The organism is Streptomyces sp. CB00316 (genome assembly GCF_001905595.1).
Taxonomy (GTDB): domain Bacteria; phylum Actinomycetota; class Actinomycetes; order Streptomycetales; family Streptomycetaceae; genus Streptomyces.
The window spans coordinates 615,607-671,864 of sequence record NZ_LIXI01000004.1 but is presented as its reverse complement, the minus strand read 5'-3'; the positions used below and the strand labels follow the sequence as shown (position 1 = coordinate 671,864).

Annotated in this window: 52 protein-coding genes and 2 pseudogenes (2 of these 54 only partly in view); 27 read left to right on the top strand and 27 right to left on the bottom strand. The window is 72.2% G+C overall.

Annotated elements, in window-relative coordinates:
- The 5 genes from AMK21_RS14690 to AMK21_RS14670 form a co-directional block, all read left to right on the top strand.
- Window positions 1–74: the 3' end of an LmbU family transcriptional regulator gene (locus AMK21_RS14690; protein WP_199863192.1), read on the top strand. Its footprint begins 643 nt before the window's first position; only the last 74 of its 717 coding nucleotides appear in the window; the start codon falls outside the window, past its left edge; it ends in the stop codon at window positions 72–74.
- Window positions 71–1,180, top strand: coding sequence for a DegT/DnrJ/EryC1/StrS family aminotransferase (locus tag AMK21_RS14685; protein ID WP_073877854.1), 1,110 nt, complete (start codon window positions 71–73; stop codon window positions 1,178–1,180). The genes AMK21_RS14690 and AMK21_RS14685 overlap by 4 nt, the downstream gene beginning before the upstream one ends.
- Window positions 1,181–1,232: 52 nt before the next feature.
- On the top strand, window positions 1,233–2,576 hold the full coding sequence (locus tag AMK21_RS14680) for an NDP-hexose 2,3-dehydratase family protein (RefSeq protein WP_073877852.1): 1,344 nt from the start codon (window positions 1,233–1,235) through the stop codon (window positions 2,574–2,576).
- A gap of 89 nt (window positions 2,577–2,665) precedes the next feature.
- Window positions 2,666–3,301 carry a dTDP-4-dehydrorhamnose 3,5-epimerase family protein gene (locus AMK21_RS14675; protein ID WP_143194865.1) on the top strand — a complete coding sequence of 212 codons (636 nt, stop codon included), beginning with the start codon at window positions 2,666–2,668 and terminating at the stop codon, window positions 3,299–3,301.
- Complete coding sequence (locus AMK21_RS14670) at window positions 3,298–4,335, top strand: NAD-dependent epimerase/dehydratase family protein (RefSeq protein WP_234421934.1); 1,038 nt, start codon at window positions 3,298–3,300, stop codon at window positions 4,333–4,335. The genes AMK21_RS14675 and AMK21_RS14670 overlap by 4 nt, the downstream gene beginning before the upstream one ends.
- A 19-nt stretch (window positions 4,336–4,354) precedes the next feature.
- Here AMK21_RS14670 and fabG read toward each other — a convergent pair whose 3' ends face one another.
- From fabG to AMK21_RS36880, 3 genes and pseudogenes are all read right to left on the bottom strand, one after another.
- Window positions 4,355–5,059, bottom strand: a complete 705-nt coding sequence (gene fabG / locus AMK21_RS14665) for a 3-oxoacyl-ACP reductase FabG (RefSeq protein ID WP_073877846.1) — start codon at window positions 5,057–5,059, stop codon at window positions 4,355–4,357.
- Window positions 5,060–5,275: 216 nt separating this feature from the next.
- A complete protein-coding gene (locus AMK21_RS14660; RefSeq protein WP_073877844.1) occupies window positions 5,276–5,857 on the bottom strand; it encodes a hypothetical protein in 582 nt (193 codons plus the stop codon).
- A gap of 65 nt (window positions 5,858–5,922) precedes the next feature.
- A pseudogene (locus tag AMK21_RS36880) lies at window positions 5,923–6,396 on the bottom strand (DUF4328 domain-containing protein); the annotation flags it as partial.
- A gap of 19 nt (window positions 6,397–6,415) precedes the next feature.
- Between AMK21_RS36880 and AMK21_RS36875 the strand changes: the two are divergent.
- Complete coding sequence (locus AMK21_RS36875; RefSeq protein WP_324613895.1) at window positions 6,416–6,583, top strand: hypothetical protein; 168 nt, start codon at window positions 6,416–6,418, stop codon at window positions 6,581–6,583.
- Window positions 6,584–6,877: 294 nt separating this feature from the next.
- Here AMK21_RS36875 and AMK21_RS14650 read toward each other — a convergent pair whose 3' ends face one another.
- Complete coding sequence (locus tag AMK21_RS14650) at window positions 6,878–8,488, bottom strand: family 20 glycosylhydrolase (RefSeq protein ID WP_073877842.1); 1,611 nt, start codon at window positions 8,486–8,488, stop codon at window positions 6,878–6,880.
- Between the two features lie 447 nt (window positions 8,489–8,935).
- Here AMK21_RS14650 and AMK21_RS14645 point away from each other — a divergent pair, with 447 nt between their 5' ends.
- From AMK21_RS14645 to AMK21_RS14600, 11 genes and pseudogenes are all read left to right on the top strand, one after another.
- Window positions 8,936–9,463 (top strand): 2-oxo-4-hydroxy-4-carboxy-5-ureidoimidazoline decarboxylase, encoded by a 528-nt coding sequence (locus AMK21_RS14645; RefSeq protein ID WP_374194644.1) that lies wholly within the window; start codon window positions 8,936–8,938, stop codon window positions 9,461–9,463.
- 227 nt (window positions 9,464–9,690) lie between these two features.
- The gene (gene sdhC, locus AMK21_RS14640) at window positions 9,691–10,071 is read left to right on the top strand and encodes a succinate dehydrogenase, cytochrome b556 subunit (RefSeq protein ID WP_010058610.1); all 381 of its coding nucleotides are present in this window, start codon (window positions 9,691–9,693) and stop codon (window positions 10,069–10,071) included.
- Between the two features lie 5 nt (window positions 10,072–10,076).
- Complete coding sequence (locus AMK21_RS14635; protein ID WP_073877838.1) at window positions 10,077–10,568, top strand: succinate dehydrogenase hydrophobic membrane anchor subunit; 492 nt, start codon at window positions 10,077–10,079, stop codon at window positions 10,566–10,568.
- Window positions 10,569–10,597: 29 nt separating this feature from the next.
- Window positions 10,598–12,352, top strand: a complete 1,755-nt coding sequence (gene sdhA, locus AMK21_RS14630; protein ID WP_073877836.1) for a succinate dehydrogenase flavoprotein subunit — start codon at window positions 10,598–10,600, stop codon at window positions 12,350–12,352.
- On the top strand, window positions 12,352–13,128 hold the full coding sequence (locus AMK21_RS14625) for a succinate dehydrogenase iron-sulfur subunit (RefSeq protein WP_073877834.1): 777 nt from the start codon (window positions 12,352–12,354) through the stop codon (window positions 13,126–13,128). Before sdhA ends, AMK21_RS14625 begins: the two co-directional genes overlap by 1 nt.
- A gap of 208 nt (window positions 13,129–13,336) precedes the next feature.
- A pseudogene (locus AMK21_RS34315) lies at window positions 13,337–13,428 on the top strand (succinate dehydrogenase iron-sulfur subunit); the annotation flags it as partial.
- A gap of 134 nt (window positions 13,429–13,562) precedes the next feature.
- A complete protein-coding gene (locus AMK21_RS14620; RefSeq protein WP_073877832.1) occupies window positions 13,563–14,183 on the top strand; it encodes a hypothetical protein in 621 nt (206 codons plus the stop codon).
- 16 nt (window positions 14,184–14,199) lie between these two features.
- Window positions 14,200–15,033: a hypothetical protein gene (locus AMK21_RS14615; protein WP_073877830.1), complete on the top strand. Its 834-nt coding sequence runs from the start codon at window positions 14,200–14,202 to the stop codon at window positions 15,031–15,033.
- Between the two features lie 117 nt (window positions 15,034–15,150).
- Window positions 15,151–15,591 (top strand): hypothetical protein, encoded by a 441-nt coding sequence (locus AMK21_RS14610; protein ID WP_073877828.1) that lies wholly within the window; start codon window positions 15,151–15,153, stop codon window positions 15,589–15,591.
- Complete coding sequence (locus AMK21_RS14605) at window positions 15,588–16,019, top strand: thiol-disulfide oxidoreductase DCC family protein (protein ID WP_079181160.1); 432 nt, start codon at window positions 15,588–15,590, stop codon at window positions 16,017–16,019. Before AMK21_RS14610 ends, AMK21_RS14605 begins: the two co-directional genes overlap by 4 nt.
- A 10-nt stretch (window positions 16,020–16,029) precedes the next feature.
- On the top strand, window positions 16,030–16,818 hold the full coding sequence (locus AMK21_RS14600) for a TetR/AcrR family transcriptional regulator (protein ID WP_073877969.1): 789 nt from the start codon (window positions 16,030–16,032) through the stop codon (window positions 16,816–16,818).
- Window positions 16,819–16,857: 39 nt separating this feature from the next.
- Here AMK21_RS14600 and AMK21_RS14595 read toward each other — a convergent pair whose 3' ends face one another.
- The 3 genes from AMK21_RS14595 to AMK21_RS36050 form a co-directional block, all read right to left on the bottom strand.
- Window positions 16,858–18,411, bottom strand: coding sequence for an ABC transporter substrate-binding protein (locus AMK21_RS14595; RefSeq protein ID WP_073877826.1), 1,554 nt, complete (start codon window positions 18,409–18,411; stop codon window positions 16,858–16,860).
- Window positions 18,412–18,700: 289 nt separating this feature from the next.
- Window positions 18,701–20,113, bottom strand: coding sequence for a metallophosphoesterase (locus AMK21_RS14590; RefSeq protein ID WP_073877824.1), 1,413 nt, complete (start codon window positions 20,111–20,113; stop codon window positions 18,701–18,703).
- Between the two features lie 33 nt (window positions 20,114–20,146).
- Window positions 20,147–20,392, bottom strand: coding sequence for an SCO4848 family membrane protein (locus AMK21_RS36050; RefSeq protein WP_079181154.1), 246 nt, complete (start codon window positions 20,390–20,392; stop codon window positions 20,147–20,149).
- Between the two features lie 133 nt (window positions 20,393–20,525).
- Between AMK21_RS36050 and AMK21_RS14580 the strand changes: the two genes are divergently transcribed.
- Window positions 20,526–21,794 carry a D-alanyl-D-alanine carboxypeptidase family protein gene (locus tag AMK21_RS14580; protein ID WP_234421933.1) on the top strand — a complete coding sequence of 423 codons (1,269 nt, stop codon included), beginning with the start codon at window positions 20,526–20,528 and terminating at the stop codon, window positions 21,792–21,794.
- 28 nt (window positions 21,795–21,822) lie between these two features.
- Here the strand turns inward: AMK21_RS14580 and AMK21_RS14575 are convergent, their stop codons facing one another.
- Window positions 21,823–22,794: a YihY/virulence factor BrkB family protein gene (locus AMK21_RS14575; RefSeq protein ID WP_073877822.1), complete on the bottom strand. Its 972-nt coding sequence runs from the start codon at window positions 22,792–22,794 to the stop codon at window positions 21,823–21,825.
- Between the two features lie 185 nt (window positions 22,795–22,979).
- On the opposite strand from AMK21_RS14575, the gene AMK21_RS14570 reads away from it, so the two are divergent.
- Both AMK21_RS14570 and AMK21_RS14565 read left to right on the top strand, forming a co-directional pair.
- Window positions 22,980–24,347, top strand: a complete 1,368-nt coding sequence (locus AMK21_RS14570) for an FAD-binding protein (RefSeq protein WP_073877820.1) — start codon at window positions 22,980–22,982, stop codon at window positions 24,345–24,347.
- A 45-nt stretch (window positions 24,348–24,392) separates the two neighbouring features.
- Window positions 24,393–25,148 (top strand): decaprenylphospho-beta-D-erythro-pentofuranosid-2-ulose 2-reductase, encoded by a 756-nt coding sequence (locus AMK21_RS14565; RefSeq protein WP_073877818.1) that lies wholly within the window; start codon window positions 24,393–24,395, stop codon window positions 25,146–25,148.
- Window positions 25,149–25,164: 16 nt separating this feature from the next.
- Here AMK21_RS14565 and AMK21_RS14560 read toward each other — a convergent pair whose 3' ends face one another.
- Together AMK21_RS14560 and trpS are read right to left on the bottom strand one after the other, a co-directional pair.
- Window positions 25,165–25,755 carry a 2'-5' RNA ligase family protein gene (locus AMK21_RS14560; RefSeq protein ID WP_073877816.1) on the bottom strand — a complete coding sequence of 197 codons (591 nt, stop codon included), beginning with the start codon at window positions 25,753–25,755 and terminating at the stop codon, window positions 25,165–25,167.
- A 102-nt stretch (window positions 25,756–25,857) separates the two neighbouring features.
- Complete coding sequence (trpS, locus tag AMK21_RS14555; protein ID WP_073877967.1) at window positions 25,858–26,850, bottom strand: tryptophan--tRNA ligase; 993 nt, start codon at window positions 26,848–26,850, stop codon at window positions 25,858–25,860.
- A gap of 352 nt (window positions 26,851–27,202) precedes the next feature.
- Between trpS and rocD the strand changes: the two genes are divergently transcribed.
- Window positions 27,203–28,408, top strand: a complete 1,206-nt coding sequence (gene rocD, locus AMK21_RS14550) for an ornithine--oxo-acid transaminase (RefSeq protein ID WP_073877814.1) — start codon at window positions 27,203–27,205, stop codon at window positions 28,406–28,408.
- 19 nt (window positions 28,409–28,427) lie between these two features.
- On the opposite strand, the gene AMK21_RS14545 is transcribed toward rocD, so the two are convergent.
- The 3 genes from AMK21_RS14545 to AMK21_RS14535 all read right to left on the bottom strand — a co-directional run bounded on the left by AMK21_RS14545 (window position 28,428) and on the right by AMK21_RS14535 (window position 31,425).
- Window positions 28,428–29,615, bottom strand: coding sequence for a glutathionylspermidine synthase family protein (locus AMK21_RS14545; RefSeq protein ID WP_073877812.1), 1,188 nt, complete (start codon window positions 29,613–29,615; stop codon window positions 28,428–28,430).
- Between the two features lie 5 nt (window positions 29,616–29,620).
- Window positions 29,621–29,938, bottom strand: a complete 318-nt coding sequence (locus AMK21_RS14540; RefSeq protein ID WP_073877810.1) for a hypothetical protein — start codon at window positions 29,936–29,938, stop codon at window positions 29,621–29,623.
- A gap of 86 nt (window positions 29,939–30,024) precedes the next feature.
- Window positions 30,025–31,425: a PLP-dependent aminotransferase family protein gene (locus tag AMK21_RS14535; protein ID WP_073877808.1), complete on the bottom strand. Its 1,401-nt coding sequence runs from the start codon at window positions 31,423–31,425 to the stop codon at window positions 30,025–30,027.
- A gap of 47 nt (window positions 31,426–31,472) precedes the next feature.
- Between AMK21_RS14535 and AMK21_RS14530 the strand changes: the two genes are divergently transcribed.
- Window positions 31,473–31,997, top strand: a complete 525-nt coding sequence (locus tag AMK21_RS14530; protein WP_073877965.1) for a carboxymuconolactone decarboxylase family protein — start codon at window positions 31,473–31,475, stop codon at window positions 31,995–31,997.
- Between the two features lie 138 nt (window positions 31,998–32,135).
- Here AMK21_RS14530 and AMK21_RS14525 read toward each other — a convergent pair whose 3' ends face one another.
- The 4 genes from AMK21_RS14525 to AMK21_RS14510 all read right to left on the bottom strand — a co-directional run bounded on the left by AMK21_RS14525 (window position 32,136) and on the right by AMK21_RS14510 (window position 36,390).
- Window positions 32,136–33,125 (bottom strand): malate dehydrogenase, encoded by a 990-nt coding sequence (locus tag AMK21_RS14525; RefSeq protein WP_073877806.1) that lies wholly within the window; start codon window positions 33,123–33,125, stop codon window positions 32,136–32,138.
- Window positions 33,126–33,325: 200 nt separating this feature from the next.
- The gene (locus tag AMK21_RS14520; protein WP_073877804.1) at window positions 33,326–34,468 is read right to left on the bottom strand and encodes a helix-turn-helix domain-containing protein; all 1,143 of its coding nucleotides are present in this window, start codon (window positions 34,466–34,468) and stop codon (window positions 33,326–33,328) included.
- Window positions 34,469–34,885: 417 nt separating this feature from the next.
- A complete protein-coding gene (locus AMK21_RS14515; protein WP_073877802.1) occupies window positions 34,886–35,485 on the bottom strand; it encodes a DUF3017 domain-containing protein in 600 nt (199 codons plus the stop codon).
- 23 nt (window positions 35,486–35,508) lie between these two features.
- Window positions 35,509–36,390 (bottom strand): bifunctional methylenetetrahydrofolate dehydrogenase/methenyltetrahydrofolate cyclohydrolase, encoded by an 882-nt coding sequence (locus AMK21_RS14510; protein ID WP_073877800.1) that lies wholly within the window; start codon window positions 36,388–36,390, stop codon window positions 35,509–35,511.
- A 220-nt stretch (window positions 36,391–36,610) separates the two neighbouring features.
- Between AMK21_RS14510 and AMK21_RS14505 the strand changes: the two genes are divergently transcribed.
- Window positions 36,611–37,264 (top strand): RDD family protein, encoded by a 654-nt coding sequence (locus AMK21_RS14505; protein ID WP_073877799.1) that lies wholly within the window; start codon window positions 36,611–36,613, stop codon window positions 37,262–37,264.
- A gap of 140 nt (window positions 37,265–37,404) precedes the next feature.
- Here AMK21_RS14505 and AMK21_RS14500 read toward each other — a convergent pair whose 3' ends face one another.
- From AMK21_RS14500 to purN, 3 genes are all read right to left on the bottom strand, one after another.
- On the bottom strand, window positions 37,405–38,931 hold the full coding sequence (locus AMK21_RS14500; RefSeq protein ID WP_073877797.1) for a DUF2079 domain-containing protein: 1,527 nt from the start codon (window positions 38,929–38,931) through the stop codon (window positions 37,405–37,407).
- Between the two features lie 170 nt (window positions 38,932–39,101).
- The gene (gene purH, locus AMK21_RS14495; protein ID WP_073877794.1) at window positions 39,102–40,655 is read right to left on the bottom strand and encodes a bifunctional phosphoribosylaminoimidazolecarboxamide formyltransferase/IMP cyclohydrolase; all 1,554 of its coding nucleotides are present in this window, start codon (window positions 40,653–40,655) and stop codon (window positions 39,102–39,104) included.
- Complete coding sequence (gene purN / locus AMK21_RS14490; protein WP_073877963.1) at window positions 40,642–41,298, bottom strand: phosphoribosylglycinamide formyltransferase; 657 nt, start codon at window positions 41,296–41,298, stop codon at window positions 40,642–40,644. The genes purH and purN overlap by 14 nt, the downstream gene beginning before the upstream one ends.
- A 279-nt stretch (window positions 41,299–41,577) precedes the next feature.
- Between purN and AMK21_RS14485 the strand changes: the two genes are divergently transcribed.
- Window positions 41,578–42,465 carry a hypothetical protein gene (locus tag AMK21_RS14485; protein ID WP_073877792.1) on the top strand — a complete coding sequence of 296 codons (888 nt, stop codon included), beginning with the start codon at window positions 41,578–41,580 and terminating at the stop codon, window positions 42,463–42,465.
- Here AMK21_RS14485 and AMK21_RS14480 read toward each other — a convergent pair.
- Window positions 42,455–44,239 carry a DUF6350 family protein gene (locus AMK21_RS14480; RefSeq protein ID WP_073877790.1) on the bottom strand — a complete coding sequence of 595 codons (1,785 nt, stop codon included), beginning with the start codon at window positions 44,237–44,239 and terminating at the stop codon, window positions 42,455–42,457. The two genes, AMK21_RS14485 and AMK21_RS14480, sit on opposite strands and share 11 nt — an antisense overlap.
- Before the next feature lie 127 nt (window positions 44,240–44,366).
- Here AMK21_RS14480 and AMK21_RS14475 point away from each other — a divergent pair, with 127 nt between their 5' ends.
- On the top strand, window positions 44,367–45,599 hold the full coding sequence (locus AMK21_RS14475; protein WP_073877788.1) for a helix-turn-helix domain-containing protein: 1,233 nt from the start codon (window positions 44,367–44,369) through the stop codon (window positions 45,597–45,599).
- 94 nt (window positions 45,600–45,693) lie between these two features.
- Here AMK21_RS14475 and sucD read toward each other — a convergent pair whose 3' ends face one another.
- From sucD to AMK21_RS14450, 5 genes are all read right to left on the bottom strand, one after another.
- Entirely contained in the window at window positions 45,694–46,578 is an 885-nt protein-coding gene (gene sucD, locus AMK21_RS14470; RefSeq protein ID WP_073877786.1) for a succinate--CoA ligase subunit alpha, read from the bottom strand.
- A 19-nt stretch (window positions 46,579–46,597) separates the two neighbouring features.
- Window positions 46,598–47,779: an ADP-forming succinate--CoA ligase subunit beta gene (gene sucC / locus AMK21_RS14465; protein WP_073877784.1), complete on the bottom strand. Its 1,182-nt coding sequence runs from the start codon at window positions 47,777–47,779 to the stop codon at window positions 46,598–46,600.
- A 239-nt stretch (window positions 47,780–48,018) separates the two neighbouring features.
- Window positions 48,019–49,326, bottom strand: coding sequence for a VWA domain-containing protein (locus tag AMK21_RS14460; RefSeq protein ID WP_073877782.1), 1,308 nt, complete (start codon window positions 49,324–49,326; stop codon window positions 48,019–48,021).
- A complete protein-coding gene (locus AMK21_RS14455) occupies window positions 49,323–51,710 on the bottom strand; it encodes a DUF5682 family protein (RefSeq protein ID WP_073877780.1) in 2,388 nt (795 codons plus the stop codon). Before AMK21_RS14455 ends, AMK21_RS14460 begins: the two co-directional genes overlap by 4 nt.
- The gene (locus AMK21_RS14450; protein ID WP_073877778.1) at window positions 51,707–52,843 is read right to left on the bottom strand and encodes an ATP-binding protein; all 1,137 of its coding nucleotides are present in this window, start codon (window positions 52,841–52,843) and stop codon (window positions 51,707–51,709) included. Before AMK21_RS14450 ends, AMK21_RS14455 begins: the two co-directional genes overlap by 4 nt.
- Before the next feature lie 152 nt (window positions 52,844–52,995).
- Here AMK21_RS14450 and AMK21_RS14445 point away from each other — a divergent pair, with 152 nt between their 5' ends.
- Both AMK21_RS14445 and AMK21_RS14440 read left to right on the top strand, forming a co-directional pair.
- Window positions 52,996–54,474 (top strand): SWIM zinc finger family protein, encoded by a 1,479-nt coding sequence (locus AMK21_RS14445; RefSeq protein ID WP_234421932.1) that lies wholly within the window; start codon window positions 52,996–52,998, stop codon window positions 54,472–54,474.
- Window positions 54,475–54,581: 107 nt separating this feature from the next.
- On the top strand, window positions 54,582–56,216 hold the full coding sequence (locus AMK21_RS14440) for a DUF5691 domain-containing protein (RefSeq protein ID WP_073877774.1): 1,635 nt from the start codon (window positions 54,582–54,584) through the stop codon (window positions 56,214–56,216).
- Window positions 56,217–56,256: 40 nt separating this feature from the next.
- Here AMK21_RS14440 and AMK21_RS14435 read toward each other — a convergent pair whose 3' ends face one another.
- On the bottom strand, window positions 56,257–56,258 hold a 2-nt sliver of the coding sequence (locus AMK21_RS14435) for a cobalamin B12-binding domain-containing protein (RefSeq protein ID WP_073877772.1). It continues 412 nt past the right edge of the window; just 2 of its 414 coding nucleotides fall inside the window; its start codon lies beyond the right edge, outside the window — the gene reads right to left on this strand; the stop codon is cut by the window's right edge — 2 of its three bases fall inside, at window positions 56,257–56,258.

Genomic DNA, 56,258 nt, shown 5'->3' with positions numbered 1-56,258 from the left:
AGGCCGAGTCCGCCGTACAGCTCACCCCGGGTCCTTCCGAACACCACCAGGAGAACGGAGCTTCTCGGCCATGACCCTCGCTGTCTGGGACTACCTGAACGAGTTCCACGCGGAACGCGACGACATCCTCGACGCCGTGGAGAGCGTGTTCCGTTCCGGTCGGCTGATTCTGGGCGAAAGCGTGCGGGGCTTCGAGGACGAGTTCGCCGCCTACCACGGCGGCGGACACTGCGTCACCGTGGACAACGGGACCAACGCGCTCGTCCTCGCCCTGCGCGCGGTGGGCGTGCGGCCGGGGGACGAGGTCATCACCGTCTCCAACACCGCGGCTCCGACCGTCGTCGCCATCGACGCGGTCGGAGCCGTACCCGTGTTCGTCGACGTCGACCCGGACACGTACCTGATGGACGTGGGCCAGGTGCCCAAGGCCGTCACCGAACGGACCCGCGCCCTGCTGCCCGTCCACCTCTACGGCCAGTGCGTCGACCTGGCCCCGCTGGAGGAGTGCGCACGGTCCCATGGCCTGGCGCTCGTCGAGGACTGTGCGCAGGCCCACGGGGCGCGCCACCACGGCAGGATCGCCGGGACCACCGGCGCCGCCGCGGCCTTCTCCTTCTACCCGACGAAGGTGCTGGGCGCCTACGGCGACGGCGGTGCCGTCCTCACGGGCCGGGGCGAGACAGCCGAGACCCTGCGCAGGCTGCGGTACTACGGCATGGAGAACCGCTACTACGTCGAGGCGACACCGGGTCACAACAGCCGACTGGACGAGGTGCAGGCGGAGATCCTGCGGCGCAAGCTGACCCGGCTGGACTCCTACATCGCGGGGCGGCGCGCCGTGGCCGACCGCTACGCGCAGGCCCTTGCCGACACGGGCCTGGTACTGCCGACGACGGCACCCGGCAACGACCACGTGTACTACCTGTACGTGGTGCGCCATGCGCAGCGTGAGGCCATCCTGCGCGAACTGGAGCGCCGCGGCATCTCTCTGAACGTCAGCTATCCCTGGCCGGTGCACACGATGCGCGGCTTCGCCCACCTCGGCTACCGGCAGGGCGACCTGCCGGTGACCGAAGAACTGGCGGGGGAGATCTTCTCCCTGCCGATGTACCCGTCGCTGCGCCGGGCCGACCAGGACCGCGTCATAGAGGCCCTGCGAGAGGTGCTGGCCCAGCTGTGACCCGGCCGCACCCCGACGCTTCCCGTCCACCGGCCCAGAGGAGGCAGCCGCTGTGCAGGAGTTCTGTGACCGCCCGCCGCGCACCTCCGTGAACGACTCCTTCTCCCGGTGGTGGGAGGAACGTCGGCGCACGGCTCCGCTGACGGTCACGCCCGCCCCCTTCGCCGACCTCGCCCAGTGGCACTTCGCACCGGACTGCGGCGACCTGGTCCACACCAGTGGCCGGTTCTTCTCGGTCACCGGGATGCGCCGGTACGACGCCGACGGGTCCGTTCGGGACCAACCGGTCATCTCCCAGCCCGAGATCGGGATGCTGGGCATCCTGGTCAAGCGGCTCGGCGGCGTGCCACACGCTCTGATGCAGGCGAAGGCCGAGCCCGGGAACGTCGGCTCGGTGCAGCTGTCGCCGACGGTGCAGGCCACCCGCAGCAACTACACGCGGGTGCACCGCGGCGCGGCGACCCGCCACCTGGAGCACTTCGCCGGCCACCGCCGGGGCCGGGTGCTGGTGGACTCGCTCCAGTCCGAGCAGGGGGCGTGGTTCTGGCGCAAGCGCAACCGCAACATGCTGGTGGAGACCACGGCCGACGTGGCCGAGCACCCGGACTACCACTGGGTGGAACTGGACGGGCTGCGGCGGTTGCTCCGGTCGGACCACCTGGTCAACATGGACGCCCGGTCGGTGCTGGGCAGCGCGCCGTTGTTCCGCCCGCCCCTCGACAGCGAAGACCCGTTCGTCCGAGCGCTCGCCCGGTCCTACCGCGACGCCTCCGCCGGACGCCACTCCGAACAGGAGGTGCGCAGTTGGCTGAACGACGCCAAGAGCCGGTGCGCCTCGCACGCCCGGCTGGTACCGCTCGCCGACATCGACGGGTGGACGCGGACGCACGGAGAGCTGGGCGACGACGCCGGCAAGGCCTTCCGGATCATCGCCGTACACGTGGCGGCGACCGGCCGGGAGGTGCCGGGCTGGTCGCAGCCCTTGCTCGCGCCCCGGGGGCAGGGGGTGGCGACCTTCCTGGTACGCGTCCTCGACGGAGCCCTGCACCTGCTCGTCCAGGCACGCGCCGAGCCAGGGCTCCACGACCTGCTGGAGTTGGCGCCGACCGTCCACCGGCACCACATCGACGAACCGCCGGGCCCCTTCGACGCCCTGGCGGAGACCCAGGACCCGGCCCGCGTCCGCTACGACGCCCGGCACTCGGAGGAGGGCGGCCGGTTCCACCGGGCGATCACCCATCACCGAGTGATCGATGTCGGCGCCGACGTCACGACCGACGTGCCCGAGGACTACCGGTGGCTGACGATTTCTCAGTTACGGGAACTGACGCGGCAGGGCTACTACGTCAACGTCGAGGCACGCAGTCTGCTGGCCTGCCTGCACAGCCTGTGGTGAGAGCCCCGAGCCCGCTCACGGACCGACCCAACGGCGTGATCGCGCCGACCACAGGACCGCAGGACCGCACCGACCGAAAGGGTCACTCCTTGCAGTGGAAAACCATGGGCGTCCTCGGAGCCCGCGTCTTCACCCCGACCGTCTTCCCGGACGAACGCGGCCTGTTCGTCGCCCCGTTCCAACGCGACCCGTACACCGAGGCGGTGGGTCTTCCTCCGTTCCCACCCGTCCAGACCGCGCACAGCCGCTCGCGGCGCGGTGTGGTGCGCGGCGTCCACTACACCGCCGCGCCTCCGGGCATGGCCACCTACGTCTACTGCGCTCAGGGCCGGGTCCTCGACATGGTGGTCGACGTACGGGTGGGCTCCCCCACGTTCGGGCAGTGGGACTCCGTGCTGCTCGACGCGCAGGAGTTCCGCGCCGTCTACCTGCCTCTGGGTGTCGGACATGCGTTCAGTGCCCTGGAGGACGACACCGTGATGTCGTACCTGCTCTCGGGCGGTTACTCGCCCGAGGACGAGAAGGCCGTCTCGGTGTTCGACCCGGTGCTGAAGCTGCCGGTCACGCAGAGCCCACCCCCTGTGCTCTCCCCTCGTGACCGCTCGGCTCCCACCCTGGCACAGGCCCAGGAGTCGGGGCTGCTGCCGGACTACGCCACCTGCCTGGAACTGGAGGCGAAGCTGTGCTCCGCGGTCCCCGGCCTGCCATCCGGGGTGGTCCGATGAGCACGGCACCGGACGGACCGTCGATGAGCGCGGCCCCAGGGCGTACGCCATTGATCACCGTGCTGGGAGCCTCAGGGTTCCTCGGCTCCGCGGTCGCGGCCATGCTCGCGCGTACCTCGGTACGTCTTCGCCTCGTGGCCCGGCGTGCCGGCGCGGTGCCGCCCGGCATCGCCGATGTGGAGACGAGGGCCGCCGACCTGACGCGCCCCGACAACCTGCGCAGCGCCCTCGCGGGCGCCGACGCGGTGGTGCATCTGATCTGTCACCGCACGGACAGCCACGCCTGGCGCACGGGAAACGACCCCATGAGCGAGAGGGTCAACGTGGGCATGGTGCACGACCTGATCGACGTGGCGCGCGAGCGGCCCGGCGGACGCCCCCTGACCTGCCTGTTCATCGGCTCCACGAGTCAGGTGGGGCTGACGTCGGCCGACCGCATCGACGGCAGTGAACCGGACCGTCCGGCCAGCGTGTACGACCGGCACAAGCTCCTGGCGGAGCAGGCGCTGCTGGCGGCCACGGCCGAGGGCGTCCTCAGGGCCGTCTCGGTGCGGCTGCCCACCGTGTTCGGGGACTGCCCGGTCCCGACCGCGGTCGACCGGGGTGTCGTGACCGCGATGGCCCGCAGAGCCCTGGCGGGTGAGCCGTTGACGGTCTGGCGGGACGGGGCGATCGCACGGGACATGCTGTACGTGACCGATGCCGCCCGAGCGCTCGTCACCGCCCTGGACCACGCCGACGCACTGGCCGGGAGGCACTGGGTGGTGGGGACCGCGCAGCCCACCAGCCTCCTCGACCTGTTCACCCTGGTCGCCGAGGTCGTGGCGGAGCGGAACGGCCGGGCGGCCGTTCCGGTCATCACCGTCGACCCGCCCGCCCACGCCACGCCACCCGACTTCCACAGCTACACCGTGGACGCCTCGGCGTTCCACGGGGTGACGGGGTGGAAGCCGACCGTGACGCTGCGGGCGGGCCTCGAACGCACGGTCCGCGGCCTTGCGGACGGAGGCCGGGGGGAACCCGCGGGACGCTGACGCACGGGTCTCGCCCCGTTCAGTGCCCCATGCCGAGACCACCGTCCACGGGGATGACCGCGCCCGTGACGTATCCGGCGTCCGGGCCGGCGATGAAGCGCACCACCCGCGCCACCTCGTCGGCCGTGCCGCTCCGCCCGAGCGGCACAGCCCCCCGCATTTCCTTCTGCCGTCGCTCAGGGAGCGCGGCTGTCATATCGGTGTCGATGATTCCTGGCGCGATCACATTCACCGTGATGTTGCGCGACGCGACCTCACGCGCCAGTGAACGGGCGAACCCGATGATCGCCGCTTTCGACGCCGCGTAATTCGTCTGCCCTGCGGAACCCAGCATTCCAGCCACGGACGAGATCAGAACGATACGTCCACACCGGGCACGCATCATCGGATACAGCGCGCGCCGCGAAACCCGGAACGCGCCCCCCACATTGGTGTCGAACACCGAGGAGAAGTCCTCGTCACGCATCACGGCCAGCAGCCTGTCCCGGGTGACGCCCGCATTGGCCACGAGCACCTCGACGGGCCCGTTCTCCTCTTCCACCTGCTTGAACGCGAGGTCCACCTGATCACTGTCCCTGACGTCGCACCGAACTCCCAACACCCCGCGCGGCGGTGTGCCCGCCCGATGGGTGACAGCGACCCGGTCCCCCGCCTCGGCAAAGGAAAGAGCTATCGCTCTCCCTATTCCGCGATTCCCCCCGGTAACGAGAACGGAACGCGCCATGTTCTGCCTCCTGCCTTACCCGAGCACCCCGGCGACAGCGGCGCAAGAACATCCCCCTGCTCGCCCATTGAGCATGGAGCCAAGCACAGCGTCCGGAACTGTTCAAGTGCGGCGCACTGCCTCCGAATTCGAGGACCGCATTGTCCGATCCCGCAGTTATTTCCTGCCCGGTGAGAACGGCTCTCCGAGGTCCTTGCGATGCACGGGTTCTCGCCGTCAGCCCCTGACGCGGGCCCGTCGCGACATCACCGCGCGAAGGACCCGGCGCCCCTCCGTGGACAGATCCAGGGCCTTGCGCACCCCGGCCCCGCTGCCCGCCGTGCCGGCGGTCTCCGCGAGGATCTCCAGGATCCGGACCTGCCGCTCCAACTCCCCCGCCACCAGCGGCCCCACGCCGTCCGCCTCGCCGCCACGTGCCGCCTTCAGCAGGTCGGCCGCGCCCCGCGGGGGCTCCCCGTCCGGGGCGTCGAACCGGCCATGGATCTCCAGCGCGACCAGCGAGCAGGCGTCGGCCCACTCCCGCAGCGGTACGGGGTCGAAGTCGGAGGGGGCGGCCCCCAGCATCGCGCGCACCCGTGCGGCCGGCCCGTCGCTGACGGCCTCGGCGTCCATCGCCGTACGGACGGCCGCGAGGCGGATGGCCCATTCCCGCCCGTCCTCGCAGCTCGCCCAGAGCGGGCGCAGCGGTTCGGGCCCGTCCGGTCCCGCCAGCAGTGGCAGGCAGCGGTCCAGGCAGGCCACAGCACTGGCGGCGAGCGCTCGCTCGTCGGCGCGTCCGATCAGTTCCAGCAGACTCATCGACGTCTCCCTCGGTCTACCGCGTACTGCGCCGAATGGCTGAAAAGCGTCACTTCTAGCGGCTGTCAGCCGTGAGCGCCCGGGACCGCGGGGGCGGGAGCCGGGACGTGCGCGGCGCGTTCCACCTGCATCCGGGTCAGGGCGCGGACGAACAGGATCGCCAGGACCGCGGCGACGATCTCCACCGCGTCGGCCACGGCCACCAGCCCGAGGCCCCGCGCGAACTGCTCCGGCTTCTCCGCATCGTCCAGCGCCTGTGCGGTGATCTGGTCGGACAGGAGCGACGCGACCCACAGGGCCCACCAGAAGTTGAGCAGGGCCCGCGGGACGGCCACCCGGCCGCCCTCCGGGCCGATGGGGGCGCTGCCCGTCCAGATCCCCTCGGCCACCCGGTAGGGGAACCAGAGGTTGGCGACGGGGACGAACCAGCCGCCCACGGCCCAGCCCGGGCCCATCTTCTGCACGCTCAGGTCGAAGACCTCGGCGTTGCGGCGGGCCCGGTGGAACCAGAGGACGAAGAGGATCCCGGTGGCCAGGAAGACGGCCGGTTGGTAGTCCGTGACGACGTCGTGGAGCTGGTCGGCCGACTGGACCCGGCTGCCCGCCGGCGTCGGCGAGGCCCTGCCACATGGAGCGCAGGTGGAGTCCGGTGCCGATGGCGACCAGGTCGGTGGCGATGACCGTACCGAGCAGGGCGGTTACCGCCCAGGACAGGCCGACCGGTGAGCGCGGCCAGTCGCCGACGCCCCAGCCGCCGGGGCGGGTGGCCCGCGGCGTCATGTCGTCGGGCGGCGGGGGCCGGGTGCCCGAGCAGAAGGTGCAGAGGCCGTCGTCGGTGACGGCCGTTCTGATGCGGCAGCGGGTGCAGGGCATGAGGCGTTCCCCCGGGGCGTGATCGCGGTCGGCGACCTCTCACGTCCCTCCCCAGGAGTGCGCGGTCGGCGGACCGTAGCCCGTGGACGCCCCCGCTGTCCAAAGGCGATCCAAGGCCTACGGTCCGCAGGCCGCCCCGGGGTGCCGTCAGCCCGCGCTGCCCGTCCGGGCTGCCAGCTCCTGGAACTGTGCCCAGGTCAGCTCGGGCTTCCGCGGGTCCCACAACTTCTGCGAGGTCGCGACGAGCGGCATCCTGATGCCGTCCGCGACCTGCTGCGTGGTCTGCGCGTTCGGCAGGTCGCCCCAGACCGCGAACCGGCCGCCGAGGATCTGCGGCGACCAGCGCTCCGCCACCGGCTCGGTGCCGCGCAGCACCATCGGGGTCCACTGCTCGTAGATCCGCTTGCCGGTCGGGTAGACGAACTCGTTCGGCTCGCCGAGCACGTAGTACAGGAACTCGTCGTTGAGGTTGAGCAGCTTGTAGCCCTCGGCGAGGTACTCCTGCGGGGGCCGGGCGCCGATCTCCTTGCCGGTCCAGTACTCGATCTCGATGTTCTTGTCGGCCTTGACCTCCGAGTCGCGGAAAAGGCCGTCGTTCCACGCCTTGGCGGTGCGGCCCTTGGGCTCGACCACCGCCGCCCGGTCGTTCAGCCAGCCCGTGGCGAGGTCCTCGATGGTGGCGCCCGAGCCGTGCTTCAGCTCGGCGGCCCGCTGGAGCTGCGGGTAGGAGGCGGCCGGGTCGCGGACCATCAGCGCCTGGTACTCGTCGGCGCCCAGGTGCCAGTACTTCCCGGGGAACAGCTCGGTGTACTCGTCCAGCAGCTCGTCGATCAGCTTCGCCGCGCCCGGCTTGGAGATGTCGATGGACCCCCGCGACTCCCGGCCCTGGGTGTTGCGGAGCTGGAGGTCGGGGTGGGCGCGCAGCACCGCGCCGAGGTGTCCGGGCGAGTCGATCTCGGGGACGACCTCGATGTGCAGGCTGTTGGCGAGGCCGACGATGCGGCGGACCTCGTCCTGGGTGAGGGCCTCGTCCGAGACGACCTCGGGGTGGGTCTCGGACTCGATCCGGAAGCCCTGGTCGTCGGAGAAGTGCAGGCCGAGCTGGTTGAGCTTGAGGTCGCCCATCTCGCGTACGCGGTCCTCGATCCACTCCGCGCTGTAGTGCTTGCGCGCGATGTCGAGGTTGAGCCCGCGCTGCGGCCGGTCGGGCCGGTCGTTGACGACGCCCTCGGGCACGGTCCTGTCGGCCTTGAGGGACTGCTTGAGGGTGCGGGTGCCGTAGAACACGCCCGACTCGTCGGGGCCGGTGATCTTCACCTTACGGTCGCGGACGGTGAGGGTGTACGACTCGGCCGGCCCCTTGCCCTTCGCGCCGAGCGCCAGCTCGACGTCCCCCTCGCGGGGCGCCCGCGGCCCCCGGTAAGGGAGCTTCAGCTCCTTGGCGAGCAGCTGGGCCTCGTCGGCGAGCACCTGGCTGCCCTTGGCTATGACGATCGAGCTGTCCTTGCCCGGCTGCCAGCCAGGACCGCGCTCGGCGGTGTGCTCGCGGACCGCCGGGATAACGCTCGGCGTGCTGGAGAGCGGGTAGCTGCGGGAGGGCGACGGGGCAGCCGCCGTGGCGGATGTCCCGGACGGGGACGCCGCGTCGCGGGAGGGATGGCTGCCGGAGCCTTCCGGCCAGACGACGACGGTGAGGACGACGGCGGCCGCGGCCGTGACGGCCGCGCCGGTGACGAGGGCACCACGCGTGGGCGACATCGTTCAGATTCCTCCGGAATAGGGGCCAGGTGACAGGTGGGGGGCAGGGGTGAGTGAATAGGCTGAAAGGTTGACATTTTTGCTGACGATCCGCCCACCGAGGACGAGCGCGGAGCGTACAGAACCCCGGGTCTCGCAGGTCAGGCGGCCGTCAAACGTTCCGAAACTCTCCCGTTCGGGTGATTTTCGGCCGTTTCCCCGGACGGCCGCCGACCGGTCTCGCTAGCGTTGCGGCACATTCGCCTCTCCCTTCACTTCCACCCCGCGAACGTCCCACTCGCGCCCACTTCCACCCCGCGTACGCCCCCGTCGGGCAACCTTTCTGCCCTTCTGCCCCTCTTTCAGGGTCACAGATGTCGTTGATTCGAGGAGTTCACGCTGTCCAGGTCCAGCGAGTCCCCCGCCGGCCTGCCCAAGCAGTCCACGCCCCCGGCCGGGCCCTCCGCCATACCCGTGCAGCACCGCCGCCCACCGCAGGTCAGCGGTGGCTTCGGCGTACCCCACGGCCTGGCGGCCGGGCTCACCCGGTTCAACGAGGCCCCCTTCCTCACGGCCGAGGCCGCGCTCCTGGAGTGCTGCGGCAGCCGCCGCTGGGCCCACCGGATGGCCGCCCACCGCCCCTTCCCCGACCTGGCGTCCCTGCTGGCCGCCTCCGATGAGGCGGGGTACGACCTGGCGCCCCGCGACATCGCGGAGGCGCTCGCCGCCGAGCCCGCCCCCTGCCTGCACCACGACGCGCCGCGCGCCGCACACCTGGCGCTGCGGGCCGCGCACGCGGCGTACGAGAGCAGATTCGGCCATTCCTTCGTGATCTGCCTGGATGCGTGGCCGCCCTCGCAGCACGTGGACCAGGTCCTGGCCGGGATCCGGGTGCGGCTGACGCACGAGGTGGACGAGGAGCGGGCCGTGACCGCCGACGAGCTGCGGCGTCTCGCCCGGAGCCGGCTGGTCGAGCTGGTGACCGAGGGCTGGTGACGCGGGAGGCGCCCGGCCGGGGAGGGTCCCCGGGGACCGTGCCCGGCAAGGGCCGCTCTAGCCCGTACGTGCCTGTTTGATTGCCACTTTGATCACACCAGAGGCCCCGGCGTGAACGAACCGACAAAGCGTCGCTACGATGGCCGGGGCCGGTGGACCGTACCCGGCCGGGTCAGACCGACAGTCAAGCCGGCCGACCCCAATCCCCGCTCCCGGAGGGTTCTTCCGTGCCGGCTGGAACGCTGTACCGCGGCCGGGAAGGCATGTGGTCCTGGGTGGCTCATCGAGTCACCGGTGTCCTCATTTTCTTCTTCCTGTTCGTACATGTCCTGGACACCGCTCTTGTCCGCGTCTCCCCCGAGGCCTACGACGACGTCGTGGCCACGTACAAGACGCCGATCGTCGCGCTCCTCGAATACGGCCTCGTGGCCGCCATTCTCTTCCACGCGCTGAACGGTCTCCGGATCATCGCCGTGGACTTCTGGGCCAAGGGCCCGCGCTTCCAGAAGCAGATGCTCTGGACCGTGCTGGGCATCTGGATCGTGCTGATGGTCGGGGCCCTGTACCCCGTCCTCGGTCACGCCGTACGCGACGTCTTCGGGAGCTGAGGCCCATGTCCAGCGAGACTTCTTCCGCAGCCGCGATCGGCGACGTCGAGGGTGTTGGGCCTCTGGGCCGATTCGACGCTGACCACCCGGCCCCGGTGATCGAGCCCCCGCGCAAGCGGACCGGCAAGACGCCCAAGGGATCGCGCACCAACTTCGAGATGTACGCCTGGCTCTTCATGCGCCTGTCGGGCATCCTCCTGACCGTCCTCGTCATCGGCCACCTGCTGATCCAGCTGGTGCTCGACGGCGGCGTCTCCAAGATCGGCTTCGCCTTCGTGGCGGGCCGCTGGGCCTCGCCGTTCTGGCAGATCTGGGACCTGACGATGCTCTGGCTCGCCATGCTCCACGGCGCCAACGGCCTCCGTACGGTCATCAACGACTACGCCGAACGGGACAAGACCCGCTTCTGGCTGAAGATGCTCCTGTACACCGCCACGGTGTTCACCGTCCTGCTGGGCACGCTGGTGATCTTCACCTTCGACCCGAACATCCGCTAGGCGCCGGGACAGAGGGACCAGAGGAAACCATGCAGATCCACAAGTACGACACCGTCATCGTCGGCGCCGGCGGCGCCGGCATGCGCGCGGCCATCGAGTCGACCAAGCGCAGCCGTACCGCCGTGCTGACGAAGCTCTACCCCACCCGCTCCCACACCGGTGCGGCGCAGGGCGGCATGGCCGCCGCGCTCGCCAACGTGGAGGAGGACAACTGGGAGTGGCACACCTTCGACACGGTCAAGGGCGGCGACTACCTGGTCGACCAGGACGCCGCCGAGATCCTGGCGAAGGAGGCCATCGACGCCGTCCTCGACCTGGAGAAGATGGGCCTGCCGTTCAACCGGACGCCCGAGGGCCGCATCGACCAGCGCCGCTTCGGCGGTCACACCCGCAGCCACGGCGAGGCCCCGGTCCGCCGGTCCTGCTACGCCGCGGACCGCACCGGCCACATGATCCTCCAGACGCTGTACCAGAACTGCGTCAAGGAGGGCGTGGAGTTCTTCAACGAGTTCTACGTCCTGGACCAGCTGATCACCGAGGTCGACGGGGTCAAGAAGTCCGCCGGCGTCGTCGCGTTCGAGCTGGCCACCGGCGAGATCCACGTCTTCCAGGCGAAGTCGGTCATCTACGCCTCCGGCGGCACCGGCAAGTTCTTCAAGGTGACGTCCAACGCGCACACCCTGACCGGCGACGGCCAGGCCGCCTGCTACCGGCGCGGCCTGCCGCTGGAGGACATGGAGTTCTTCCAGTTCCACCCGACGGGCATCTGGCGCATGGGCATCCTGCTGACGGAGGGCGCCCGCGGTGAGGGCGGCATCCTCCGCAACAAGGACGGCGAGCGCTTCATGGAGAAGTACGCGCCGGTCATGAAGGACCTGGCCTCCCGTGACGTCGTCTCGCGCTCCATCTACACGGAGATCCGCGAGGGCCGCGGCTGCGGTCCGGCCGGTGACCACGTCTACCTGGACCTGACGCACCTGCCGCCGGAGCAGCTGGACGCCAAGCTCCCGGACATCACGGAGTTCGCGCGTACGTACCTCGGCATCGAGCCCTACACGGACCCGATCCCGATCCAGCCGACCGCGCACTACGCCATGGGCGGCATCCCGACCAACGTCGAGGGCGAGGTGCTGGCCGACAACACCACCGTCGTCCCGGGCCTGTACGCCGCCGGCGAGGTCGCCTGTGTCTCCGTGCACGGCGCCAACCGCCTGGGCACCAACTCGCTGCTCGACATCAACGTCTTCGGCAAGCGCTCCGGCATCGCCGCCGCCGAGTACGCGGCGAAGAACGACTTCGTCGAGCTTCCCGAGAACCCGGCCCAGCTCGTCGCCGACCAGGTGGAGCGGCTGCGCAACTCCACGGGCACCGAGCGCGTGGCGACGCTGCGCCTGGAGCTCCAGGAGTGCATGGACGCCAACGTGATGGTGTTCCGCACCGAGCAGACGATCAAGACGGCGGTCGACAAGATCGCCGAGCTGCGCGAGCGGTACCTCGACGTGTCCATCCAGGACAAGGGCAAGCGGTTCAACACCGACCTGCTGGAGGCCATCGAGCTGGGCAACCTGCTCGACCTGGCCGAGGTCATGGCGGTCTCCGCGCTCGCCCGCAAGGAGTCCCGCGGCGGTCACTACCGCGAGGACTACCCGAACCGCGACGACGTCAACTTCATGCGCCACACCATGGCGTACCGCGAGGTGGCCGCCGACGGCGCCGAGTCGATCCGGCTCGACTACAAGCCGGTCGTGACGACCCGCTACCAGCCGATGGAGCGTAAGTACTGATGGCTACCCCGACCCTGGACAAGACCGACGGGACCGCGAAGCCCGAAGCCGGCTTCGCCGACTCCCCGTTCATCACCGCCACGTTCCGGATCCGCCGCTTCAACCCGGAGGTCTCCGACGAGGTCCAGTGGCAGGACTTCCAGATCGAGATCGACCCGAAGGAGCGTGTCCTCGACGCCCTTCACAAGATCAAGTGGGAGCTCGACGGGACCCTGACGTTCCGCCGGTCCTGCGCGCACGGCATCTGCGGTTCCGACGCGATGCGGATCAACGGCAAGAACAGGCTCGCCTGCAAGACGCTGATCAAGGACATCAACCCGGAAAAGCCGATCATGGTGGAGGCCATCAAGGGCCTCACGGTCCTCAAGGACCTCGTGGTCGACATGGACCCGTTCTTCCAGGCGTACCGCGATGTCATGCCCTTCCTCGTCACCAAGGGGAACGAGCCGACCCGCGAGCGTCTGCAGTCCGCCGAGGACCGCGAGCGCTTCGACGACACCACCAAGTGCATCCTGTGCGCCGCGTGCACGTCCTCGTGCCCGGTGTTCTGGAACGACGGCCAGTACTTCGGCCCGGCGGCGATCGTCAACGCGCACCGCTTCATCTTCGACTCGCGCGACGAGGCCGGCGAGCAGCGGCTGGAGATCCTCAACGACCGTGACGGCGTGTGGCGTTGCCGCACCACGTTCAACTGCACGGACGCCTGCCCGCGTGGCATCGAGGTCACCAAGGCGATCCAGGAGGTGAAGCGCGCGCTCATCACGCGTCGCTTCTGACCCCTTCGAGGGCCTCACGGGCCCCGGCCGCCCCGGTCGTCACGACCGGGGCGGCCGGGGCCCGTTGCTGCGTCCGGGCGATACGGACGGTACGGTCGTGCGGAGCTGAACACACGCAGAGAACGGGGATCCCCATGAGCGAGCCGACTCCTTCGCCTGGCGACGCGTACAAGTGGGGTCCTCCCCAGCAGCAGCCCGGCCACCCGCNCGTTCAACTGCACGGACGCCTGCCCGCGTGGCATCGAGGTCACCAAGGCGATCCAGGAGGTGAAGCGCGCGCTCATCACGCGTCGCTTCTGACCCCTTCGAGGGCCTCACGGGCCCCGGCCGCCCCGGTCGTCACGACCGGGGCGGCCGGGGCCCGTTGCTGCGTCCGGGCGATACGGACGGTACGGTCGTGCGGAGCTGAACACACGCAGAGAACGGGGATCCCCATGAGCGAGCCGACTCCTTCGCCTGGCGACGCGTACAAGTGGGGTCCTCCCCAGCAGCAGCCCGGCCACCCGCAGCACCCCGGCCACCCGCCGACGATGGCCGACGGCCGGGCGTACGGGTACCCGCCGCCGGGCGGCGCGCCCGCTTACGGCTATCCGCAGCCGCTGCCCGAGTCGGCGACCCAGCCCGGCCCGGGCTACGGCTACCCGAACCCGGCGCAGCCCGCGATGCCGGGCCAGTACCTGCCCGTACCGCAGGAAGTGCCTCTTCAGGGCGGTGTCCCGGTGCTGTCGATCGGCGACATCACGGTCATGAGCGACGCGATCGTCACCCCTTCGGGGACGATGCCGCTCAAGGGCGCGGTCTGGACGGCCACCGACATGTCGCGCACCGAGGAGAAGATCCCGGCGCACGCGATCGTGCTGGCGATCGTCTTCGCCCTGTTCTGCCTGATCGGTCTGCTCTTCCTGCTGATGAAGGAGAAGCGGACCGTCGGGTTCGTCCAGGTCACGGTCACCAGCGGCGGCCGGCACCACGGCACCATGATCCCGGCGACCGGCCCGCACACCTTCCCCGCCGTGATGGGCCAGGTCAACCAGGCCCGCTCGATGAGCGCCTGAGCACCGGGCCCGCGTCATGGCACGTTTCGAGCACACGGTCACCGTCGCCGCCCTGGACCGCGCCTGGTTCGAGGAGGCCGCCGGGCATGTGGTGGACCTCTTCGACGCCTCCCGGGAGCAGGACGGCGTGATCCTGCTGCCCGACGGGCGCCCGATACACGGCCTCCGGCTGCTGAAGGGGCGTCATCTGCAGTCGGGGGCGCAGTACGGGGAGAGCCCCGAGGAGAAGGACGAGGAGGGCGCCCCGGAGGTCGCCGTCCTGCGTGAGTGGCGGCCCTCGCGCGCCGTCGAGGTGGAGAGCCGCGTGGCGGAGGAAGGCATGTCCGTGCGGGTGGGGGTGCGGCTGCGCGAGCCCCGGACGCCCAAGGCGCTGGAGGTGTCCCTCGACGGGCACAACCCGAAGGGCGGTTCGCTGTACCGCTTCTCGGGCCGCGCCAAGGCCGACCTGCACGCCTGGTGGGCGGCGCTGGACCGGCCCTCCTCGGCGCCGCCGGCGGCCCGGGCCCCGGTGATCGGCAAGGCGGTGCACCGGCTGGGCAAGGCCCGGCTCACGGTGACCCCGCGCCCGGCCGGGGACGGCACCTGGCGGGTCTCGGTCGTGCTGAGCGTGCGCGGCCGGTGGCTGCTGCGGCCGGTCGCGGCGGTGGGGCTGCTCTTCGCCCGGAGGCCGATCGAGCGTGGCCTCCGGGAGGGCGTGGACAGCGCGGCCGAGGAATGGGCCGAGATGCTGGCGGAGCTGCCGTCGCTGCACGGTGCGGCGCTGCGCGCGGAGATCGCGGACGCGCTGACCGAACCACCGGAGCCGGTCGAGCCGGTGGCATCGCCCGGGCCGCCGCCCAAGTCTCTCTGAACGAGCCTGACCCAGCCTGACCGCACGCACCTGTAGACCCCTTCTTGAACATGTTCAAGAAGGGGTCTACAGTCATGCCCAGGAGCATTTTTGAACGCGTTCAAAGGAGGGTGGGGCATGGACCTCACTGTTGTCGCGTACGTCCTCTACCTACTGATCAGTGTGGCGCTCACCGTCTGGGTCGCCCGCACCCTCAGCCGTAACGGGCGGGTCTTCCTCGCCGACGTACTGCACGGGAACGAGAAGCTCGCCGAAGCCGTCAACCACCTGCTGGTGGTCGGCTTCTACCTGGTCAACCTCGGCTTCGTCACGCTCTACCTGAAGAACGCCGACGGGGTGGCGAACGCCCGCGGGCTGTTCGAGGCGCTCTCGGTGAAGGTCGGCGTGGTCCTGCTGGTCCTCGGCGTCATGCACCTGGGCAACGTGTACGTACTCAGCCGCATCCGCCGCCGGAGCGCACTGGAGCGCGAGCAGACCCCGCCCGTACCCCCGCAGGGCTGGACGAAGCCGGGGCCCACGGGCCCGTGGGCCACGCCCGCCCCGACGCCGGGGCAGTGAGCCCGGTGACCGCCGCCCCTCCCGTCCGCCGGCTCACCGTGCTCTACGACGCGCGGTGCCCGCTCTGCACCCACCTGCGGCACTGGCTCGGCCGCCAGCGCCAGCTCGTCCCGCTGGACCTCGTACCGGCCGGATCGGCGGAGGCGCGGCGGCGGTTCCCGGAGCTGGACCCCGCCGCCACGTACGCGGAGATCACCGTGGTGGGCGACCTGGGACAGGTCTACCAGGGCACCTCCGCCTGGATCGTCTGCCTGTGGGCGCTGGCCGGGTACCGCTCGAAGGCCCACTGGCTGACCACCCCGGCCGGAGCGCCCTTCGCCCGGGGGACCGTGCTCGCCGCGGCGAAGTACCGGGCGGCGACGGCCGCGCGGTGCGGTCCGGGGCGGGCGTGCCCCGCGCCGCCAGGTGGGCAGTGGGCCCCCCGCTAGTGTGGGGCCCGTGGTGAAGGAAGAGAAGAACGTGCGGGAGAATGGGGCCGCGAAGCCCGCCAAGGCAGGCAAGACCGGCCAGGCGGCCAGGGCCGTCCCCTCCGGCAAGGCCGCGAAGAGCGAACAGACCCGCACGCTGATTCTCGAGACGGCGCTCCGGCTCTTCGCCGAGCGGGGGTACGACCGGACGACGATGCGGGCGATCGCGCAGGAGGCGGGCGTCTCCACCGGGAACGCCTACTACTACTTCTCCTCCAAGGAGCACCTGGTCCAGGGCTTCTACGACCGCATCGCCGGTGAACACACGGCGGCGGTGCGGCCCGCCCTCGCGGACGAGGCGGAGCTGGCCGACCGGATCCGGGGGGTGCTGCTGGCCTGGCTGGACGTGGCGGAGCCGTACCACCGGTTCGCCGCCCAGTTCTTCAAGAACGCGGCCGACCCGGAGAGCCCGCTCTCCCCGTTCTCCGACGAGTCGGTGGCGGCCCGGGAGGCGGCGATCTCCATCCACCGGGAGACCCTCGCCGGTTCGAGCACCAGGAGCGATCCCGAACTGGCACCGCTGCTGCCCGAGTTGCTCTGGCTGATGCAGATGGGCCTGGTGCTGTTCTGGGTGTACGACCGCTCCCCGGGCGCGGAGCGCAGCCGGCGGCTCGTCGAGCGCACCGCGCCGATCGCCGCACGGGCGATCGGGCTCTCCCGCTTCCGGGTGCTGCGACCGCTCGTACGGCAGGTCCACGCGCTGCTGGTGGAGTTCATGCCGGGTGCCGCGGCCGGGACGGAGCACCGGGCGGGCGGCTGACCGGCTGTGTCCCGGCCGGGGAGGCCGGGACACGACCCGTCAGATCCAGCTGAGTTCCCACAGGCGCCAGAAGCCGGTGCCGTCGGAGAGGTACTGGGAGCCGGCGACGTCCGTCTTGGCGACGACGTAGTCCTTCTTCTGCCAGAGCGGCAGCAGCGGTACGTCCTCGCCGACCAGCTTCTGCATCTCCTTGAAGTCGTTGGAGGTGCGGCCGCGGTCGCTGAACTGCTGCGTGGCGGCGATCAGCTTGTCCATCTTCTTGCTGGAGTAGCCGCTGTGCAGGACGTTGCCGGTGCCGACGAGCGGCTGGCTGAAGGTGTCGGGGTCCGGGAAGTCGGGGAACCAGCCGACGGTGTACATGTCGTACTCACCAGCCGCGTAGCCCTTCTGGTACTTCGTCCACTCCACGGCCTTGACCGAGACCTTGAACAGCCCGTCCTTCTGCAGCTGGCGCCGGAGCTCGGCGGTCTCCTTGGTGTACATGTCGCCCTCGCGGTAGGCGAAGTCGACGGCGACCGGGATCTCGACGCCGGCCTCCTCCAGCAGCTGCCTGGCCCGCTTCGGGTCGGACGTGGGATAGGCGTCGAAGAAGGGGGTGCTGTGCCCGATGTAGCCGGTGGGGATCAGCGAGTACAGCGGCTCGACCGTGCCCTGGTAGACCTTGCTGACCAGCGGGCCCCGGTCCAGGAGCGCGGCGACGGCCTGGCGGACCTTCTTCTCGCCGAACGGCGAGTTCTCCCGGGTGTTGAAGATGATGTTGCGGATCTCGGCACTGGCCGCCTCGGTCACCCGCAGCTCCGGGTCGCCCTCGTCCAGCTCGGCGAGCTTGGAGGACGGCAGCTGGCGGTGGGCGATGTCCACCTCGCCGTTGTTCCAGGCGGTCAGCAGGTCCTCGGACGCCTTGAAGTAGCGGATGGTGACCGCTTCGCCGATCTTCTTGAGCGCGCCCTTGTACTTCAGGTTCGGCACCAGCTCGGCGCGGCTGTCCGGCGCGTACGACTTGAGGACGTACGGTCCGGAGCCGTCGACCTGGTTGCCCTTGCGGAGCTCGTCCTCGGGGTACTTGGTCGAGTCGACGATCGCCGCGGCGCCGGTGGCGAGCTTCTGCGGGAAGGTCGCGTCCTTGCCGGAGAGGTTGAAGGTGATCGTGCGGCCCTCGGTCGACACCGTGTCGAGCGTGGGGAAGAGGCCGGAGGGGCCGACGTCCGACTTGATCGCGAAGATCCGGTCGAAGGAGTGCTTCACGTCCTCGACGGTGATCTTCCGGCCGTTGGAGAAGACCAGGTCGTCCCGGAGCTTGCACTGGTACGTCTGGAGCTTCTGCCCGACGAACGCGCAGCTCTCCGCCGCGTCCGGCTCCGGCACGGTGGCCCCGGGCTTGAAGGTCATCAGCGACTGGTAGATGTTGCTGTAGATCGCCCAGGAGCCCGCGTCGTACGCACCGGCCGGGTCGAGGGAAGTCACGATGTCCGATGTCCCGACGGTGACCGCGTCGGTCTTCGCCTCCCCCGACGGAAGCAGTTGCCAGGCGCCGACGCCTGCGATGACCAAAACCGCGAGAATCGCGAGAATCCGTACCCGGACCGACCGCATTGCCGTGCTCTCCCTTACCAGCCCCACCACGGCAGTTGCGCTCAGACACGCACACTGCCGCACGTTCGCGCTTACCCAATCACACGATTTTCACATCTGGAAGAGTAAATGGGGCGCTCACAGCCTTTTGTTGGACACGTTCGACACAGCGTGTCCGAAAAGGCCGTTTCCCGCCTCCACCTGCGGATTTCCGTAGCTGTGCGTGACGTTACGGTGCAGTTTTGTTGAAGCTCGCATGATCGCAACCGCAACGCCCACCGAGGTGGGAGGCCGGGCTTCAGGCAGGGTTTCAGGCCTGGCGCGAGGCGAGTTCGACGACGGTGACGTCGGCCGGGGCGCCGACCCGTACCGGCGGTCCCCAGGCGCCCGCCCCGCGCGAGACGAACAGCTGCGTGTCGCCGTACCGTTCGAGCCCGGCGACGGTCGGGTTGGCCAGCTCGGCGAGGTAGTTCCCGGGCCAGAGCTGTCCGCCGTGGGTGTGGCCGGAGAGCTGGAGGTCGACGCCGTGCTCGACGGCGTCGTGGATGACGACGGGCTGGTGCGCTAGGAGGACGGCGGCGCGGCCGCGGTCCCGGTCGCCGAGCGCGCGGACGAAGTCGGGGCCCTGGCCCTCGGTCTCCCCCGCGATGTCGTTGACCCCGGCGAGGTCGAACCCACCCATCTCCACCCGGGCGTTCTCCAGCGGGAGCAGCCCCAGTTCGCGGACATGGTTCACCCACTGCTCCGCGCCGGAGAAGTACTCGTGGTTGCCGGTGACGAAGAAGCTGCCGTGCCGTGCCCGCAGCCCGGCCAGTGGTTCGGCGGCGGAGCCGAGGTCGGCCACGGAACCGTCGACGAGGTCACCGACGACGGCGACGAGGTCGGGCGAGGTGGAGTTGATCGTGTCGACGATGCGCCGGGTGTGGGCGCGGCCGAGGATCGGACCGATGTGGATGTCGCTGACGACGGCGATCCGGAAGCCGTGGGCGGCGCGGGGCAGTTTGGCGAGCGGCACGGTGACGCGCTGGACGCTCGGCCCGCGCAGGACGTTGGCGGTCCCGTACCCGACGGTGGCGAGCCCGGCGGCGGCAGCGGCGCCGCCGACGACCCGGGAGACGAAGAGGCGGCGGGAGGGGTGGGTGATGCCGGGGGCGGGGGCCGCCGGTCGTGCGTCCGCCGGTGCGGACGGGTCCGCCCGCTCCGTATCGCGTACCGCTTCCGGTCCCGGCTCGGCGGCCGGTGCGGTCGCCGGGGCCGGGTCGGCCGAGGTGGAGGGACAGGTCCGGCCCGCCGGGACGAGTTCCTCCGTACGGGGACGAGTTGCGCTCGCCGTCGCGGCGAGGGTTCCGTCCACCGCCGTTCCGGAGGTTCCGGTTCCGGCTGTGGCATGGGTCGCGGCCGCCGCGTCGCGCCGGGCGAGCACCCGGCCCAGGACCGGGCGGACGACCTCGCCCACCAGCAGGGCCAGCGTCAGGTACATCAGGCAGGCCAGCCACAGGAAGCCCGGCCAGGCCAGCGCCTGCTGGAGCCAGAAGGGCGCGCCGATCCGGCCGGAGGTCATGGCCCCGAGGCTCAGCAGGGGCAGCACGAAGGCGGCGACGGTGCCCACCGTGCGCAGCGTGCTGCCGGGTGCCGTCGTGTCCCCGACGAACCGGCGCCACACATAGCGGTGCACGCTCGCGAGCAGCGCCAGCACCACGAGCGCCACCAGGACGAAGACCACTGCTGCCATCCGCGCTTCCCTACATTCCTGTTCTCATACGCGCTCGTCGCGCAAAGCCCGGACACCACGCAACCCGATGGCGCCGACCACCGTCCCCAGAAGAAAGGACGTGATGGCGAGCAGCAGGTGCACCCAGAAGTACCCGGTCGGCTCACCCGCGTCGTCGAACGCGAGCCCGCTGCCGTCCTGCCACAGGTTCTTGACGAAAGTGATCCAGATGAACCAGCTCCACACCCCGAAGACGAGCAGGAACCAGGAGACGGGGCGGCTGAGCTTCATGGGTCCAGTATCGCCGCCGTCCTCCGGGTCCCTCGTCCGGGGTGGCGTCCGAAAGGGGCAGTCCCGGCCGTCCCTCCGGCGGGTCAGCCGGTCCGGGTCCTCATCCACATCTTCGCCCTGTACGTTTTCGACCGTGCCTGCTCTGAAAAAGATCACTCTGACGGTCACCGCCGCCGCCGTGCTGTCCAGTCTTGTCCTCGCCCCCGCGTCGGCGGCCGAGAAGGACAAGGAGAAGGACAAGCAGCCCCAGCCGAACCACGTGATGTCGAGCGTAGGGGGCGAGCAGCTCTCCAAGGTCGGCACCCAGGTCAACCTCGGCCCGGGCGCCCCGGTGCTGCCCAAGGGGCTGACCGGCCGGTCGTGGATCGTCGCGGACGCGGAGAGCGGGCAGGTGCTGGCGGCGCACAACTCGCACTGGCGGCTGCCGCCGGCCTCCACCATGAAGATGTTGTTCGCGGACACCCTCCTTCCCGCTCTCCAGCCGGCGACGCTGACGCACACGGTGAAGGACAGCGACCTGGCGCGGCTCGGTGAGGGCAGCAGTCTGGTGGGCGTCAAGGAGGACCACACGTACACGGTCCACGACCTGTGGCTCGGGGTCTTCCTGCGCTCGGGCAACGACGCGGTGCACGTACTGGCCGAGATGTACGGCGGTATGCCGCAGACAATCGCCGCGATGCAGAAGCACGCCGAGGAGCTCCAGGCGCTGGACACGACGGTGGTCTCGCCGGACGGGTACGACGCGCCGGGCCAGGTCTCCAGCGCCTACGACCTGACGCTGATCGCCCGCAGCGGCATGCAGAAGAAGGACTTCCGCGAGTACGCGGCGACGGCCTCGGCCGACTTCCCCGGTGAGAAGAAGAAGAAGGGGAAGAAGCGCGAGACCTTCGAGATCCAGAACACCAACCGGCTGATCACCGGGGACAACGGCGTCGACCCCTACAAGGGCATCGCGGGCGTCAAGAACGGCTACACCACCCACGCGGGCAACACCTTCACCGGTGTCGCCGAACGCGACGGGCGGGTGCTGCTGGTCACCGTCATGAACCCGTCGGCGGACGAGAGCCACGCCGTCTACAAGGAGGCCGCCCACCTGCTGGACTGGGGCTTCGCCGCGAGCGGCAAGGTCCGGCCGGTCGGCGAGCTGGTGCCGCCGAAGTCCGTGGACACCGGCGCGGGCACCGTCTCCGGCGGCAAGGGCGCGCAGCCGGCCGCCGGGGCGGACCAGGGCTCGGGCGGCCAGGCGAAGGCCGCGAACGCGGCGGCCGCGCGGGGCTCCGGCGGGGTCGGGGTCGCGCTGGCGATCGTCGGCGGGGTACTGGTGGCCCTGGCCGCCGCGGTGTTCCTGGTGAACCGCCGCTGGCCGCTGCCGGGGCTGGGCCGCCGCGCGCCGCAGGACTGACTCAGGGGGCTCCTGGCTCAGGGCCGGCTCAGGAGGCTCGGGTGGAGCCGCGGGCCTCTGCGGCCTCCGGCTCCGCCTTCTCCGCGTTCTCCGCCTTCTCGTCCTCCGGCTCCGCCTTCTCGTCCTCGTCCCCTTCGCCCAGCTCTTCCTCCTTGGACCCGGTCGCGGTCCAGGCGGCGCAGAACAGCAGCAGCTTGGCGGAGAGGTTGATCCACAGGAGCAGCGCGATCGGCACGCCGAACGCGCCGTACATGCTCTTGCCCGCGACCCCCTTCATGTAGCTGCCGAGCAGCAGCTTGAGCAGCTCGAAGCCGACCGCGCCGATCAGGGCCGCGACCACGAGCCGGCGCCGGGGCGGCTCCACGCCGGGCAGCAGCGTCAGCAGATAGAGGATCAGCAGGAAGTCGGCGAGGACCGCCACCACGAGGGCGGCCACCTGGAGCAGGATGCCGCCCACGCCGCCGTGGGAGATGCCCAGTTGGTCGGCGGTCCAGCCGACGGCCGTCGTCCCGACGGTGGAGACCGCCAGGGTGGCGAGCGCCGCTCCCCCGAGGCCGACCAGCAGCACGGCGTCCTTGAGCTTGGCGACGACCGGGTTGGCCTCCTGGACGTCGTCCAGCTCCCAGACCGCGCGCAGGCACTCCCGCATCGAGCCGATCCAGCCGACACCCGTGAACAGCAGCAGCGCACCGGCCACCAGACCGACCGTGCCCGCGTTGGCGACCAGGGTGTCGATGCCGAGCTGGTCCGAGATGCCCGGCACCTGCTCGGCGATCTTGTCCTTGATGGTGTCGAGCTGCTTGTCGCTCAGCAGCGCGGCCGCGATCGCCGCGCCGACCGCGATCAGCGGGAAGAGCGCCAGGAAGCTGATGAAGGTGATCGCGGCGGCGAGCCTGGCCCAGTGGACCTTCTCCAGCCGCTGGTAGGAGCGCCAGGCGTGCGTCTCCATCAGCCGGGAGACGAGCGGCCCGACGACGGGGAGCTTCTTGAGCCAGTCCATGGAGCTACGCGTACCCTTTCGGGCCCGAAAGACCGCGGGCCGCACCGAGCACTCTTCCGGACGCGTCCGGAAGGTCTACCGCTCCTCCCGGTGACACGCGTTCCATCACCCATTCCGGTGAGTGGTGTAACAAAGGTGACGAATGGGTTTTCCCGGACGACCGGCCCGGGGCTACGGTCACGGGCATGTCCGTCGACACGGTGTCCTTGACCGGCTGGGGCCGCACCGCCCCGACCACCGCCGTACGGTTTCGCCCCCGTACGTACGAGGAAGCGGCTGCCGTGGTCCGGGGCCGCGGGCCCCGGGGCGCCCTGGCCCGGGGGCTCGGGCGGGCGCCCGGTGACGCGGCACAGAACGCGGGCGGCTCGGTGCTCGACATGACGGGCCTGGACCGGGTCCGCGCCCTGGACGAGGAGGCGGCGACGGTCCGCTGCGACGCGGGGGTGACCCTGGACCGACTGCTGCGGATCCTGCTGTCGCGCGGCCTGTTCCTGCCGGTCGTGCCCGGGTCCGGACGGATCACGGTGGGCGGCGCGATCGGTTCCGACGTGCACGGCCTGGACCACCCGGGGGCCGGTTCACTCGCCCGGCACGTGGACGGGCTGGAGCTCCTCACCGCCGACGGCGAGGTGCGCACGGTGACGCCCGGCACCGCCCTCTTCGACGCGACCACCGGCGGCCTGGGGCTGACCGGGGTGATCCTCTCCGCCACCCTCCGGCTGAAGCGCGTGGTCACCCCGCTGGTCTCCGTCTCCACCGAGCGCGCCACGGGCCTGGACGATCTGCTGGCTCGATTCACGGCCGGTCGCGGCGGCCCCGGCGACCCGCTGCCGTACGCCTCCGCCTGGATCGACCTCCTCGCCCGGGGCCGGGCGACCGGACGCGGAGTCCTGACCCGAGGGGAGCACGCGCCCCCTTCTGTGCTACCCGCGCACGCCCGGCGCACGATGCGCGCCCCGCGCACGGTTCAGCCGGACCGCCACCCCATCGGGCCGCTCCTCCCCGGCGGCCTGCTGGGGCGGACCGCCGCCGCCCTCCTCAACGAGGTCCGCTACCGGAGTGCGCCCCGCTCCCGGACCGGCGAGCTCCGCACCACCGCCGCCTTCTTCCACCCCCTGGACGCCCTCCCCGACGCGAACCGGCTGTACGGCCGCGCCGGGCTCGTGCGCTACCGGTTCACGGTCGGGTACGGGCAGGAGGAGGCGCTGCACCGCGTCGTGCGGCGGATCTCGGCGCGGCGCTGCCCCGCGTTCCGGGCCGAACTCCAGCGGTTCGGCGCCGCGGGCACGGGCCTGCTGTCGTTCCCGGCGCCCGGCTGGACGCTCGCCCTCGACCTGCCCGCCGCCCTGCCCGGCCTCGCCCGCTTCCTGGACGGGCTCGACGACGAGGTGGCGGCCGCCGGGGGCCGGGTCTGCCTTGCGCAGGACTCGCGGATGCGGCCGGAGACGGCGGCCGCGATGTACCCGGGGCTCGGTGCGTTCCGGGAGCTGCGGGCGGAGCTGGACCCGACCGGGGCGTTCCGCTCGGACCTGGCCCGCCGGCTCGCCCTGTGACGTACCTGCATCACCGCTCCCCCACCCCCCGAACAGGAGTGTTCCGTGAAGGACGCCTTCGGTGCCCCGCAGTCCCTGCTCGTCCTCGGCGGCACCTCCGAGATCGCGCTGGCCACCGCGCGCCGCCTGATCTCGCTGCGCACCCGCCGGGTCTGGCTGGCGGGGCGCCCCTCCCCCGCCCTGGACGCGGCCGCCGTCGAGCTGCGCGACCGGGGCGCCGACGTCCGTACGGTCGCCTTCGACGCGCTGGACCCCGGCGCGCACGAGGAGGTGCTGGGCAAGGTCTTCGCGGAGGGCGACATCGATGTGGTGCTGATGGCGTTCGGGATCGCCGGGGACCAGGCACGTGACGAGGAGGAGCCGCTGGCCGCCGTCCGGGTCGCCCAGACCAACTACACCGGGGCGGTCTCCGCCGGTCTGGTGTGCGCCGGCGCACTCCAGGCGCAGGGGCACGGTTCTCTGGTGGTGCTGTCCTCGGTGGCCGGGGAGCGCGCCCGGCGGGCCGACTTCATCTTCGGCTCCAGCAAGGCGGGGCTTGACGCCTTCGCCCAGGGGCTCGGGGACGCGCTCCAGGGGACCGGCGTACAGGTGATGGTCGTGCGCCCCGGCGCCGTACGGACACGGGCCGGGGCCGGGCGGCCGGAGGAGCCGCTCTCCACCACCCCGGAGGCGGTCGCCGGGGCGATCGTGACGGGGCTGCGGCGGCGCTCGGAGACGGTGTGGGTGCCCGGTTCGCTGCGAGTGGTGATGTCGGCGCTGCGGCACGCGCCGCGCCCGCTGTTCCGCCGGCTGCCGATGTGATCACCGGCAGCCGGGGTCAGGGGCGCAGGGACGGCGCGTCGACCGAGTAGCCGCCCTGGGCCGGGACGGCGGGGGTGCCGCCGCCGGCCCCGAACGGGAAGTCCCGGATCTTGCGCCAGACGGCGTCCGCGCCCTGTTCGTACAGGGCGAAGGAGCCGCAGGTCCAGGCCGCCTCGTAGTCGGCGAGCTCGGCGTACGCCCGGTCCATCGCCTCTTCGGGGATGCCGTGCGCCACGGTGACGTGCGGGTGGTAGGGGAACTGGAGCTCGCGCACCAGCGGTCCCGAGGCGTCCCGGACCCGCTTCTGGAGCCAGGAGCAGGCCGAGGCGCCCTCCACGACCTGGACGAAGACCACCGGGGAGAGCGGCCGGAATGTGCCGGTGCCGGAGAGCCGCATCGGGAAGGGGCGCCCGGCGGTGGCGATCTTGTCGAGGTGCGCCTCGATCGCCGGCAGGTCGGCCGCCTCCGCCTCGGTCGGCGGCATGAGGGTGACATGGGTGGGAATGCCGTACGCGGCAGGATCCCCGAAGCTCGCGCGCCGCTCCTGGAGCAGGCTGCCGTAGGGCTCCGGGACCGCGATCGAAACGCCGAGCGTTACGGTCCCCACGTCGTTCTCCTCAATCGTCGATGGTCGGTTTCCGGCCTTGCGCCGCGACCTGCCGCCGCAAGTGTGGCCCCTGGGACCCTGATCTCGCCAGAGTCCTTGGACTCAGTGCTTCGCGGGCAGGAAGCCCATCCGGTCGTACGTCTGCGCCAGGGTCTCGGCGGCGACGGCCCTGGCCTTCTCCGCGCCCTTGGCCAGGATGGAGTCCAGCGTCTCCGGGTCGTCCAGATATTCCTGGGTGCGGAGCTGGAAGGGAGTGACGAATTCCACCATGGCCTCGGACAGGTCGCTCTTCAGCGCCCCGTACCCCTTGCCCTCGTACTTCCGTTCCAGATCCTCGATCGTGCTGCCGGAGAGGGTGGAGAGGATCGTGAGCAGGTTGCTGACGCCCGGCTTCTTCTCCTCGTCGAAGCGGATCACCGTGTCGGTGTCCGTGACCGCGCTCCTGACCTTCTTGGCCGTGGCCTTCGGGTCGTCGAGGAGGTTGATGAGGCCCTTCGGCGTGGAGGCCGACTTGCTCATCTTGACCGCCGGGTCCTGGAGGTCGTAGATCTTCGCCGTCTCCTTGAGGATGTACGGCGCCGGGATGGTGAACGTCTGCCCGAACCGGCCGTTGAACCGCTCCGCGAGGTCGCGGGTCAGCTCGATGTGCTGGCGCTGGTCCTCGCCCACCGGGACCTGGTCGGCCTGGTAGAGCAGGATGTCGGCGACCTGGAGGACCGGGTAGGTGAAGAGGCCGACGGTGGCGCGGTCGGCGCCCTGCTTGGCGGACTTGTCCTTGAACTGCGTCATCCGGGAGGCCTCGCCGAAGCCGGTGAGGCAGTTCATCACCCAGCCGAGCTGGGCGTGCTCGGGCACATGGCTCTGGACGAAGAGCGTGCACCGCTCCGGGTCCAGGCCGGCCGCGAGCAGCTGCGCCACGGCGAGCCGGGTGTTGGCCCGCAGCTCGGCGGGGTCCTGCGGCACCGTGATCGCGTGCAGGTCCACGACCATGTAGAAGGCGTCGTGGGTCTCCTGCAGCGCCACCCACTGGCGCACCGCGCCCAGGTAGTTGCCGAGGTGGAACGAGCCTGCGGTGGGCTGGATCCCGGAGAGCACACGGGGGCGGGCGGGCACGTTGGTGCGGCCCGTCTGCGGCTGGTCGGTGGAGAGCGCGGGGCGATCAGAGGCCATGGGCCCATTGTCTCAGGTGCGGGGGCGATCCCCGGCAGCCGGTGCGGGGCGCAGCGGGGGCGCACCCGCTCGGGTGCCGGTCCGCTCACGCCCCGGGAGCGCGGAGCTGAGACGAAGCGCACATTCCGGCCGCCGGGGCGCGCGGGCGGGCGCGGGGGGCACGGGAGGTGCGCGCGGGCGGGCGCGCCGGAGAGTGCAGGTTTCCCTGCGCCGGATGCGACCGACGATACAAAGTGGGCACCACCCCCGCCCACGCCGTACGACGAACGGAGCTCCCGTGTCCGCCACGGAAACTGCCATCGCCTCCGCCGAGGCGCACAGCGCGCACAACTACCACCCGTTGCCGGTCGTCGTGGCCTCGGCTGAGGGTGCCTGGATGACCGATGTCGAGGGGCGCCGCTACCTCGATCTGCTCGCCGGGTACTCGGCGCTCAACTTCGGTCACGGCAACCGCCGTCTGATCGACGCGGCCAAGGCCCAGCTGGAGCGGGTGACGCTGACCTCCCGGGCCTTCCACCACGACCGGTTCGCCGACTTCTGTACGGAGCTGGCCGAGCTCTGTTCCATGGAGATGGTGCTCCCGATGAACACCGGGGCGGAGGCCGTGGAGACGGCGGTGAAGACCGCCCGGAAGTGGGGCTACCGGGTCAAGGGCGTCCCGGACGGGATGGCGAAGATCATCGTGGCCTCGGACAACTTCCACGGCCGCACGACGACGATCATCAGCTTCTCCACGGACCCGGAGGCGAGGGCCGACTACGGTCCGTACACCCCGGGGTTCGAGATCGTGCCGTACGGGGATCTCACCGCGCTCCGGGAGGCGATGACGGAGAACACCGTGGCGGTGCTGATCGAGCCGATCCAGGGCGAGGCCGGGGTACTGGTGCCGCCGGCCGGCTATCTGCCCGGGGTGCGGGAGCTGACGCGCGAGCGGAACGTGCTCTTCATCGCGGACGAGATCCAGTCGGGTCTGGGGCGTACCGGCAAGACGTTCGCGCTGGAGCACGAGGGCGTGGTGCCGGACATGTACGTGCTGGGCAAGGCGCTGGGAGGCGGGGTGGTGCCGGTGTCGGCCGTCGTCTCCTCGGCGGACATCCTCGGGGTCTTCAAGCCCGGCGAGCACGGCTCCACCTTCGGCGGGAACCCGCTGGCGTGCGCGGTGGCGCTGGAGGTGATCGCGATGCTGCGGACCGGCGAGTACCAGGAGCGGGCCGCCGAGCTGGGTGACCATCTGCACCGGGAGCTGGGGCTGCTGACCGGGGGCGGCGCGGTCGAGACCGTACGCGGCCGGGGGCTGTGGGCGGGCGTCGACATCGCGCCCGCCCTCGGCACCGGCCGGGAGATCTCCGAGCGGCTGATGGAGGAGCGGGTGCTGGTGAAGGACACCCATGGCTCCACGATCCGGATCGCGCCGCCGCTGGTGATCAGCAAGGAGGACCTGGACTGGGGGCTCGACCGGCTGCGGACGGTGCTCAGCGCCTGAGAGCCATGGGCAAAGGGCGTCAGAGGATGACGTGGGGCAGGAAGCGGGCGTACTCGTCCGTGACCGGCCCCGCCGATTCCCGGATGCCGAGCCCGGCCGCCTCGTCCTCCACCACCCACGCCCCGAGCACCACCCGGTTGCCGTCGACGTCGGGCAGCGGCGCCAGCTCCTGGTAGCAGCACGGCTCCTCCCGCAGGACGGCCGGGGAGCCGGGCCCGTACAGGTCGACCCCGGCTCCCTCGCGGCCGAGCAGCGGCTTGGAGACGTACCCCGCCCCGCCGGGCCCGGCCAGCTCGCGGGGGCCGTCGAGGTAGGCGGGCAGCAGGTTCGGGTGGCCCGGGTACAGCTCCCAAAGGATCGCGAGCAGCGCCTTGTTGGAGAGCAGCATCTTCCAGGCGGGCTCGATCCAGCAGGTGGTGCCGGAGCCGCCGCCGTTGTCGAGGGTGTCCAGCACCTGCGGCCCGAAGCGGTCCGTGGTCAGCCACTCCCACGGGTAGAGCTTGAAGCAGCTGCGCAGGAAGCGCAGCCGGTCGTCGACGAACCGCCCGCTCAGCCGGTCCCAGCCGATGTCCTCCACGGAGAGCGCGTGTGTTTCGAGACCGGCCTGGTCGGCGGTCTCGCGCAGATACGCGACCGTCATCAGGTCCTCGCCGGCCTCGTCGCCGTCCGAGTGCGCGAAGTGCAGCGGGCCCGGCGGAAGCAGGTGGGCCTGCCGCTTCCAGGCGTCGACGAGCCGCTCGTGCAGCGAGTTCCACTGGTCGGCGCCGGGGAACCGCTCCTCCATCCAGAACCACTGCGGGCTGGCCGCCTCCACCAGCGAGGTCGGGGTGTCGGCGTTGTACTCCAGCATCTTCGCCGGGCCGCTACCGTCGTAGCGCAGGTCGAACCGCCCGTACAGGGAAGGCAGTTCGTCGCGGCGGCGCCAGGACTCGGTGACCAGGGAGACCAGTCGCGGATCGGTGATGCCGAGGTCGGTGAAGCGATCCCGCTCCACGATGTGCGCGGCGGCGGCCAGGCACATCGTGTGCAGCTCCTCGACGGTCTCCTCCAGCGCCTCGACCTCGGGCAGCGAGAAGACGTAGTAGGCGCTCTCGTCCCAGTAGGGGCGCAGCGAACCGTCCGGGTAGCGGGTGAGCGGGTAGACGAGCCCCTGGGACTCGACGGTCTCCTGCCAGCCGGGACGCGGCTCGATGGTGCGGCGCTCCACCGCGCTCAGCCCCCGCCGGACCTGGTGCAGCCGAAGCCGCCCCGGTCGACCGCCGACTTGTCGAAGCTGCCCCCCTGGACCTTGCCGTCGTAACCGCTGGTGCTGCCGCCGTAGTAGTACGAGCCCCGGCCGCCGCTTCCGCCGGAGCCGCCCGCGCCGCCACTGCCGCCGCCGCCCCGGCACTCGTAACTGGGCAGGGTTTCGCGGGTCGTCCGGTCGGCGCACCGCCGGTCCGGTTCCGATCCGCAGGATGTGATCGTCAGGGCGAGCAGCCCCATGCCGCCGAGCACGACCGTGCTCGACCTCAACCTTCGCTTGGCCATGTTCAGTTCTCCCCCGTGCGTCGTACGCCGTACTGCTTGTCAGAATAGTTGTACGGTGCGCCGGTTCGGAAGCCGGAGGGGAACCTCTACGGCAGCACCCTGCACAGCGCGTCCAGCGCGCCCGCCCAGCCGCTCTCCGACGGTGAGCCGTAGCCGATCACCAGCGCGTCGCGGCCGACCGGGGCGTCGGGGTGCCGGTAGGCGGCGAGGCCCTCCAGCCGCAGGCCCTGGAAGGCAGCCGCCTGGATCACCGAACGCTCGGTGCCCGGGGGGAGTTCGAGGACCGCGTGCAGCCCGGCCGCGATGCCGCTGACCTCGGTGCCCGGCGCGCGTTCGGCGAGAGCCGTGACGAGCTGGTCGCGGCGGCGCCGGTAGCGCAGCCGCATGGACCGCACATGCCGGTCGTACGCTCCCGAGGCGATGAACTCCGCGAGCGTCAGCTGGTCGAGGGTGCCGGACATCCGGTCCGACGGGCCCTTCGCCGCCACGACCTCCGCCACCAGGCCCCGGGGCAGCACCATCCAGCCCAGGCGCAGGGCGGGGGCGAGAGACTTGGAGGCGGTGCCGAGGTACACGACCCGTTCCGGGTCCAGTCCCTGGAGGGCGCCCACGGGCTGCCGGTCGTACCGGAACTCCCCGTCGTAGTCGTCCTCCAGGATCAGGCCCCCGCTGGAGCGGGCCCAGTCGACGGCGGCGGCGCGCCGGTCCGGGTGCAGGGGTATGCCGGTGGGGAACTGGTGCGCCGGGGTCAGCAGGACCGCCCCCGTACCGCGCAGCGCGGCCAGCTCCCCGGTCCGCGAGCCGAGGTGGTCCAGCTCCAGGCAGGGGGTGGCGAGACCGGTGCCGGTGATGAGGTCACGGTGCAGGTCGAGCCCGTACGACTCGACGGCGAGCTCCCGCACCCGGCGACCGCGCAGGACCGTGCCCGTCAGCATCAGCCCGTGGACGAAGCCGGAGCAGATCACGATACGTTCCGGGTCGGCGTAGACCCCGCGCGAGCGGGCCAGGTACTCGGCCAGCACCGTGCGCAGTTCGACGCGCCCGCGCGGGTCGCCGTAGTCGAACACCTCGTCGGGCGCGGCGGTGAGCGCCTTGCGGGACGCCCGGAGCCAGGCGGTGCGAGGGAAGGACGACACGTCCGGGGAGCCCGCCTTCAGGCTGTGGCCGGTACGCGGCCGGGCCGGCCCGGCGTGGGCCGCCACCGGGTCCGCCCGGCGTGGCGCGGACCGCTGCGCGACCCGGGTCCCCGAGCCCTGGCGGGCGGTGAGCCAGCCCTCGGCGACGAGTTCGGCGTAGGCGTCGGCGACGGTGTTGCGGGCGACGCCCAGGTCGGCGGCGAGCGCCCGGGAGGACGGAAGCCGGGTACCGGGGGCCAGCCGCCCGCTGCGCACCGCCTCCCGCAGGGACTCCATCAGTCCGCTCCGCAGCCCCGTACCCGCGAGCTCCAGGTGGAGGTCGGTGCCGAAAGTGGCCCAGGAATCCGTCACGGGAATGGACCATACCCGTGCTCCACCGGGCCCGTAGCGTCGATGCCATGACGACGACACCCGCACAGCCCGCCCACACCCATACCAGCACGCCGTACGCCCTCGAGCACCCGGCCCGCATGTCCTGGGCCCAGTTGGCCCCCGAGGTCTACAAGGCGATGCTCCGCCTCGACGCCGCCGCCCGGAAGGGGCTCGACCCGCTGCTGCTGGAGCTGGTGAAGGTCCGGGCCTCGCAGCTCAACCGGTGCGCACTCTGCCTGGACATGCACTCCAAGGACGCCCTCGCGGCAGGTGAGAGCGTCGAGCGGATCATCCAGCTGAGCGCCTGGGACGAGTCGCGCCACTTCTACACGGAGAAGGAGATCGCGGCGATCGAGCTGACCGAGGCCATCACCGTCCTGACCGACGGTTTCGTCCCGGGCGACGTGTACACGCGCGCCGTCGAGCACTTCGAGGAGGCCGAACTGGCCCAGCTGATCGCCGCGATCACGGTGATCAACGCCTGGAACCGCTTCGGGGTCGCCACCCGCCAGGTCCCCGGCCACTACACGCCCGGCGACCTCAAGCACTGACCCACCACGCCGCCTTTCCCGGGAGCCGCGTGACCGACCGGCCCGGGTCGCGTCACTACGGGGCAGGGTGGGGAAGGACGGGCGCCCCCGGCAGCGTGGGTGCTGCCGGGGGCGCCCGGTGTGGTGCGGGGGTACGGATCAGATGAGGCCGAGCTCGCGGACCGCGTCGCGCTCCTCGGTGAGCTCCTTGACCGACGCGTCGATGCGCGTACGGGAGAACTCGTTGATGTCCAGACCCTGGACGATCTCGTACTTCCCGTCCTTCGTGGTGACCGGGAAGGAGGAGATGATGCCCTCGGGGACGCCGTAGGAGCCGTCCGACGGGATACCCATGGAGGTCCAGTCGCCCTCGGCGGTGCCGTTGACCCAGGTGTGGACGTGGTCGATGGCGGCGTTGGCGGCCGAGGCGGCCGAGGACGCGCCACGGGCCTCGATGATCGCGGCGCCGCGCTTGGCGACGGTCGGGATGAAGGTGTCGGCGAGCCACGCCTCGTCGTTGACGACCTCGGCGGCGTTCTTGCCGGCGATCTCCGCGTGGAAGATGTCCGGGTACTGGGTGGCCGAGTGGTTGCCCCAGATCGTCAGCTTCTTGATGTCGGATACGGCGGCACCGGTCTTGGCGGCCAGCTGCGAGATCGCGCGGTTGTGGTCGAGGCGGGTCATCGCGGTGAATCGCTCGGCCGGTACGTCCGGGGCGGCGGCCTGCGCGATGAGCGCGTTGGTGTTGGCCGGGTTGCCGACGACGAGGACCTTGATGTCGTCCGCGGCGTTGTCGTTGATGGCCTTGCCCTGCGGCTTGAAGATGCCGCCGTTGGCGGCGAGCAGGTCGCCGCGCTCCATGCCCTTGGTACGCGGGCGGGCGCCGACGAGCAGGGCCACGTTCGCACCGGCGAAGCCGACGTTCGGGTCGTCGGTGATCTCGATGCCGCGCAGCAGCGGGAAAGCGCAGTCGTCGAGCTCCATCGCGGTGCCCTCGGCGGCCTTGAGGCCCTGCGGGATCTCCAGGAGGCGCAGGTTGACCGGCACGTCCGGGCCGAGCAGGTGGCCGGAGGCGATGCGGAAGAGCAGCGCGTAGCCGATCTGGCCGGCAGCGCCGGTCACGGTGACATTCACGGGAGTGCGGGTCATGGCGGTCTCCGTTAGACAGCTGGCGGTGGGGGTCCCGGCCCCTGGTGCCGGACCCTGGTGCGGGAGACCCCTTCGCGCCCCGACGAATCTTGACGTGAAGAGATATCCGGCGGCCAGGCTATCGGACCCGGGCGGGGTGGGCCGCCCGGCCCCCCGTGGCGCCGCGCGCAGCCGGTCACGCACCGCATGCGGACCACTTCTTACGTGGTGCAGCCCTTCGTGCCGGCGGTGAGCGTCGCGCAGGCCTTCGCGTCGGCGGCCTTCTTCACCGCGACCATCGGTGTGTAAGCCTCCGCGACCGTGACCTCGCCGTTCTGCGCGGCCGCCGCCGCGCCGCCGGTGATCGTCACGGTGTCGCCGGTCCCCGCCTCGGTGAGCCGGGCCCAGGCGGCGGAGCAGACCTCGCTGTACCGGACCTCGACGCGGGCGGCGCCGACCTGGGCGGTGGAGACCGTACGGGCATGGTCGCCGCCGCACCCCATCTCGTCGGGGTTCCGCCCGGCGCAGTCGGCACCCTGGCACTCGACGCCTGCGGGCGGTTCGGGGGCGGGCTCCGCGGTCGTGGGGGCGGTCGTGGGCGCGGCGGTCGGGGGCAGGATGGCCTTGGCGGGCTCGTCGCCGCTGGGCGCGAGCATCACCGCGCCGACGATCACGATCACCGCTCCGGCCGCACCGACGGCGAGCGGAATCGCCTTGCTGCGGCCGCCGGTGGCCCGGCCGGGCGCGCCGGCGCCGAGCTGGGCGTCCACCCGCCGTCCGCCCTGCCGCTGCTGCGGGACCGGGGGGACGGTTCCGCGCTGGGTGGGGACGAAGGGGGCGCGGACGTCGGTACGGTGGGGGTCGGTGCCGTACGCGTCGGTGCCGTGGCCCTGCCGGCGGTCGGCGTCCGGGCCGTAGCCGTCCGGTCCGTGACCGCCGCCTGCTCCGGTCGCGGCGGAACCGGCCGCGCCGTGGCGGCCGTCGGCGGACCGGCCCGGGCCGTTCCTGTCGCCGCCCGCCGGGTCGGTCGCGCCGAGCGCCTCGCGCGCCTGGGTGATGCGGATGGCCTCGATCGTCCTGTCGTGGCGCATCTCGGCCCGGCTCCAGGCGCGCTCGGCCAGCTCCCACATGGTCGTGAGGTGGTGCTGCGGGGTGCTCGTCACATCGGCGAGGGCCATGACGGCGCGGCGCGGGGGGAGGAGCCGGCCGTCGAGGTACCGCTCCCAGGACATCTCGCTGAATCCCGTGCGGTCCGCCACCGCGTTGATGTTCAGCCCGCTGCGGTCCACGAGCCCGCGCAGCCTGCTCGCGAACTCCCTGATCTGCGGGTCGAGCTCTTCGGGCAGTGCCTTCCAACGAGGCATTGCATTTCCCCTTTTTCCGTCATCCCCCGCACCACCCGGTGCATCCCCGGGCGTGCCCCTGCGCCCCCGCTGCGGCCGTTTCCGCCCGGCCGGTGCGCCCCCCGGACCGGTGCGGCTGTCCGCCCTGTCCGTCCGTCGCGCCGTGACAGTCTGCCATCGTTGCCCGGCGATCACACCGTGCCGGAACGGTCACTTCCGTGCCACAGGCCTCAGGGGAGCCTTGTAGCGGCCTTCCGTGTCCATGACGCTTGAGCCCGGGACGGGGCGGAAGGCCGCGCATTCCGCTTCCGCCGTAGGCCGGGGTCTGTCGCCCCGGAGTCCCGGACCGTGCCGTCCGTCCCTCCTCGGGGGTGGGGACGGGCGGCACGGACGGGCACCTCCAGACGGGTGCCCGTCCGGGCCCACGGGGCCCCCGCGCTAGCGGATCGTGAAGCGGACCGCGTCCTCCAGGATCGGCACGTCCAGCCACGGCTTCGGCTGAGCGACCAGCGCGAGCAGCACGATCAGGGTGCCCATCAGCCCGTACGTCACCAGGTCGGTGAAGCGGGAGCGCACCGCGAGCATGCCGACCGCCGGCACCACCCAGCGCAGCACCGCTCCGGCGATCAGCGCCGCGCCGATCAGGATGGTGCCGATGCGGAACGCCTCGGCGAACGGGTCGAGGGCGACGATCAGCAGGCCCGCGCCCGCCGCGCAGAGCACGGTGAGCAGCGGCCACTGCCGGGCCGGGGCAGGCGCGTCGCGCGAGGCGGCGCGGCCGCCGCCCTCGGGACGGGCGGTGTCCCGCGTGAAGAGCGGGAACCGCCGGGTCCTGCGGGGGGCCGGCGCCTTGCTGTCCGGCGCCTCGCCTTCCGGCTCCGCGGTGCCGGGCGCAAAGGAGCCGCTGTCCGGCTCCGCGGTGCCGCTGTCCGCTTCCGCGCGTGCGGGCTCCGTGGAGCCGTCCGCCACGACCGGATCCGGCCCGTCGGCCGCCGGGCCCGCGGGGGCCGGGTCGGCCGGACTCGTACCAGCACCCATGGGGTTCCCTCCGGATCCGGCCGTCAGCCCGCGGCAGCCGCGTCGGCGGCCTCGGCCGCGGTCCGCTCGGCCGCCTCGACCACGTTGACCAGGAGCTGGGCACGCGTCATCGGGCCGACACCGCCGGGGTTCGGGGCGACCCAGGCCGCCACCTCGCGGACCCCCGGGTGCACATCGCCGACGATCTTGCCGTTCTCGTCCCGGCTGACGCCGACGTCGAGCACGGCCGCGCCCGGCTTGACGTCCTCGGGCTTGATCAGGTGCTGCACCCCGGCGGCGGCGACGATGATGTCGGCCTGGCGCAGGTGCGAGGAGAGGTCCCGGGTGCCGGTGTGGCACTGGGTCACCGTGGCGTTCTCCGACTTACGGGTCAGCAGCAGCGGGATCGACCGGCCGATGGTGACACCGCGTCCGACGACCACCACGTGCGCCCCGTTGATCTCCACGCCGTGCGCGCGCAGCAGCTGGACGACGCCCTGCGGGGTGCACGGCAGCGGGCCCGTCTCGTTGAGGACGAGGCGGCCGAGGCTCATCGGATGCAGCCCGTCGGCGTCCTTCTCCGGGTCCATCAGCTCCAGGACACGGTTGGTGTCGATGCCCTTGGGCAGCGGCAGCTGGACGATGTAACCCGTGCACTGCGGGTCGGCGTTGAGCTCCCGTACGACGTCCTCGATCTCCTCCTGGGTGGCGGTGTCGGGGAGTTCGCGCTGGATGGAGCCGATTCCGACCTCGGCACAGTCGCGGTGCTTGCCGTTCACGTACCAGCGGCTGCCCGGGTCGTCCCCGACGAGCAGGGTTCCGAGGCCGGGGGTGATCCCCTGCGCCTTGAGTGCCGCCACGCGGACGGTCAGATCGGATTTGATCGCGGCAGCGGTGGCCTTGCCATCGAGAATCTGGGCAGTCATGGACCCATCCTCGCGGATGACCCCGCCCGCATACCAATTGCCTGTGCCCCGCCCCTGACCGAGATTGCACTTGCACAACGTCCAGGGCGCCGGGCTGGACAAACGCGGGTCGCGCTTATAACGATGAAGGCCGCGGTTGTACGGGGGGCGGGCCGCTGAACGTCGTCCTTCCTCCGTGTGGCCATCCGTCCCCACACGTCTGTTGAAGGAACACCCCGATATGAGCTTCGGCGACCCCAACAACCCGTACGGGCAGCAGCCCGGCCAGCCTCCGCAGGGACCGCCGCAGGGGCAGCCGGGCTACGGCTACCCGCAGCAGGCTCCGCAGGGTGTCCCGCAGCAGGGCTACGGCTACCCGCAGCAGCAGCCGGGGTACCCGCCGCAGACGGGGTATCCGCAGCAGCCCGGCCAGCCCTACGGCGGCGGTTACCCGCAGCAGCCGGGATACGGCGGCGGTATGCCGGAGCTGGCGCACTGGGGTCTGCGGGCGGGCGGGTTCCTGATCGACGGGCTCATCATCGGCGCGCCGTACCTTTTGGTCCTCGTCGCCGCCGGCATGGAGAGCTCGTCCGGTGACGGCGTCGCCTCCGTCGTCGCCGTGATCGGCCTCCTCGGCGTGCTCGGCCTCGCCATCTGGCAGCTGTACCAGGAGGGCACGACCGGCCAGTCCATCGGCAAGAAGGCCGTCGGCATCCGTCTGCTGCGCGAGGCGGACGGCCGGCCGCTCGGCTTCGGCATGGCGTTCGTCCGCCGCCTGGCCCACTTCCTGGACAACATCGCCTGCTACATCGGCTGGCTGTGGCCGCTGTGGGACCAGAAGAAGCAGACGTTCGCGGACAAGGTCTGCTCGTCGGTGGTCATCCGCTCCAAGTGACCCCTCGTTGAACCCGCCGAGCGCTCAGGCGCACGGCGTTCAGCGCACGGTATCGAAGGCCGCACCCGTTCTCACCCGGGTGGGGCCTTCGCCCGTACGGGCCGGGGAACCGGGGCCGCGCCCGGCTCCCGCGGCCCCGCTCAGTCCTTGCCCACGCCCGGGATCTCCGCCGGCTCCGGCGTCGTACGCTCCATCACCACGAAGCTGCCGCCCCGGTGCTTGAGCCGGTAGCGCGCCTCGGGGTGGAGCTGCTCGGCGTACGCCACCGGGTCCTGGATCGGCCGTGACCAGCCGAAGTCCAGGTTGACGGCGACGATGTCGGGCGCGGTGCCGGGGGCTCCGCCGATCCAGTAGACGGTCCGGTCGGAGGTGAGGTGGGCCATGAGCGTGATGTCGGTCTCGACCCGCGCCCCGGCCGGGATGGCCTTCAGCGCCTCCCGGGCCGCTTCCGTACGGGCGTCGGTGCTGTAGGCGTCCGGGCGCAGCAGGTCGCGCAGCGGCAGGTGCTGGGTCATCGCCGCGGCGATCGCGACGGAGACGGGGACGGCGACCTTCGCGTACGAGGCGAGCCAGGAGCGGTGCGAGTCGCGGCTGCGGCGGACGCCGTCGGCCATCGCCAGGAAGAGGATGGGCATCAGGATGGCGCTGTAGTGCCAGACCATCCCCCAGTGGTTGCTGTCCTGGGAGAGCAGTCGCCAGCCGAGCGTGGGGACGATCAGCAGCGTCAGGGGCGAACGCAGCGCCATGAAGGCGGTGATGCCGACCAGGAACACCAGCATCTCGATCTTGTCGGCGGAGTTCAGGACGCCGAGGACCGAGTCCAGCATCGAGACGTCCTGCTCGCCGTTCTTGTCGATCTTCTGCCAGTAGTCGTACGTCCCCGCGCTGCTGGCCGCCGGGATGAGGACCATGAGGGTGACCACGAAGGCGGCCACCCCGAACGCGGCGAGCAGCGCGCCCTGGAGGCGGCGCCCGTACACGAACAGCAGGAAGCCGACGACGGCGACGGTCGCGCCGAGGTCCTCCTTGACCAGGACCAGCGGCAGCGACCACAGGACGGCGGCCGTCCACCGTCGCAGGAGCAGCGCCCGGCAGACGAGGGCCAGCAGCGGGACGGCGAAGGCGATCTCGTGGAAGTCGGACTTCACCGCCTCCTGGATGCCCCAGGAGAGCCCGTACGCGACGCTGACGCAGAGCCCCGAGCGGCCGCCGAGGAGCTGCTGCGTGGTGCGGCCGACGATGACCGCGCCCAGCGCGAAGAACGCGGCCTGCGCGAAGAGCAGCGACTCGGCCGAGGGCCAGAGCCAGTACAGCGGGGCCAGCAGCGCGACGATCGGGGAGAAGTGGTCGCCGAGGATCAGATAGCCGGGGCCCTTGATGTCGACGACCGGGGCTCTGAGGTCCGCGTACGCCCGTACCTCCTGCTCGAAGATCCCGAGGTCCCAGGAGGGCGAGCCGAACCGGCTGTACTGGAGGTAGGAGTAGAGGAAGTAGAGCCCGCACAGGACGGCGCCGACGATCAGGTACGGCCGCAGGGGTACGCGTTCGGTGGGGGCGGCGTCCGTTCCCTGGGAGCCTTCCGCCGGGCGGGCGTTGGGACCGGTGCGCGGCGTGGGCAGCCGCCCCGCCTCCACCGGGTCCGTTCCACTCTTGTTCAGCTCAAGCACGGTGACTGCCCCCGCTGGGATTCCTGCTGCTCTTCGGCACGGCCGCTCATCGGATACGGCCGTTCATTAGAACAGAGCCGCGAAGCCCTCCCGTACGTCGCGTAGGGCGTCGCATACGGCGGAGGCCGCACCCCGCGCAGGGGTGCGGCCTCGATGTGTACGGGCGCCGGTCAGTGGAAGAAGTGGCGCGTCCCGGTGAGGTACATCGTGACGCCCGCCTTCTTCGCGGCCTCGATCACCAGCTCGTCGCGGACGGAGCCGCCGGGCTGGGCGACCGCCTTGATTCCGGCGGCGGTGAGGATCTCCAGCCCGTCGGGGAACGGGAAGAAGGCGTCGGACGCGGCGTAGGAACCGGCCGCCCGCTCCGCGCCCGCCCGCTCGACGGCGAGCTTCGCGGAGTCGACGCGGTTGACCTGGCCCATGCCGACGCCGACCGAGGCGCCGTCCCTGGCGAGGAGGATCGCGTTGGACTTGACGGCCCGGGACGCCTTCCAGGCGAAGGCCAGCTCCTTCAGCTCGGCCTCGGAGAGCGCATCGCCGGTGGCCAGGGTCCAGTTGGCCGGGTCGTCGCCCTCGGCCTGGAGACGGTCGGTGACCTGGAGCAGCGCCCCGCCGTCGATGTTCTTGACCTCGACCGTGGTGGCCGGGGCCCCGGGGGCGCGCAGCACGCGGATGTTCTTCTTGCGGGCCAGCACCTCGACGGCGCCGTCCTCGTAGGCCGGGGCGACGATGACCTCGGTGAAGATCTCCGCGACCTGCTCCGCCAGCTCGACCGTCACCGGGCGGTTCACGGCGATGACCCCGCCGAACGCCGAGAGCGGGTCGCAGGCATGCGCCTTGCGGTGTGCCTCGGCGACGTCGTCACCGATCGCGATGCCGCACGGGTTGGCGTGCTTGATGATCGCGACGCACGGCGCGGCGTGGTCGTACGCGGCCCGGCGCGCGGCGTCGGTGTCCGTGTAGTTGTTGTACGACATCTCTTTGCCGTGCAGCTGCTCCGCCTCGGCCAGACCGCCGGTGCCCGAGGTGTAGAGGGCGGCGGGCTGGTGCGGGTTCTCGCCGTAGCGCAGGACGTCTCTGCGGGTGAGGGCGTCGCCCAGGAACTCGGGGAGGCCCGAGTCGTCGGCGGGCGCGTAACCGTCCACGAACCAGGAGGCGACGGCCACGTCGTACGCGGCGGTGTGCTGGAACGCCTCGGCGGCGAGCCGCTTGCGGGCGTTGAGGTCGAAGCCGCCCGCCTTGACGGCCGCGAGGACGTCCGCGTACCGCTCGGGGCTGGTGACCACGGCGACGGAGGGGTGGTTCTTGGCGGCGGCGCGGACCATGGACGGGCCGCCGATGTCGATCTGCTCCACGCACTCGTCGTCGGAGGCGCCGGAGGCGACGGTCTCCTTGAACGGGTAGAGGTTGACGACCACCAGGTCGAAGGGCTCGACCCCGAGCTCGGCGAGCTGCTCGCGGTGGGCGTCCAGGCGGAGGTCGGCCAGGATGCCGGCGTGGACGCGGGGGTGGAGCGTCTTGACGCGGCCGTCCAGGCACTCGGGGAAGCCGGTGAGCTCCTCGACCTTGGTGACCGGTACTCCGGCGGCGGCGATCCTCCCGGCGGTGGAGCCGGTGGAGACGAGCTCGACGCCCGCCTCGTGCAGACCGCGGGCGAGGTCTTCGAGCCCCGTCTTGTCGTAGACACTGACCAGGGCGCGGCGGATGGGCTTATTCACCGACATGACCGAGATGAACCTTTCGTCCCTCAATGCGATGGCCGTCACGGGCGATCCGCCCCACGGCCTCGACGAGCAGCGAGCGCTCGACTTCCTTGATGCGTTCGTGAAGGGCGGCTTCGCCCTCCGGGGTGTCCTCCTCGGTCACCTCGACCACGCCCTGCGCGATGATCGGACCGGTGTCGACACCGTCGTCGACGAAGTGGACGGTGCAGCCCGTGACCTTGACGCCGTACGCGAGTGCGTCACGCACTCCGTGGGCGCCGGGGAAGCTGGGCAGCAGGGCGGGGTGGGTGTTGACGGTCCTGCCGCCGAAGGCGGCGAGGAACGCGGGCCCCACGATCTTCATGAAACCGGCGGAGACGACGAGGTCGGGGCGGTGTCCGGCGACGGCCGCGGTCAGCGCCTCGTCCCACTCCGCACGCGTCGCGTGGTCCTTGAGCTTGCACACGAACGTGGGGATTCCGGCCCGCTCGGCCCGCTCCAGACCGCCGGCCTTGTCGCGGTCCGCGCCGACGGCGACGACCTGCGCCCCGTACGCCGCCGGGTCGTCGCCGATGGCGTCGAGCAGGGCCTGGAGGTTGGTGCCGGATCCGGAGACCAGCACGACCAGCCGGGCGGGAGAGGCGGAGGGGGGCGGGGAGGCCACGTCGGGGCCCTTTCTCACGTGATGACCGCGGGGTGACGCTGGTGCGGCGAACTCTTTGTAGGGTCGTACGTCTTTGTAGGGTCGTACGAAAGGAGCGCTTCGCCCGATACGGGGAACCCTACGAACGGGCCGACCGTCAGCAACGATACCGGCACACCCGGCGGCCCCCACGGGACGGGGGCCGGGCCGAGAGGTAGCGTCAGGGGACAGCGAGCCGTCCACCGGGCGGTCGAACCGTCCTTCGGACGGACATGACGAGATGGGGAAGACGTTCACCACATGCCGGACCGACGCCGTCGCACCGCCTTCCGCCTCCAGTCGCCCGCACGGGCCGCTCTGCTGATGCGGGAGCGCCAGTCCTCTTCGCCGGACCCCGCCCCGGAGTCGCCGGACTCCTCGCCCGCCTCCGGTTCCCCCGATTCCCCTTCGCCGGACGCACCGGCGAAGCCCGCCGACGACAACCCGTTCGCCCCGCCGCCGGCCGGCCGGCCCGACCAGCCGTGGCAGCCGCGCCACCCCTCGGGCTCCGACCCTGCGAACGGCGGGGAGGGCGAGGGCTCCGGCGGCCGTTCGTCGTGGGGCGGTCAGTGGAGCAACAAGCAGCCCGGACGGGGCGGCGCCGGCTTCGGCGGCCGCTCCGGTACGAACGGCCCGGGCGGCAAGGGCGGGTCCGACGGCGGCCCCGGCGGAATGCGCTGGGACCCGACCGACCCCATGCAGCGACGCGCCCGCTACGCACTGCTCGGCGGTATCTGGTCCGTCTTCTTCGCCCTCTTCGACTTCACGGAGGTCGCCCTGCTGCTGGGCGCGCTCTCGGTGTACTGGGCCGTCAGCGCGCTGCGTGCCCAGCCCAAGAGCCCGTCCGCGACGGAGCGGACGACGGTCGGCGCCGTCACGGGGTCCGCAGCTCCGGTCGCCGGTGACGGGAGCGCCTCGCCGACGCCCACCACGCCCCAGGGCGGCGGCCGCCCGCAGACCACGGCGGCGATCAGCGGTCTGGTGACCGCCCTGCTGGCCCTGATCATCGTGATCACGACGTATACGGTGCAGCTCGTCTACCGCGACTACTACACCTGCGTGAACGACGCCCTGACCAAGACCGGCGCGGTGGCCTGCAACGACCAGCTGCCGAAGCCGCTGGAACCGCTCTTCGGCGTCAAGGAGTAGCGCCCCGGCCGTCGGCGTCGACGGGCTGCGCGTCCGTGGACTGCCCGTCGGCGGGTTCGGCGTCCGTGGGCTGCGCATTCGTGGGCTGCCCCGATGCCTCCTCGGAGCGCAGCGCGGCCGGGATGTGTGCGGGGAATTCGGCCATCAGCCCGCCGGAGCCCCGCTTGAGGGAGGCCCACCGGGCCTCCCTCGTCTCTTTCTCGTGCCAGGGGTCGGTCGGCAGGAAGTCGTACGGTTCGAAGCCCGGATCGTCCGTGGGCGTACCGCCCGCCGGGGCCGTCCCCCCGACCGCCGACCCGTCCGGGCCCTCCTGGACGGCGCTGTCCCTGGGCACGCCTGTGCGCCAGGGAGCCCACCGGCGGCGGGGCTTCCCGGCCTCCCCTGCCGCCGGCACCGCGTCCGCCCCGATCCCGTCCGCCCCGCCCCGTACGCCCTCGTCGTCCTCGGCATCCTCGACGCCCTGAGCGTCCTCCGCTCCTTCCGGTGCGTCCGCGTCCCTGCGCCAGGCCCAGCCCCGTTCACGCAGCCGCCACAGCCGCAGGAGCAGGGCCGCCGGTACGCCGATGCCCGCCGTCCACACCAGCGCCACCGGCCCCGCCAGCCACCACACGGGCCCGAACGCACCGAGCGCCCCCGACCCCAGCGGGCCGCCCGCCACCGCCGTGAGCAGCGCCGTACCCGCTCCGCACCCCAGCGCGGCGAGGCCCGTCACCAGCGCCGTCTCGCGCGGGCTCCAGGCTTGCGCCCGGGGGGCGTCGGCGGGGGCAGCCCTGCGTACGGCGCACCAGGCGAGCGCCAGCGCGGCGACGGCCGGGACGGCGAGGGCCGCCCAGTTCAGCGGGGTGGCCGGGCCCTGGTCCGGGGCCGCAGCCAGCAGCGGGAAGTGGGGCACGGCCGGGGTACCGGTGAGGCCCAGCGGAGTGGCCGTGGCCCCCGTACCGAGCGCGAAGCCGGGGCCGAGCCCGTACGCGGCGCCCCACAGCGCGGCGTTCGGCACCAGCGACACGGCGAGCAGCAGCACCGCCAGCCTCCCCGACCAGTCGCCGGAGAGCGCCAGGAAGGATTCCTGCGCTGCCTCCGCGTTCCGCCCGAGGGCCACCGCGACCAGGAGGGCGCCCCCGCCGATCAGCACCGCCGTGCCGACCGCCGCCGCCCGGCACGCGACCTCGGCCCGGTTACGGAAGAGGGTCCGGGCGACGGCCTCCTGGAGCACCAGGGGCGACCAGGACGGCAGCGGCCCGAACGGGCGCCCCGCCGCCGTCCACACCCCGGCCGCCGCCGCACCGGCCACCACCAGCGCCACCGGGAACGCCAGCGTGTCCGGCACGACGCGCAGCGACCCGCCCCGCGCATAGGCAGCCGCGCCCGCGGCGACCAACAGGTATCCGGCGGTCACCGCACAGAACGCGCCGCTCTGCGAGGGCCTGCGCCGCCCCTCCTCCGGCTCCGCCGCATCACGCGCCGCCCGGTGCGTCAGCCAGACGGGGCCCACCACGAGGAGCAGCGGGACCACGCCGACCGGCGCCGGGACGCCGCTGAGGGTGTCCGGGCGGACGAGTTCGGCGCCGTGCGCGAGGAGCCAGACCGCGGCCGCCGCGCGCAGCGCGCCGCCGGGTCCGCTGTCCGGGTACGGGGAGCTGATCCAGAACAAGGTCACCAGCACGGCCAGCGAACCGAGACCCAGCCCGGCGGCGGCCACACCCCGCAGAAAGGCGGAGGCCAGGGCGAGGGTCCTGGTCCGTTCGGGCGGCAACATCAGGCTGTGTTCGGTCATTTGGGTCACGCCGCCCATGCTCCCAACGACACGCGCTTAATCCCGCGTAACGCGCGAAGAGCCGCCGTGTCGCCCAATATACGTTTATGTACTTTTTCACCCAGTGCAGCGCTGCCGGGGGTCGTCCATGACCCGGAGCACCACCGACGAGGCCGCTGCACCGCCGCTGCCCTCCTCCCCCGAGGAGCGCCGCAGACGGCGCGAGGCGAAGTCGCTGAGCGAGGAACAGGTGGCGGCAGCCGTGGGCGTGACACGCGCCACCGTGCGCTCCTGGGAGACGGGGCGCACGAGCCCGCGCGGCCGCAAGCGGGCGCTGTACGCGAAGCTCATCGCGCCGGACCCGAAGCCGAGCCCGAAGCGGAAGCCGAAGTCGCCTTCCGCGCCTCTTCCCGTGATGGGGCCCGAGCCCGCGTCCGTGATCACGGCCGAGCACACTCCCGTGAGCCGGCCTGAGCCCGCTCCAACCGCGGCGACCGCGTCCCCACCTCCCGCCCCGGCGACTCCTCCTCCGCCTCCCGAGCCGGCGCCCGCCACGCCTCCGCTCTCCCCCGACGAGGCGTTCGACGCGCTGTACGCCCACGCCGCCCCCGGCCTCGTACGCCAGACCTACCTCCTGACCGGCCGCCGCAGCCTGGCCCGGGAGTCCGTCGAGCGGGCCTTCCAACTGGCCTGGCACCGCTGGCCCGAGGTGGCCGTGGACCGGGATCCGGTCGGCTGGGTGCGCGCGGCGGCGTACGAGTACGCGATGTCCCCCTGGCACCGGCTGCGCCGCGTCCACCGGCACCCCGACGCCCCGCCCACCGAACCGGCCCGGAGGGCCCTGTTCGAGGCGCTGCTCGAACTCCCCCCGGCCTACCGGCGCACCCTGCTCCTCTACGACGGGGTCGGCCTGGACCTGCCGGAGACCGCGGCCGAGACGGAGGCGTCCACTCCGGCGGCGGCCGGGCGGCTGGAGGTGGCCCGTGCCACCCTCGCCGAGCGGCTGCCCGAACTGGCGGCCGCAGCCTCCCCCGCCGAACAGTCCGAGCTGCTCCACGACCGGCTCGGCGGACTCGCCCGCGCCGAACACGTCCCGGCCCCGTCGCCCGCCCGCGCCGTGCGCACCGGCAGCGAGAACAGGGCGCGGCTCTGGACCAGGGCCGCCATCGCCTTCGCCGCACTGCTCATCGGCGCGACCGCCCTGACCCTGCACACGGCGCCCACGCACTACGAGCAGCCCCTCTCGCCCCCCGAACGGGTCGGGGGCGTACCGCCGCGCGGTGGTCCGCAGAAGCTGACGCCGCAGGACCTGATGCTGCAGAAGTCGCTGAGGGAGCAGCTGGCGCACGGTCCGGAGCGGCTGGTGCCACGGATCCCCTGAGCCCGGTCAGGCCGGGGACGACGAACGGCGCGGGCCCGCACCCCTGTCCGGGGGTGCGGGCCCGCGCCGTTCACGCGTGGTTCGGCTGCCTGGCTCAGGCGCCGAGGATCTCGCGCGCCAGCTTGGCGGTCTCGGTCGGCGTCTTGCCGACCTTCACGCCGGCGGCCTCGAGGGCCTCCTTCTTCGCCTGGGCGGTGCCGGAGGAGCCGGAGACGATGGCGCCCGCGTGGCCCATGGTCTTGCCCTCGGGGGCGGTGAAGCCCGCGACGTAACCGACGACCGGCTTCGTGACGTTCTTCGCGATGAAGTCGGCGGCACGCTCCTCGGCGTCGCCGCCGATCTCGCCGATCATCACGATGAGGTCCGTCTCGGGGTCGGCCTCGAACGCCGCGAGGGCGTCGATGTGCGTCGTACCGATGACCGGGTCGCCACCGATGCCGACGGCGGAGGAGAAGCCGATGTCACGGAGCTCGTACATCATCTGGTAGGTCAGCGTGCCGGACTTGGACACGAGACCGATGCGGCCGGGCTTGGTGATGTCGCCCGGGATGATGCCGGCGTTGGACTGGCCGGGGGTGATGAGACCCGGGCAGTTCGGACCGATGATCCGGGTCTTGTTGCCCTTCTCGTTCGCGTACGCCCAGAAGGCGGCGGAGTCGTGAACGGCGATGCCCTCGGTGATGACGACCGCGAGCGGGATCTCGGCGTCGATCGCCTCGACGACGGCGGCCTTGGAGAACGCCGGCGGCACGAAGAGGACCGAGACGTCGGCGCCCGTCTTCTCCATCGCTTCCTTGACGGAGCCGAAGACCGGTACCTCGGTGCCGTCGAAGTCGACGGACGTGCCCGCCTTGCGCGGGTTCACGCCACCGACGATGTTGGTGCCGTCGGCCAGCATGAGCTTGGTGTGCTTCATGCCCGTGGCGCCGGTCATCCCCTGGACGATGACCTTGCTGTCCTTGGTGAGGAAGATAGCCATGGTGTGGAGTCCCTCGTCCTTACTTCGCAGCCGCGGCGAGCTCGGCGGCCTTGTCGGCCGCGCCGTCCATGGTGTCCACGCGCTGCACGAGCGGGTGGTTGGCGTCGGAGAGGATCTTGCGACCGAGCTCCGCGTTGTTGCCGTCGAGACGCACGACCAGCGGCTTCTCGACCTTCTCGCCCTTGGACTCGAGCAGCGCGAGCGCCTGCACGATGCCGTTGGCGACCTCGTCGCAGGCGGTGATGCCACCGAAGACGTTGACGAAGACGGACTTGACGTCCGGGTCGCCGAGGATGATCTCCAGGCCGTTCGCCATGACCTCCGCGGAGGCGCCGCCACCGATGTCGAGGAAGTTGGCGGGCTTCACGTTGCCGTGGTTCTCACCGGCGTACGCGACGACGTCCAGGGTCGACATGACCAGACCGGCACCGTTACCGATGATGCCGACCTCGCCGTCGAGCTTGACGTAGTTGAGGTTCTTGGCCTTGGCGGCAGCCTCGAGCGGGTTGGCTGCGGCCTTGTCCTCCAGAGCCTCGTGGCCCGGCTGGCGGAAGTCGGCGTTCTCGTCGAGCGAGACCTTGCCGTCCAGCGCCAGGATGCGGCCGTCCTTGGTCTTCACCAGCGGGTTGACCTCGACGAGGAGCGCGTCCTCGGCGACGAAGGTGTCCCACAGCGTGACCAGGGCCTCGGCGACCTTCTCGGCCACCTCGGCCGGGAACTTCGCCTGGGCCACGATCTCGCGGGCCTTGACGATGTCCACGCCGGAGTTGGAGTCGACCGGGACCTTCGCGAGGGCCTCGGGGCTCTTCTCCGCGACCTCCTCGATGTCCACGCCGCCCTGCACCGAGGCCATGGCCAGGAAGGTGCGGTTGGTGCGGTCCAGGAGGTACGAGACGTAGTACTCCGCCTCGATCTCCGGGGACAGTTCGGCGATCATCACCTTGTGGACCGTGTGGCCCTTGATGTCCATGCCGAGGATGTCGGTCGCCCGGGCGACCGCCTCGTCGGCGTCGGCGGCGAGCTTGACGCCACCGGCCTTGCCGCGGCCGCCGACCTTCACCTGCGCCTTGACGACAGACTTGCCGCCCAGCTTCTCGGTCGCCTCGCGGGCTGCCTCAGGCGTGTCGATGACTTCACCGGCCAGCACCGGTACACCGTGCTTGGCGAAGAGGTCCCTCGCCTGGTACTCGAACAGGTCCACGCGCGTCCGTCCCTTTTAAGTGATATCGCGGTTCGTTCTTCTGCGTGGGCGTGCCGCGAAGGGCAACGTGACTGCTCTGTCACTAGGGAGGCGCACACGGTGTCCGAGTACGCGGCATGTCCATCCGGCAGGTTATCCCCGCACTCCGTGTGACCCTAAATCGCAGATCACACCTGAGCGGTGATAACGGTCACAGAGGGTGCCGGAGGGGCGCGTCCCGTTGGGTGTCCGTGGCGCGTCTACGGCTGGGTCTCCTTGTCCGGTATGGGCAGGGGTCGCTTCTCGATCGCGGCGGCCATGATGTCCGGGAAGAGGTCCGGCGTACAGGCGAACGCGGGGGCGCCCAGCGCGCCGAGTGCCGCCGCGTGCTCGTGGTCGTAGGCGGGGGCGCCCTCGTCGGAGAGGGCGAGCAGGGTCACGAACTGCACGCCCGACGCCTTCATCGCCGCGACCCGCTTGAGCATCTCGTCGCGGATGCCGCCCTCGTAGAGGTCGCTGATGAGGACGACGACGGTGTCCGCGGGCCGGGTGATCTTCGACTGGCAGTAGGCGAGCGCCCGGTTGATGTCGGTGCCGCCGCCGAGCTGGGTGCCGAAGAGGACGTCGACCGGGTCGTCGAGCTGGTCGGTGAGATCGACGACCGCCGTGTCGAAGACGACGAGGCGGGTGGCGAGGGTGCGCATGGAGGCGAGGACCGCGCCGAAGACCGAGGCGTAGACGACGGAGGCGGCCATCGAGCCGGACTGGTCGATGCAGAGGATGACGTCCTTCTTCACCGACTGTGAGGCGCGGCCGTAGCCGATGAGACGCTCGGGGACGACCGTGCCCGTGTCCGGGCCGCCGTCCGCGCCCGGGATCGTCAGGTAGTTCTTCAGATTGGCCCGGATCGTGCGGTCCCAGTCGATGTCGCGGTGGCGCGGCCGGCTGATCCGCGCGGAGCGGTCCAGGGCCCCGGTGAGGGTGGCCCGGGTGCGGCTCTCCAGCCGCTTCTCCAGGTCGTCGACGACCTTGCGGACGACGGCCCGCGCGGTCTCCCTGGTCGTCTCGGGCATGGCCTTGTTGAGGGAGAGCAGGGTGCCGACGAGATGGACGTCCGCCTCGACGGCCTCCAGCATCTCCGGCTCCAGGAGCAGCGCGGAGAGGCCGAGCCGGTCGATCGCGTCGCGCTGCATGACCTGGACGACGGAGCTGGGGAAGTACGTCCGGATGTCGCCGAGCCAGCGGGCGACGGAGGGGGCGGACGCGCCGAGCCCGGCCGAACGTCCGCCGCCGCCCCTGCCGCCGGGCTTCTTGCCGCCGCCCCCGCCGTACAGCGCGTTCAGTGCGCCGTCCATCGCCGCGTCCTGGCCGGTGAGTGCGCAGCCGGTGCTCTCCGCGCTGTCCGCGCCGAGCACCATGCGCCAGCGCCGCATCCGCTCGCCGTGGGCGGGGCGCTCCGAGGGGTGCGCCCTCTCTGTCTCCGTGTCCACCGTCTTCCCCGTTCGGTCGTCGTCCTGTGTGGCGTGGTCCGGGGCCTGCTGTGCGGTGTGTGCCGCTCCCCCGGTCATGCGGTCGCCTCCGCCGGTACGGGTGTGCGGCCGAGGAGCAGGTGCAGCACGGGCTCCACCGCGTCGGCCCGGCCCGTGTCGAGGCCGGGGCCGAAGCCCGGGTACGCGTGATCCGTGCCGTCGTTCCGGGCGCCCTCGGGGACGGGGCCGCGCCGGACCAGCTCGCCGAGGGTGCGGCGTACGCCCGGCTCGTAGGCGGAGAAGGTACGGCGCAGGAGCGGCAGCACGTCGGTGAACGTGTCGGCGGGGACGCCGGTGAGCCACGCGTCGACCAGGGAGAGCAGCCGCTCGTCGTGGACCAGCAGCATGCCGCCGCCGGACGCCCCTCCGACGAACCCCTCGATCCAGGCCGCCGCGTCGGTGGGCGGGGTACCGGGCGAGAGGGCCAGGCCCATGAGCCGGGCCGCCTCGTCCTCGGTCAGCCGCCCCTCGTCGAGCAGCAGCCGGGTGGCCCGGCCCCGGATGATCCCGGCGACCGTGTCCCGGCCGGCCAGCTTGCGCAGGACGGCGCCCCAGCGGTCCCGGAGCCCTTCGGCGGGCGCGGCGCCGGCGACGAGGAGGTCGATCGCGCTGTGCACCCCGTCGACCTGGCGGCGCAGTGCCTCGGCCCCGTCCGCGTCGAGGCCGGTGCAGGCCGGGGGCAGGCCGACGCAGATCCGCTCGGCGAGCCCGGCGGCGACCTCGGCGAGCGCGGCGGTGTCGGTGGAGCGCACGTCCCCGTAGCGCAGGGAGCGGGCGAGGGCCGGGAGGGCGTCGGCGAGGTGGCCGACGTCCGCGTCGAGTGCGGCGCGGTCGGCCAGCGCCTTCATCACGACGGGCAGCGCCTCGGGCAGGCCGGCCAGGAGGCAGTGCTCGGCGAGGGCGGTGACCTCGCCGAGCGCGGTCGCCGCGAGGGCCCGGGACTCGGCCTTCGCCGTGGCGGCGGTCGCGACCGTGGTGCCCCACACCCCGGCCTCCGCGACCCGGACGTGGAGCTCCGGCTCCCAGCGCAGCCGCCAGCTCTCCCGGAAGGTGCCGGTGCTGCCCCGGCCCTCGGCCGGTTCGCCCCAGCCGACGCCGAGGAGACGCAGCCGGTGCAGGAGACGGCTCCTGGCCGCGTCGGTCTCCTTGCGCAGGTCGAGGTCCAGCTCCCGCTCCAGGGCCTCCGGCTTGAGCCGGAGGGTGCGCTGGCTGCGGGTCAGGTCGCGCTGGAGCGGGACGGCGGGGGCGCCGTCCGGCACCTCGCCGAGGGTCTCGCCGACGACGAGGCGGTCCTGGATGAGCGCGAGGGGTACGTCGGAGCCCTCGCACATCACGGCCCGTACCGCGTCGGTGGTCTCACTCAGCCCGGCCAGCGGCCGGCCCCGCATCGCGGCGAGCGTCTCGGCGAGCCGGACGGCCTCGATGACATGGGCGGTGGAGACGAACCGGTCCTCCTCGCGCAGCAGCCCGGCGACCTTCGTCATCCAGCGTTCGATGGGCCGGTCGGCGGCGCCGAAGAGGTGCCCGTACCAGCCGGGTGAGTCGATCCCGGCACCGTAACCGCTGTGCCTGGCGAGCCTGCGGTGGGTCCACGGCACCCACGTCATCTCGGCCTTGACCTTCGGAAGCCCCTTGAGGAGGGCGCGGTCGGCGGCGAGAGTGGTCCGGGCGGCGAGCGCCGGGACATGCCAGGCGCCGCAGACGACGGCGACGCCGTCCCCGAACTCCTTGCGCGTGGTGCGCAGCTGGATCCGCATGTACGCCTCGCGCACGGCGTCCCGGGGGTGCCCGCCGTCCCCGTACGCCTCGCGCAGGGCCGTCATGGCCGCCGCGAGCGCGGTGAACGGGGCGAGCGCGTCGCCGGTGGCGTCGGCGGCCGGTGAGCGGTGCTCGACGACGTCCTCCCACCAGCGCTCGGGATCGTCGTATCCGGCGGTCTCGGCCAGCACCCGGATCGGGTCGACGTGGGGGGTGACCGTGGCCTCGCGCTCAGGGGCGTCAGGGCCGGGTGCGGACTCCTCGCCCGGCTGTTCACCGGGCTGGTCTCCGGGGGGCTCCTTCAGGGCGAGGGAGTGGGTGGCGGGAAGGTCGATGAAGCGGACCGGGACGTCGTGGGCGAGGGCCCAGCGGATCGCCACCCACTCCGGCGAGAACTCGGCCAGCGGCCAGAAGGCGGCCCGCCCGGGGTCGTCCACGGCATGGGCGAGCAGGGCGACGGGCGGGCGCATCCGCGGGTCGGCGGCGAGCGGCAGCAGCGCGTCGCCCTCGGGCGGCCCCTCGATGAGCACGGCGGCCGGCCGGGCGGCGTCGAGCGCGGCGATGACCGCGCGGGCGGAGCCGGGACCGTGGTGCCGCACGCCCAGCAGCAGCGGCCCGGTGACGGCCCTTGTGGTGGCGCGGCCGGGGGTGGCCCGGCCGCTCATACGGAGACCTCGCGGCAGGCGCGGTAGAAGTCCTTCCACCCGTCCCGCTCGCGCACCACGGTCTCCAGATACTCCTGCCAGACCACGCGGTCAGCGGCCGGGTCCCGGACGACGGCGCCGAGGATGCCCGCGGCGACATCGCCCGGGCGCAGGATGCCGTCGCCGAAGTGGGCGGCGAGGGCGAGGCCGTTGGTGACGACGGAGATCGCCTCGGCCGTGGAGAGCGTGCCCGAGGGCGACTTGAGCTTGGTGCGCCCGTCGGTGGTGACACCGTCGCGCAGCTCCCGGAAGACCGTCACCACGCGCCGGATCTCGGCGAGCCCCTCCGGTGCGGCGGGCAGGTCCAGCGAGCGGCCGATCTGCTCCACGCGCCGGGAGACGATGTCGACCTCGGCGTCGGGCGTCGCGGGCAACGGCAGGACGACGGTGTTGAACCGGCGGCGCAGCGCGCTGGAGAGCTCGTTGACGCCCCGGTCACGGTCGTTGGCCGTGGCGATGACGTTGAAGCCGCGGACGGCCTGGACCTCCTGTCCCAGCTCGGGGATGGGGAGGGTCTTCTCGGAGAGGATCGTGATGAGCGAGTCCTGCACATCGGCGGGGATGCGGGTCAGCTCCTCGACCCGGGCGGTCATGCCGTCCGACATGGCCCGCATGAGCGGGCTGGGCACCAGCGCGTCGCGGCTGGGGCCGTGGGCCAGCAGCTGGGCGTAGTTCCACCCGTAGCGGACGGCTTCCTCCGGGGTGCCGGCGGTGCCCTGCACCAGCAGGGTCGAGTCGCCGCTGACGGCGGCGGCGAGATGCTCGGACACCCAGGTCTTGGCGGTCCCGGGGACGCCGAGCAGGAGCAGCGCGCGGTCGGTGGCCAGAGTGGTCACGGCCACTTCGACCAGTCGGCGCGGGCCGACGTATTTCGGTGTGATCACCGTGCCGTCGGGCAGCGCCCCGCCCTGCAGATAGGTGGCGACGGCCCAGGGCGAGAGGCGCCAACGGGCGGGCCTGGGGCGGTCGTCGGCGGCGGCGAGCGCCTTCAGCTCATCGGCGAACGCGTCCTCGGCGTGCGGGCGCAGGGCCTCGGCGCCGGACGTCTCGCCGACGGCGGCGATGGTCGTGGCGGTGGTTTCGGGCACGGTCATGGATCCCCCTCCAGATCGTCGACAGATTCGGTCGACCTGACGTGGTTCCCACCGTGCACCATGCCACTGACAACGGGCCTCGCGGCCGCTCCCGCCAGGGCTCTGATCGCAGGTCAGCGGGATTGTCAGTGGTGCCGCCTACCGTCGTTCCCATGCTGCTATCTCACGGGGGAGAACCCTTGCCCGCCACGGAATCGGTGGCGCGCTGGACGGTGGAGCAGGTGCTGTCCCTGGCGCCTGACGACGCATCACGCAAGGCGGGGAACAAGCTGGCCACGGCCGGACACTGGACGGGCACCGGCTTCGACGGATCGGGGGCGGTGTGGGGGCTGTGCAAGGGGAGCGGGAGTAAGCCGTATCAGACGGTGGTCGACACCACGGGCCCCGCGTACAAGTGCAGTTGTCCGAGCCGCAAGTTCCCCTGCAAGCACGCGCTGGGGCTGCTGCTGCTCCGGGCGTCCGGCGACGGCGCGGTCCAGCAGGGTGAGCCGGCCGACTGGGCCGCGCAGTGGCTCACGGCCCGCCGGGGGCGGGCGGAGGCCAAGCAGGCCGAGCGGGAGGCCGCCGCGGGCGGGGAGCCGGCGTCCGGCCCCGCCGACAGCACGGCCGCCAGGAAGCGGGCGGAGCGCCGGGCGGAGCGGGTCACCGGAGGGGCGCTGGAGCTGGAGCAGCGCCTGAGCGATCTGCTGCGGGGAGGGCTCGCCACCGCCGATCGCACGGGGTATGCCCTGTGGGACGAGACCGCCGCCCGCATGGTCGACGCGCAGGCGCCCGGACTGGCGGGCCGGGTGAGGGAGTTGGGAGCTATACCCGGATCCGGCCCGGGCTGGCCGGTGCGGCTGCTGGAGGAGTGCGGCCTGCTCCATCTGCTGGACACGGCCTGGCTGGGCCGGGAGCGGCTGCCGGCCCCGCTGGCCGCCACGGTGCGTACGCGGGTGGGGCTGCCCATGTCCGCCGAAGGCCCGCCGGTCCGTGACCACTGGCTGGTCCTCGCGCAGTACGACACGCCGGACGGCCGGCTCACCACCCGGCGGATCTGGCTGTACGGGAGGGAGTCGGGCCGCACGGCCCTGCTGCTCTCCTTCGGTGCGATGGGCCGCGCTCCGGAGCTCGCGCTGCCGGTGGGCGTCACGATCGACGCCGAGCTCACGCCGTACCCGGGCGGCGGGCTCCGGGCCGATCTGGGACGGCAGTTCGCCCCGCCCGTCGCGGCGCCGGGCGCCCCGGTGCCGGACACGCCGCCGCCGGGCGGCTCCACCGCGGCCGCCCTCGCGGCGTACGGAGAGGCGCTGCGGGACGATCCCTGGCTCGACGCCTGGCCGGTCACCCTGCGGGACGTCATACCCGTGCCGTCCGAGGACGGCTGGCAGGTGGCCGACGCGGAGAGCGCATCCGCTCTGCCCCTCTCCTCGGCGGCGCTGTCCCGTCCGGGGCTGTGGAAGCTCGTCGCGGTCTCCGGCGGCGGCCCGGTCACGGTCTTCGGCGAGCTGGGCCATCGCGGCTTCGACCCGTTCGCGGTTTGGGACACGAGGGCCGGACACGGGGGCGGTTCCGGGCCGGTGTCCGGGCCCGGTTCCGGGCCGGTGTCCGGGTGCGCGGAGGTCGTTGACGGGACCGTACGGCTCATCTGACCTGTGCCGGCCACCGCGGGCGGGGCCTGCGGAGTCCGCCGCCACCCCCACTCACCGATCACCCGTCTCCGCCGCCGACCGCCCTGAACGCCACCGAAGGGGACCCGATGCCTCCCACCACCACCGGCCCGACCGCGACCTCAGCCCACCCCCTCGCCTCCCTCCCCTGGGAGGAGCTGGTCACCTCGGCGCTGCTGGGCACCGACCGCCGCCCGCCGGCGGCCCCCGGGGCCCCGGTACCGGCCGACGGCCCGGCCGCCCTGCTGGACGCCGCCGCCCTGCACACCGTGCGCCGGCGGGCCGGGCTGCTGCCCGCCGTGCCGGGGGCCAGGCCCGCACCCGCGCCGCACGACCCGCGCCCGCGGCTCCCCGAGGCGGCCCGGCACCGGCTCGCCCAGCTGCTCGCCGACCGGGCCGCACCGACCGCCTCCGGACGGCGCGGGGCCGCGCCCGACCTCACCGAGCTGATCCCGCAGTGGCTGGCCACCGCCAACCGGCGGGGGTTCCGGGCCCCGGCCGCCCTGGTGCCACCGCTGCTGGACGCCGCGCGGGCCCGCACCGACCTGCGCCCGCAGGCGCTCGCCTTCGCCGGACCGCTGGGCCTGTGGCTGGCCGCCCTGAACCCCGAGTGGAAGTTCGCCCTGCGCGGTGCCGCGGGCGGCTCGCTCGTCCCCGACACCGGCGATCCGGAGGCGGTGGGCCGGCTGTGGGAGGAGGGGCTGTTCGCGGAGCGGGTCGCGCTGCTCGACGCCGTACGGACCCGGGATCCCGCCGCCGCGCTCGCCCTGCTCACCACGACCTGGTCCACCGAGCGGGCAGAGGACCGGCTGATGTTCCTGGACTCCCTGCGGAACGGGCTCGGGAAGGGGGACGAGGAGTTCCTGGAGCAGGCGCTCGCCGACCGCAGCCGCAACGTGCGCGCCACAGCGGCCGAGCTGCTCTCCGCCCTGCCCGCCTCGGCGTTCGCCGGGCGGATGGCGGCCCGCGCGACGTCGTGCGTCAATCCCGACCGTACGGGGGCGGGCGCGTCCATCGCCGTGGAGGCGCCGCACGAGTGCGACGCCGGGATGCGGCGCGACGGGGTGGTGGCCGATCCGCCGACGGGCCGGGGCGAGCGGTCCTGGTGGCTCGGTCAGTTGGTGGAGGCCACGCCGCTCGGGGTCTGGCAGGAGCGGTTCGGCGGGCGCCCGGCGGCGGAGATCGTGGCACTGCCGGTGGCCGACGACTGGGCGGGCGAGCTGCACGCCGCCTGGTGCCGGGCCGCGGTGCGCCAGCGCCACCCGGAGTGGGCGCGGGCCCTGCTGGGTGCGGCGTCCGCGCCCCCGGCCGGCACGCCCGGGCCCACGTCGATCGCCGAGCGGTCCAAGCTCCTGGCGGTGCTGCCCGAGGCCGAACGCGCAGACTGGGTGGCCGCGTTCATCGCCGCGCACGGGCTGTCGGAGGCGTTCCAGCTGCTCGGGGTCTGCACGGTGCCGTGGACGGGCCCGCTCGGGCGCGCCGTGGTCGACGCGCTCGACATCGCGCGGGACGGCGGGAGCTACCCGTGGAGCTTCAGCGGTGTGATGGGCCTGGCCGAGCGCTGCCTGGACCCGGCCGGGGCCGACCGCCTGGAAGCCCTCACGGCCACCCCGGACGAGCAGGAGGGAGCATCGCCGGGGGCCGGGGGATACTGGTCGGAGGCGTTCCAGCGCCTGGTCTCCACACTGCGCCTGCGCGCCGCGATGGAGACCGAGCTGACCTGACCCTCCACCCCGGCCTCGGCCGTACCCCCGGGCCCCGAGGTC

Coding starts and splice junctions, on each gene's coding strand:
- AMK21_RS14685 (WP_073877854.1), top strand. CDS start 71: ATGACCCTCGCTGTCTGGGACTACCTGAACGAGTTCCACGCGGAACGC.
- AMK21_RS14670 (WP_234421934.1), top strand. CDS start 3,298: ATGAGCACGGCACCGGACGGACCGTCGATGAGCGCGGCCCCAGGGCGT.
- fabG (WP_073877846.1), bottom strand. CDS start 5,059: ATGGCGCGTTCCGTTCTCGTTACCGGGGGGAATCGCGGAATAGGGAGA.
- AMK21_RS14660 (WP_073877844.1), bottom strand. CDS start 5,857: ATGAGTCTGCTGGAACTGATCGGACGCGCCGACGAGCGAGCGCTCGCC.
- AMK21_RS14650 (WP_073877842.1), bottom strand. CDS start 8,488: ATGTCGCCCACGCGTGGTGCCCTCGTCACCGGCGCGGCCGTCACGGCC.
- AMK21_RS14635 (WP_073877838.1), top strand. CDS start 10,077: ATGTCCAGCGAGACTTCTTCCGCAGCCGCGATCGGCGACGTCGAGGGT.
- sdhA (WP_073877836.1), top strand. CDS start 10,598: ATGCAGATCCACAAGTACGACACCGTCATCGTCGGCGCCGGCGGCGCC.
- AMK21_RS14625 (WP_073877834.1), top strand. CDS start 12,352: ATGGCTACCCCGACCCTGGACAAGACCGACGGGACCGCGAAGCCCGAA.
- AMK21_RS14620 (WP_073877832.1), top strand. CDS start 13,563: ATGAGCGAGCCGACTCCTTCGCCTGGCGACGCGTACAAGTGGGGTCCT.
- AMK21_RS14615 (WP_073877830.1), top strand. CDS start 14,200: ATGGCACGTTTCGAGCACACGGTCACCGTCGCCGCCCTGGACCGCGCC.
- AMK21_RS14610 (WP_073877828.1), top strand. CDS start 15,151: ATGGACCTCACTGTTGTCGCGTACGTCCTCTACCTACTGATCAGTGTG.
- AMK21_RS14595 (WP_073877826.1), bottom strand. CDS start 18,411: ATGCGGTCGGTCCGGGTACGGATTCTCGCGATTCTCGCGGTTTTGGTC.
- AMK21_RS36050 (WP_079181154.1), bottom strand. CDS start 20,392: ATGAAGCTCAGCCGCCCCGTCTCCTGGTTCCTGCTCGTCTTCGGGGTG.
- AMK21_RS14575 (WP_073877822.1), bottom strand. CDS start 22,794: ATGGACTGGCTCAAGAAGCTCCCCGTCGTCGGGCCGCTCGTCTCCCGG.
- AMK21_RS14570 (WP_073877820.1), top strand. CDS start 22,980: ATGTCCGTCGACACGGTGTCCTTGACCGGCTGGGGCCGCACCGCCCCG.
- AMK21_RS14540 (WP_073877810.1), bottom strand. CDS start 29,938: ATGGCCAAGCGAAGGTTGAGGTCGAGCACGGTCGTGCTCGGCGGCATG.
- AMK21_RS14530 (WP_073877965.1), top strand. CDS start 31,473: ATGACGACGACACCCGCACAGCCCGCCCACACCCATACCAGCACGCCG.
- AMK21_RS14525 (WP_073877806.1), bottom strand. CDS start 33,125: ATGACCCGCACTCCCGTGAATGTCACCGTGACCGGCGCTGCCGGCCAG.
- AMK21_RS14520 (WP_073877804.1), bottom strand. CDS start 34,468: ATGCCTCGTTGGAAGGCACTGCCCGAAGAGCTCGACCCGCAGATCAGG.
- AMK21_RS14515 (WP_073877802.1), bottom strand. CDS start 35,485: ATGGGTGCTGGTACGAGTCCGGCCGACCCGGCCCCCGCGGGCCCGGCG.
- AMK21_RS14510 (WP_073877800.1), bottom strand. CDS start 36,390: ATGACTGCCCAGATTCTCGATGGCAAGGCCACCGCTGCCGCGATCAAA.
- AMK21_RS14505 (WP_073877799.1), top strand. CDS start 36,611: ATGAGCTTCGGCGACCCCAACAACCCGTACGGGCAGCAGCCCGGCCAG.
- purH (WP_073877794.1), bottom strand. CDS start 40,655: ATGTCGGTGAATAAGCCCATCCGCCGCGCCCTGGTCAGTGTCTACGAC.
- AMK21_RS14485 (WP_073877792.1), top strand. CDS start 41,578: ATGCCGGACCGACGCCGTCGCACCGCCTTCCGCCTCCAGTCGCCCGCA.
- AMK21_RS14480 (WP_073877790.1), bottom strand. CDS start 44,239: ATGACCGAACACAGCCTGATGTTGCCGCCCGAACGGACCAGGACCCTC.
- AMK21_RS14475 (WP_073877788.1), top strand. CDS start 44,367: ATGACCCGGAGCACCACCGACGAGGCCGCTGCACCGCCGCTGCCCTCC.
- sucD (WP_073877786.1), bottom strand. CDS start 46,578: ATGGCTATCTTCCTCACCAAGGACAGCAAGGTCATCGTCCAGGGGATG.
- AMK21_RS14460 (WP_073877782.1), bottom strand. CDS start 49,326: ATGACCGGGGGAGCGGCACACACCGCACAGCAGGCCCCGGACCACGCC.
- AMK21_RS14455 (WP_073877780.1), bottom strand. CDS start 51,710: ATGAGCGGCCGGGCCACCCCCGGCCGCGCCACCACAAGGGCCGTCACC.
- AMK21_RS14450 (WP_073877778.1), bottom strand. CDS start 52,843: ATGACCGTGCCCGAAACCACCGCCACGACCATCGCCGCCGTCGGCGAG.
- AMK21_RS14445 (WP_234421932.1), top strand. CDS start 52,996: ATGCTGCTATCTCACGGGGGAGAACCCTTGCCCGCCACGGAATCGGTG.
- AMK21_RS14440 (WP_073877774.1), top strand. CDS start 54,582: ATGCCTCCCACCACCACCGGCCCGACCGCGACCTCAGCCCACCCCCTC.